At 64.6% G+C, this 56,071-nt stretch carries 50 protein-coding genes, 1 tRNA gene and 1 pseudogene (2 of these 52 only partly in view); 22 read left to right on the forward strand and 30 right to left on the reverse strand.

Translation table 11 applies throughout. The features are described from left to right. Positions 1-1,196, reverse strand: partial view of an NfeD family protein gene (locus tag JKP78_RS18600; RefSeq protein WP_200627163.1) — the 5' portion only. 151 nt of this gene lie to the left of the window's left edge; 1,196 of the gene's 1,347 nt are visible here — the first part of the coding sequence; its start codon is at positions 1,194-1,196; its stop codon lies off the left edge, out of view. Positions 1,197-1,292: 96 nt separating this feature from the next. Between JKP78_RS18600 and JKP78_RS18605 the strand changes: the two genes are divergently transcribed. From JKP78_RS18605 to JKP78_RS18615, 3 genes are all read left to right on the forward strand, one after another. Then, positions 1,293-1,751 (forward strand): aminoacyl-tRNA deacylase, encoded by a 459-nt coding sequence (locus JKP78_RS18605; protein WP_186687737.1) that lies wholly within the window; start codon positions 1,293-1,295, stop codon positions 1,749-1,751. A 60-nt stretch (positions 1,752-1,811) separates the two neighbouring features. After that, positions 1,812-2,054: a DUF2789 domain-containing protein gene (locus tag JKP78_RS18610; protein ID WP_170027759.1), complete on the forward strand. Its 243-nt coding sequence runs from the start codon at positions 1,812-1,814 to the stop codon at positions 2,052-2,054. 69 nt (positions 2,055-2,123) lie between these two features. After that, entirely contained in the window at positions 2,124-2,762 is a 639-nt protein-coding gene (locus JKP78_RS18615) for an NADH:ubiquinone oxidoreductase subunit N (RefSeq protein ID WP_170027760.1), read from the forward strand. A gap of 6 nt (positions 2,763-2,768) precedes the next feature. On the opposite strand, the gene JKP78_RS18620 is transcribed toward JKP78_RS18615, so the two are convergent. Together JKP78_RS18620 and JKP78_RS18625 are read right to left on the reverse strand one after the other, a co-directional pair. Then, a complete protein-coding gene (locus JKP78_RS18620; protein ID WP_056806073.1) occupies positions 2,769-3,206 on the reverse strand; it encodes a CBS domain-containing protein in 438 nt (145 codons plus the stop codon). 224 nt (positions 3,207-3,430) lie between these two features. Beyond that, positions 3,431-5,161: a dipeptidase gene (locus tag JKP78_RS18625; RefSeq protein ID WP_186687735.1), complete on the reverse strand. Its 1,731-nt coding sequence runs from the start codon at positions 5,159-5,161 to the stop codon at positions 3,431-3,433. A 266-nt stretch (positions 5,162-5,427) separates the two neighbouring features. Here JKP78_RS18625 and JKP78_RS18630 point away from each other — a divergent pair, with 266 nt between their 5' ends. Continuing rightward, on the forward strand, positions 5,428-6,837 hold the full coding sequence (locus JKP78_RS18630) for an aminotransferase-like domain-containing protein (RefSeq protein WP_200627323.1): 1,410 nt from the start codon (positions 5,428-5,430) through the stop codon (positions 6,835-6,837). On the opposite strand, the gene panB is transcribed toward JKP78_RS18630, so the two are convergent. From panB to JKP78_RS18675, 9 genes are read right to left on the reverse strand one after another with little or no spacing between them, the layout of a single operon-like run. Continuing rightward, on the reverse strand, positions 6,825-7,640 hold the full coding sequence (gene panB / locus JKP78_RS18635; protein WP_186687732.1) for a 3-methyl-2-oxobutanoate hydroxymethyltransferase: 816 nt from the start codon (positions 7,638-7,640) through the stop codon (positions 6,825-6,827). The genes JKP78_RS18630 and panB overlap by 13 nt on opposite strands. A gap of 47 nt (positions 7,641-7,687) precedes the next feature. Continuing rightward, positions 7,688-8,941 (reverse strand): ATP-grasp domain-containing protein, encoded by a 1,254-nt coding sequence (locus JKP78_RS18640; RefSeq protein WP_200627164.1) that lies wholly within the window; start codon positions 8,939-8,941, stop codon positions 7,688-7,690. Beyond that, on the reverse strand, positions 8,922-10,178 hold the full coding sequence (locus JKP78_RS18645; RefSeq protein ID WP_200627165.1) for a methylaspartate mutase: 1,257 nt from the start codon (positions 10,176-10,178) through the stop codon (positions 8,922-8,924). The genes JKP78_RS18640 and JKP78_RS18645 overlap by 20 nt, the downstream gene beginning before the upstream one ends. Positions 10,179-10,180: 2 nt before the next feature. Next, the gene (locus tag JKP78_RS18650; RefSeq protein WP_186687725.1) at positions 10,181-11,677 is read right to left on the reverse strand and encodes a hypothetical protein; all 1,497 of its coding nucleotides are present in this window, start codon (positions 11,675-11,677) and stop codon (positions 10,181-10,183) included. Next, on the reverse strand, positions 11,674-12,912 hold the full coding sequence (locus JKP78_RS18655; protein WP_186687722.1) for an ATP-grasp domain-containing protein: 1,239 nt from the start codon (positions 12,910-12,912) through the stop codon (positions 11,674-11,676). The genes JKP78_RS18650 and JKP78_RS18655 overlap by 4 nt, the downstream gene beginning before the upstream one ends. A gap of 34 nt (positions 12,913-12,946) precedes the next feature. Continuing rightward, on the reverse strand, positions 12,947-13,405 hold the full coding sequence (locus JKP78_RS18660) for a cobalamin B12-binding domain-containing protein (protein ID WP_186687718.1): 459 nt from the start codon (positions 13,403-13,405) through the stop codon (positions 12,947-12,949). Beyond that, positions 13,402-14,625 (reverse strand): MFS transporter, encoded by a 1,224-nt coding sequence (locus tag JKP78_RS18665; RefSeq protein WP_186687716.1) that lies wholly within the window; start codon positions 14,623-14,625, stop codon positions 13,402-13,404. The genes JKP78_RS18660 and JKP78_RS18665 overlap by 4 nt, the downstream gene beginning before the upstream one ends. Beyond that, a complete protein-coding gene (locus JKP78_RS18670) occupies positions 14,618-15,688 on the reverse strand; it encodes an LLM class flavin-dependent oxidoreductase (protein WP_186687713.1) in 1,071 nt (356 codons plus the stop codon). Before JKP78_RS18670 ends, JKP78_RS18665 begins: the two co-directional genes overlap by 8 nt. 57 nt (positions 15,689-15,745) lie before the next feature. Further along, entirely contained in the window at positions 15,746-16,675 is a 930-nt protein-coding gene (locus JKP78_RS18675) for an asparagine synthetase A (protein ID WP_186687710.1), read from the reverse strand. Positions 16,676-16,863: 188 nt separating this feature from the next. Here JKP78_RS18675 and JKP78_RS18680 point away from each other — a divergent pair, with 188 nt between their 5' ends. From JKP78_RS18680 to JKP78_RS18690, 3 genes are all read left to right on the forward strand, one after another. Then, positions 16,864-18,180, forward strand: coding sequence for an MFS transporter (locus JKP78_RS18680; RefSeq protein ID WP_186687707.1), 1,317 nt, complete (start codon positions 16,864-16,866; stop codon positions 18,178-18,180). Then, a complete protein-coding gene (locus JKP78_RS18685; protein ID WP_186687704.1) occupies positions 18,177-19,565 on the forward strand; it encodes an amidase in 1,389 nt (462 codons plus the stop codon). Before JKP78_RS18680 ends, JKP78_RS18685 begins: the two co-directional genes overlap by 4 nt. 64 nt (positions 19,566-19,629) lie before the next feature. Continuing rightward, positions 19,630-20,949, forward strand: a complete 1,320-nt coding sequence (locus JKP78_RS18690) for an OprD family outer membrane porin (RefSeq protein ID WP_200627325.1) — start codon at positions 19,630-19,632, stop codon at positions 20,947-20,949. A 173-nt stretch (positions 20,950-21,122) separates the two neighbouring features. On the opposite strand, the gene JKP78_RS18695 is transcribed toward JKP78_RS18690, so the two are convergent. Further along, a tRNA-Arg gene (locus tag JKP78_RS18695) sits at positions 21,123-21,199 on the reverse strand. A gap of 24 nt (positions 21,200-21,223) precedes the next feature. Here JKP78_RS18695 and JKP78_RS18700 point away from each other — a divergent pair. From JKP78_RS18700 to JKP78_RS18715, 4 genes are all read left to right on the forward strand, one after another. Continuing rightward, positions 21,224-21,367 carry a hypothetical protein gene (locus JKP78_RS18700; protein WP_200627333.1) on the forward strand — a complete coding sequence of 48 codons (144 nt, stop codon included), beginning with the start codon at positions 21,224-21,226 and terminating at the stop codon, positions 21,365-21,367. Between the two features lie 274 nt (positions 21,368-21,641). Continuing rightward, a complete protein-coding gene (gene gabD / locus JKP78_RS18705; RefSeq protein ID WP_170027787.1) occupies positions 21,642-23,084 on the forward strand; it encodes an NADP-dependent succinate-semialdehyde dehydrogenase in 1,443 nt (480 codons plus the stop codon). 183 nt (positions 23,085-23,267) lie between these two features. Further along, a complete protein-coding gene (gene gabT, locus JKP78_RS18710) occupies positions 23,268-24,545 on the forward strand; it encodes a 4-aminobutyrate--2-oxoglutarate transaminase (protein WP_170027788.1) in 1,278 nt (425 codons plus the stop codon). A gap of 137 nt (positions 24,546-24,682) precedes the next feature. Next, positions 24,683-25,948 carry an HDOD domain-containing protein gene (locus tag JKP78_RS18715; protein WP_200627166.1) on the forward strand — a complete coding sequence of 422 codons (1,266 nt, stop codon included), beginning with the start codon at positions 24,683-24,685 and terminating at the stop codon, positions 25,946-25,948. Between the two features lie 108 nt (positions 25,949-26,056). Here the strand turns inward: JKP78_RS18715 and JKP78_RS18720 are convergent, their stop codons facing one another. After that, a complete protein-coding gene (locus JKP78_RS18720) occupies positions 26,057-27,085 on the reverse strand; it encodes a GGDEF domain-containing protein (RefSeq protein WP_170027790.1) in 1,029 nt (342 codons plus the stop codon). Between the two features lie 101 nt (positions 27,086-27,186). Continuing rightward, positions 27,187-28,371: a delta-9 fatty acid desaturase DesA gene (gene desA / locus JKP78_RS18725; RefSeq protein ID WP_200627167.1), complete on the reverse strand. Its 1,185-nt coding sequence runs from the start codon at positions 28,369-28,371 to the stop codon at positions 27,187-27,189. 146 nt (positions 28,372-28,517) lie between these two features. Between desA and dibA the strand changes: the two genes are divergently transcribed. After that, a complete protein-coding gene (dibA, locus tag JKP78_RS18730) occupies positions 28,518-30,413 on the forward strand; it encodes a phosphodiesterase DibA (RefSeq protein ID WP_200627168.1) in 1,896 nt (631 codons plus the stop codon). A 31-nt stretch (positions 30,414-30,444) separates the two neighbouring features. Here dibA and JKP78_RS18735 read toward each other — a convergent pair whose 3' ends face one another. The 9 genes from JKP78_RS18735 to tcyJ all read right to left on the reverse strand — a co-directional run bounded on the left by JKP78_RS18735 (position 30,445) and on the right by tcyJ (position 39,423). After that, a complete protein-coding gene (locus JKP78_RS18735; RefSeq protein WP_186687692.1) occupies positions 30,445-31,089 on the reverse strand; it encodes a methionine ABC transporter permease in 645 nt (214 codons plus the stop codon). Further along, entirely contained in the window at positions 31,079-32,188 is a 1,110-nt protein-coding gene (locus tag JKP78_RS18740) for a methionine ABC transporter ATP-binding protein (RefSeq protein ID WP_200627181.1), read from the reverse strand. The genes JKP78_RS18735 and JKP78_RS18740 overlap by 11 nt, the downstream gene beginning before the upstream one ends. A gap of 1 nt (position 32,189) precedes the next feature. Further along, positions 32,190-32,990 (reverse strand): MetQ/NlpA family ABC transporter substrate-binding protein, encoded by an 801-nt coding sequence (locus JKP78_RS18745; protein ID WP_186687678.1) that lies wholly within the window; start codon positions 32,988-32,990, stop codon positions 32,190-32,192. Beyond that, positions 32,983-34,374, reverse strand: a complete 1,392-nt coding sequence (locus tag JKP78_RS18750; RefSeq protein WP_200627182.1) for an LLM class flavin-dependent oxidoreductase — start codon at positions 34,372-34,374, stop codon at positions 32,983-32,985. Before JKP78_RS18750 ends, JKP78_RS18745 begins: the two co-directional genes overlap by 8 nt. Beyond that, entirely contained in the window at positions 34,374-35,555 is a 1,182-nt protein-coding gene (locus JKP78_RS18755) for an SfnB family sulfur acquisition oxidoreductase (RefSeq protein ID WP_186687673.1), read from the reverse strand. Before JKP78_RS18755 ends, JKP78_RS18750 begins: the two co-directional genes overlap by 1 nt. Positions 35,556-35,696: 141 nt before the next feature. Next, the gene (locus tag JKP78_RS18760) at positions 35,697-36,938 is read right to left on the reverse strand and encodes an SfnB family sulfur acquisition oxidoreductase (protein WP_200627183.1); all 1,242 of its coding nucleotides are present in this window, start codon (positions 36,936-36,938) and stop codon (positions 35,697-35,699) included. Positions 36,939-37,202: 264 nt separating this feature from the next. Beyond that, positions 37,203-37,961: an L-cystine ABC transporter ATP-binding protein TcyN gene (gene tcyN / locus JKP78_RS18765; RefSeq protein ID WP_186674905.1), complete on the reverse strand. Its 759-nt coding sequence runs from the start codon at positions 37,959-37,961 to the stop codon at positions 37,203-37,205. A gap of 2 nt (positions 37,962-37,963) precedes the next feature. Next, positions 37,964-38,632 carry a cystine ABC transporter permease gene (gene tcyL, locus JKP78_RS18770; RefSeq protein WP_186687667.1) on the reverse strand — a complete coding sequence of 223 codons (669 nt, stop codon included), beginning with the start codon at positions 38,630-38,632 and terminating at the stop codon, positions 37,964-37,966. Beyond that, complete coding sequence (gene tcyJ / locus JKP78_RS18775) at positions 38,629-39,423, reverse strand: cystine ABC transporter substrate-binding protein (RefSeq protein ID WP_186687664.1); 795 nt, start codon at positions 39,421-39,423, stop codon at positions 38,629-38,631. The genes tcyL and tcyJ overlap by 4 nt, the downstream gene beginning before the upstream one ends. A gap of 368 nt (positions 39,424-39,791) precedes the next feature. Between tcyJ and epsC the strand changes: the two genes are divergently transcribed. Then, entirely contained in the window at positions 39,792-40,724 is a 933-nt protein-coding gene (epsC, locus tag JKP78_RS18780) for a serine O-acetyltransferase EpsC (protein WP_200627184.1), read from the forward strand. A gap of 332 nt (positions 40,725-41,056) precedes the next feature. After that, positions 41,057-43,018, forward strand: a complete 1,962-nt coding sequence (betT, locus tag JKP78_RS18785) for a choline transporter BetT (protein WP_200627327.1) — start codon at positions 41,057-41,059, stop codon at positions 43,016-43,018. Between the two features lie 120 nt (positions 43,019-43,138). On the opposite strand, the gene tauD is transcribed toward betT, so the two are convergent. The 4 genes from tauD to tauA are packed head-to-tail and all read right to left on the reverse strand — an operon-like array spanning position 43,139 to position 46,645. Beyond that, a complete protein-coding gene (tauD, locus tag JKP78_RS18790) occupies positions 43,139-43,972 on the reverse strand; it encodes a taurine dioxygenase (RefSeq protein ID WP_200627185.1) in 834 nt (277 codons plus the stop codon). Positions 43,973-44,021: 49 nt separating this feature from the next. Continuing rightward, positions 44,022-44,861 (reverse strand): taurine ABC transporter permease TauC, encoded by an 840-nt coding sequence (tauC, locus tag JKP78_RS18795; protein ID WP_170027803.1) that lies wholly within the window; start codon positions 44,859-44,861, stop codon positions 44,022-44,024. Then, entirely contained in the window at positions 44,858-45,646 is a 789-nt protein-coding gene (gene tauB, locus JKP78_RS18800) for a taurine ABC transporter ATP-binding subunit (RefSeq protein ID WP_200627187.1), read from the reverse strand. The genes tauC and tauB overlap by 4 nt, the downstream gene beginning before the upstream one ends. A 27-nt stretch (positions 45,647-45,673) precedes the next feature. Beyond that, entirely contained in the window at positions 45,674-46,645 is a 972-nt protein-coding gene (tauA, locus tag JKP78_RS18805; RefSeq protein ID WP_200627189.1) for a taurine ABC transporter substrate-binding protein, read from the reverse strand. A gap of 646 nt (positions 46,646-47,291) precedes the next feature. Between tauA and JKP78_RS18810 the strand changes: the two genes are divergently transcribed. The 8 genes and pseudogenes from JKP78_RS18810 (at position 47,292) to JKP78_RS18845 (ending at position 54,361) form a co-directional block, all read left to right on the forward strand. Further along, complete coding sequence (locus JKP78_RS18810) at positions 47,292-48,632, forward strand: OprD family porin (protein ID WP_200627192.1); 1,341 nt, start codon at positions 47,292-47,294, stop codon at positions 48,630-48,632. Positions 48,633-48,798: 166 nt separating this feature from the next. After that, positions 48,799-49,437, forward strand: coding sequence for a peroxiredoxin (locus JKP78_RS18815; protein ID WP_200627194.1), 639 nt, complete (start codon positions 48,799-48,801; stop codon positions 49,435-49,437). A 208-nt stretch (positions 49,438-49,645) separates the two neighbouring features. Further along, entirely contained in the window at positions 49,646-50,239 is a 594-nt protein-coding gene (ssuE, locus tag JKP78_RS18820) for an NADPH-dependent FMN reductase (protein ID WP_200627196.1), read from the forward strand. Between the two features lie 84 nt (positions 50,240-50,323). Continuing rightward, entirely contained in the window at positions 50,324-51,289 is a 966-nt protein-coding gene (locus tag JKP78_RS18825; protein ID WP_170027809.1) for a sulfonate ABC transporter substrate-binding protein, read from the forward strand. A gap of 57 nt (positions 51,290-51,346) precedes the next feature. Next, positions 51,347-52,495, forward strand: a complete 1,149-nt coding sequence (ssuD, locus tag JKP78_RS18830; RefSeq protein WP_170027810.1) for an FMNH2-dependent alkanesulfonate monooxygenase — start codon at positions 51,347-51,349, stop codon at positions 52,493-52,495. Positions 52,496-52,505: 10 nt separating this feature from the next. Beyond that, complete coding sequence (ssuC, locus tag JKP78_RS18835; protein ID WP_186687622.1) at positions 52,506-53,303, forward strand: aliphatic sulfonate ABC transporter permease SsuC; 798 nt, start codon at positions 52,506-52,508, stop codon at positions 53,301-53,303. After that, positions 53,275-54,112: pseudogene (gene ssuB, locus JKP78_RS18840) on the forward strand (aliphatic sulfonates ABC transporter ATP-binding protein). Before ssuC ends, ssuB begins: the two are co-directional and overlap by 29 nt. Positions 54,113-54,145: 33 nt before the next feature. Further along, entirely contained in the window at positions 54,146-54,361 is a 216-nt protein-coding gene (locus JKP78_RS18845; protein WP_003255829.1) for a TOBE domain-containing protein, read from the forward strand. Positions 54,362-54,500: 139 nt separating this feature from the next. Here JKP78_RS18845 and JKP78_RS18850 read toward each other — a convergent pair whose 3' ends face one another. After that, positions 54,501-55,133 (reverse strand): TetR/AcrR family transcriptional regulator, encoded by a 633-nt coding sequence (locus tag JKP78_RS18850; protein ID WP_200627198.1) that lies wholly within the window; start codon positions 55,131-55,133, stop codon positions 54,501-54,503. Further along, positions 55,133-56,071 carry the 3' portion of a glutamate--cysteine ligase gene (gene gshA / locus JKP78_RS18855; RefSeq protein ID WP_200627200.1) on the reverse strand. 639 nt of this gene lie beyond the right edge of the window, so the window shows 939 of its 1,578 coding nt (coding positions 640-1,578); its start codon lies off the right edge, out of view; it ends in the stop codon at positions 55,133-55,135. Before gshA ends, JKP78_RS18850 begins: the two co-directional genes overlap by 1 nt.

Consider the following 56,071-nt stretch of genomic DNA (forward strand, 5'->3'; position numbering starts at 1 on the left):
TTGCCGGCCATTACCTCGGTGACCGTGACCAGGCTGCCGAGCAGCCCGGCATCGCCGCTGACCAACGCCCGTCGGCGGGCCTTGAGGGCCATGCCCATCACCCCACCGATCAGCAACGCCGAGAGCAGCGCCAGGGTGCCGATCAGGGTCAGTGGAATGCCGAAGCCGGGGGCGTCGGTGTCGATCAGGATCAATGCACCGACCACGAAAGCGACGATGCCGCCAAAGCCGACCACGCCGAAACTGGGCAGGAACGCCTCACCGATCATGAAGGCGATGCCGAGCAGGATCAGCGCCACTCCGGCAAAGCTCACCGGCAACAGTTGCAGCGCATACAAGGCCAGCAGCAGGCAGATGCCGCCAACCACGCCACCGACCGTCGAGCCAGGGTTCATGAACTCGAACAGCAGGCCGTACACGCCGACCATGATCAGGATCAGCGCCACGCTGGGGTTGGTGATTACCGCCAGTACCCGTGTACGCCAGTCCGGCAGGTGCTCGACCAGGCTCGCGCCGGCGGTCTGCAACTGGCGGGTCTGGCCCGCGACGGTGAGGGTTTGGCCATCGAGCTTGCGCAGCAGCCCGGGCAGGTCATCGGCTACCTGGTCGATCACGTTCAGCCGCAAGGCCTCGCTGGCGGACAGGCTCACTGCCTCGCGCACGGCCTTCTCCGCCCAATCGGCGTTGCGCCCGCGCAGCTGCGCCAGGCCACGCATGTAGGCCGCCGCATCATTGACCTGCTTGCGCGCGAGGGTTTCGTCATCGCTGCCTTTGGCCTTGTCCTCCCTGGCAGGGCCGGGTGGGCCGCCGATCTGTACTGGCGTGGCGGCCCCCAGGTTGGTCCCTGGTGCCATGGCAGCGATGTGGCTGGCGTAGAGAATGTAGGTGCCGGCGCTGGCGGCGCGGGCCCCGCTTGGGGCAACGAAGGTGGCGACCGGCACCGGGCTGGCGAGAATCGCCTTGATCATCTGGCGCATGGCGCTGTCCAGCCCGCCCGGCGTATCCATGCGGATCACCACCAGTTGCGCCCCCTGTTGCTGGGCCTGGCCAAGGCTACGCACCAGGTAGTCGGCGCTGGCCGGGCCGATGGCATCATCGATGCCCAGCACCCACACTGCACCGGGCGCGGCCTGGCCGCCCGGCGTGATGCCAAGCAGCAACAGCAGCAACAGCCAGCGCCAGCAGCGGGCGATCACCTGTCGTCACCTCGTGTGTTCTATTGCACAAGTTTAGCCCTGCCAGTCGGTACCCGGCCTAGAATTGGACATGGGGGGCGAAACCGGAGGTGCATCATGCGTATGGCAAAGACCCTGCAGGACCGCCTGAACAAGGCCAACTGCGACTACGACATCATTTCCCATCCCCATTCGGCCACCAGCCTGGAATCGGCCCGCACGGCCGGCGTACCCGCCGAGCGGGTCGCCAAGTCGGTGGTGCTCGATGATCGTCATGGCAACTACATCATGGCCGTGTTGCCGGCCAACCGGCACCTGGACATGAGCAAGGTGCGCATGTCCGGGGCCTGGCAACTGACCCGTGAGAGCGGCCTGCCGAGCCTGTTCGGCGACTGCGAACGCGGTGCCGTACCGGCGCTTGGCGATGCCTACCAGATAAAGATGCTGCTTGATTCGAGTCTTACCCGCCAAGGCGATGTCTACCTGGAGGCGGGTGATCACGATCATCTGATCCACATGAGCATGGAGCAATATCTGAAGCTGGTGCCGCGCGCCGAAGTGTGCGAGCTCAGTTGATGCTCTCAACCCATGCCAGGCCGGCATCGTCGACGACCGGCCCGGCGCCGAGGAGGAACCATGGACAAGCCGATTCATCCGTTGTCGGAGATTTTCAAGCAGCTGGGGCTGTCTGACGATCCGGTCGAAATCGACCGGTTCATCAGCACCCATTCGCCGCTGGATGATGATGTAAAGCTGGTTGATGCGCCTTTCTGGAGTGATTCACAGCGCGATTTCCTGAAAGAGAAATACCTCGCGGATGACGACTGGATTCCGATGATCGACCAACTCAACGAGGCGCTGCACCCAAGCAAGAAATAAAGCGCCGAGTGGTGCCTGACGAGTGATTGGTCGTTGCTATGCTCAGGAAAACAACAAGGGGATAGCGCGATGAAAGATCCCTACGCACCGGGTTTCTGGTGCTCCGTGACGATCCTGGGCACCCTGACGGCCAGTTACTTCTATGGCATCAGGCAGACGCAACAGATGAACCAGGCCGTGCATTTTCTGTATGCCGCTGCCGCGGTCACCGTGGCGGTGGCCCTGGTGGCCCTGGCCTGGATCGCCTGGCAGCAATTGCACCTGAACAAACGCGAAGTGGTGCAGGGGCGAACGTTGCTGACCATCTGGAACACCAAGGTCGCGCTGCGCCGCGTCGAAACGGTGTTCGATCGCTATTTCTGGGGCAGCTACTGGCATTCCGGGCGCACTTTCGAAGAAGTCATGGGCGAGCTGAAGGGTACCCCGCTGGAGCAGAGCCTGGATGCCCTGAAACGTCAGTGCAGGGCGCTCGATCGCGAAATTCATGACCATCATCACCATTGGCTGGCCAATGCCCGCGACTTGTCCAGCGTTGCCCAGGCGATGGCCCGTGAGCGCTACCAGCTGGACCTGGGCGAGCCCACCCGCAGCGGCCACGGCAACACCGCCGTGCTCAATCGTGACCTGGAGGTGCTGGTGTATACCTGGTCGGCGCGCCTGCGCAGCTTCGACCATCAGCTGGACGAGCTGGAGCGCGCCTACCATTGAGGCGGATCATTCGCCGCGGATGTACTGTTCCAGTTGCAGGATCAGGTGGGCCTGTTCGGCAATGGTTTCCTTGACCAGGTCGCCGATCGACAGCAGGCCGAGCAACTCGCCATTGCTGACCACCGGCAGGTGGCGCAGGTGGCGGTTGGTCATCAGGTTCATGCAGTACTCGAGGTTCTGCTTCGGCTCCACGGTCACCACCGGCGCGCTCATGATCTCGCGCACCGGCGTGGCGGCGGAGGAGCGGCCCTTGAGCACCAGTTTGCGCGCATAGTCCCGTTCGCTGACGATGCCCACCACCTGGTTGCCCTCGACCACGGGCAGCGCACCGACGTTTTTCTCCGCCAGCAGTTTCAGGGCGTCGAGTACCGAGTCATCTGGGCCGATGGTGTAAACGGTGTGGTGCTGGGACTTGGTCTTGAGGATTTGTTCGACGGTCTTCATACGAGCCTCTGCGGGTGGAAAAGCCATGTCTCGGAGTAAATAAAGCATCCGGCACGGCGCTCTGCACGGCAATGCAGGAAACGGCATCGAGTCGATTGAAAAACGTCATGAGTGGTCGCCCGTGCTGGCCTCTTCGCGGGCATGCCCGCTCCCACTGGTATCGCACCGACTTCGCGCAATTCCTGTGGGAGCGGGCGTGCCCGCGAAGAGGCCGGTACAGTCAATCAGAGTTTCGGCATCTGCCCGATCCGCGCCACCATCTCGCTCACCACCTGCAGGTCCAGCATGAACTGTTCCACGGTCTTGAACTCGTTGTCGTTGTGCCCGGTGTATTTCACGTCCGGCATGGCCAGGCCAAACTGCACGCCGTTAGGCAGGTCATGTACCGAGGTCGCCCCTGCCGAGGTTCCGAACTCATGCTTCATGCCCAGGTTCTCGGTAGCCACGTCAAGCAGGGCCTTGACCCATTCGCCTTCGGGGTTGCGGTACATCGGCTCGTCCAGGCTGTAGTCGAAGGCCACCGAGGTGTGGCTTTGGCGGGTCCACTTGCCCAGTTTGTCGGCCAGTTCGTCCTTGATCGTGGCGATTGGCTTGCCTTTGGGAATGCGCAGGTTCACGGCCAGTTTCAGGCCTTTGTCATCAACCCCGACAAAGGTCAGCGATGCCGTCAGCGGGCCCATGAACGAGTCCTTGAAGGCCACGCCAAGCTTGTTGCCCAGGTAGTCCAGGCCCCAGTTGTCGGCGGCGTAGCGGGCGGCATCGGTGAAGTGGTTGTGCTTGATCGGCACCTGCTGGCCGAGGCCATTGATGAAATCAAGCATGCGCGCCACCGGGTTGACCCCGGATTCCGGTTCCGAAGAGTGGGCGGAAACGCCGGTTACCGTCAGCAGCACGTTGTTGCCTTGAGGCTTGGCGTCGATGCTGAAATCGCCGCCATGCTGCTTCACGTACTTGGCGCCGGCTTGCTGCAGGCGCTTGGCAAGCGCTGCCGGGTTATCGGAGACCAGTGTCGCCACGGACGTGGTCGGGATCTGGTTGGTGGCCAGGCCGCCGGTCAGGTTGACGATCTCCGCGCCCTTGCCAGTGGCCGGGCGCTTGCTGAAGCTGGCCATGATCGTGCCGTAGCCTTTCTCGGCGATGACCACCGGGTAGCCGCCATCGAGCGCCAGGTTATAGTCGGGGGTGGGGTTGCGTTCGAAGTAGTACGGGATGGCATCGCCGCTGGTTTCTTCGGTGGTATCGATCAGCAGCTTGAACTGCCGGGCCAGCGGCAGGTTCTCGTCCTTGGCCACTTTCAGTGCGTACATCGCCACGACAATACCGTTCTTGTCGTCTTCGGTGCCGCGCCCATACATGCGGTCGCCGACCAGGGTCACCTTGAACGGGTCCAGGCGCGTGCCATCGGCCAGTTTCCAGTTGTCCGGATTGACCGGCACCACGTCGGCGTGGGCGTGGATGCCGACCACTTCCTTGCCGCTGCCCAGCGAAATCTCGTAAACCCGGTTGTCGATGTTGCGGAATGCCAGGCCGAAGCTTTCGGCAAGGGCCTTGATCTTGTCCGCGATCTTGAGGAACTCGGGGTTTTCGTGCTGCGGCGTGCCTTCGACGTTGAAGGTCGGGATAGCCACCAGTTCACGCAGGGTTTCGCTGGCGGCCTTGCCGTACTTGATGCGGGTGTACAGGCCGAGCAGGCGGTTGATCTCATTCTGCTGCTCGGCTGCCAGTGGCTTGCCGGCCAGGTAGGCATCGAGCGTTGCCTCGAGGTTGTCGGCCTTGGCCAGGTCGCTGCCTTTGAGCTTGCCGATGAACTGCTTGAAGTCGCTTGGATCGCTGCCGTCGAAGGCCTTGACGATGGCAGCCGACTGCTGCTGGGTGAGGTTGGCCTGGGCCGGTTGGGTGAAAAGACCGATGCTGGCCAGCAGCAAGGCGGTGGCGGTAAGTTTTTTCAGGTGCATGGTTGTGCGCATTCCTTCGCCAATCATTGTGTGGGTTACCCGTCCGCAAACGGGAAGACGCCCACGCTAACACCAATGACCCTTGGCACGGGAGTGCCAGAAGCGCGACATGTCGCACAAACGAAAAAGCCCCGGGCGCGTTGCCGGGTCCCGTTCAGTGCTTCTGTCCCGTTCCGAACAGGGTTTACACCACCCGGGGCGTAGGGCAGCGCGCGGGATTCGCGTGTACCCTGTGCCTGCGCTTTTTCAGAAGTGACCCCGTGAGAATGGAAGCAGACAACAACACCAAGTCCCACTACACCTACCAGGCCGTATACCGGTACCTGCTCGACTGGATCGAGGCCTCACCGTCGGATGTTGAACAGCGCCTGCCGTCGTTGCGCCAGCTGGCCCAGCGCCTGAACGTGTCGGTGTCCTCTACCAAGTACGCCTATTCGCTGCTCGAAGACGAGGGCCGGGTGTACGCGAGGCCCAGGCACGGTTACTTCACCCGGGCCAGCAAGGCACCGCTGCACGGCGAATGTTCACCCAGCCTGCTCGACACGGTGTTCTCCAGCGCCCGCCAGCCCGGCATGCTGGCCCTGAGCAGCGACGCGCCGGCCATGCTGCTGTCGCTGGAAAAACCGCTGCTGATGATCGAGCGTGAACTGGCGCGCCAGTACCCACGTTCCCATGCACCGCTGTACCAGCCGTTCGGCGAGCCGGAGCTGCGCGGAGTGCTGGCCGACCGCTACACGCGCTCGCCACAGCGCTACTGGCATGCCGAGCATGTGTTCATCGGCTCGGACCTGCGCAGCATCCTCGAGCTGTCGCTGCGTGCCCTGAGCCTGGAAGGCCAGGTAGCGCTGGTCGAGTCGCCTTGTTCCTGGGCGGTGCTGCGCCAGTTGCTGGCGGCGCGCATGACCATCGTCGAGGTGCCGTTGCGCGCCGACGGCCGTTTCGACCTGGAGCAGTTCCGCCAGTTGCTGCATGCCCAGCCTGTGCGCCTGGCGGTGCTGTCGTCGGCCACCAACGTACCCCAGGGCGGGCTGATGCCGGCTGAGGACAAGCAGCAGATTTGCCGCTGGCTGGCCGAGCAGGATGTGTGGCTGTTCGAGAACGATGGCTATGGTGAGTTCTGCTTCGAGGCCTCGCCGGCCCGCTATCGCGACTTCGCCGACCCCAATCGTTTGCTGGTGTTTTCCACCCTCGACAAGGTCATCGGCTCCGAGGCGCCCTATGGTTACCTGCTGTGCCGGCGCCATATCGAGCAATTGCAGCAACTGTTTCTGGAGCGCGCCTTCCGCCTCTCGCCGATACGCCAGAAGGCCATCGCCAAGCTGTACGCCTCACGCCGGGTCGACCAGCACGTGCAGTTGCTACGCGCCATGCTGCGCGAGCGCATGCAGCACATGCATGGCCTGCTGGAGCTTCACGGCCAGGGTTACCTGCGCTGGGGCGTGCCCCAGGGTGGGGCGAGCCTGTGGCTGGAAGCGACCCGGCCGGTAGAAATGCGCCGGGTCTTCCAGCGCCTGTTGAACCAGCGCATCGTCATCGCACCCGGGGAAATCTTCAGCCAGCAAGGCTTGTGGCGCAGCCACCTGCGGCTGTGCTACACGCTGGACTGGAGCAAGGACATTCCCCAGGCGCTGCAGCGCCTGGTCAAGGCGATCCAGGACGAGGCTCAGACCCCATAGCAGTGGTCAAGCGTCGGGAAGGTGCCGTCACGCACCTCGTCGCCGAAGCGTGCGCAGGCCTCGCGGATCACCCCGGCTACATCGGCGTACTGCTTGACGAACCGTGGCACGTGCTCGCCCCCCAGGCCCAGCAGGTCCTCGGTGACCAGCACCTGGCCATCGCAAGCCGGGGAGGCGCCGATACCGATGGTCGGCTTGTCGCTGGCCTCGGTGATGGCCCTGGCCACCGGCTCGGCGACGCCTTCGAGCAGCAGGGCGAAGGCGCCGGCTTGCAGGTTGGCGCGGGCGTCGGCCAACAGTGCTGCACCGCCTTCCGGGCTCAGGCCCTGGGCCTTGTAGCCGCCCATGACGTTGACGAACTGCGGCATCAGGCCAATGTGCGCCATCACCGGTACGCCGCGCTCAACCAGAAATGCCACGGTGCTGGCCAGCACCTGGTTGACTTCCAGTTTCACTGCGGCGCAGCCGGTGCGGGCCAGCACCTCGGCACAGTTGCGAAATGCCTGCTCGGGGCTTTCCTGGTAGCTGCCGAACGGCATGTCGGCGATCACGCAGGCCAGGCGCGTGCTGTCGACTACCGCGCGGGTATGGGCGATGGTCTCGTCCAGGCGCATGCCCAGGGTGGAACTGCGGCCGTAGCCGACCATCGCGGTGGAGTCACCGACCAGGATGAAGTCGACCAGAGGGTCAATTACCTGGGCAATCGCGCTGGAGTATGCCGTCAGTGAGACGATCTTCTGGCGGCCCTTCATGGCCACCAGTTGCGGGACAGTCATGCGTCCGTTACGGATTTGCGTGCTCATCAGTGTCTCCTTAGTGGTGAAACGGCCCCGGTAGGTGGGGCTCCCGGTTACAGCCAGTCTTGCTCCCACGTCCGCCAGGCGAGTTGGTCCTGGCGGATGCGGTCAGGTTGCGGATGGACCATGAACACGGCCCCCGGCGAACTGTTGAGGTCGACGGTCGGCGCCAGGGCGCGGCCGTCGCTGAAACGCCAGCGGGCGCTGTGGTACGAGGCCAGCTGGTCGAGGTGCGAGGTTACCCGGCCCAGGTCGAAGCGACCCTGGCCACGGGCGATCAGGTTGAGGGTGCAGGCCGCCTGCAACTGGCGATAGCGCCGAGGGCGCTGCAGCAAGCGGGCTGGGGTCAGGCAGGCCTCGACGGTCAGGCTGACCTGGTCGGCGCCGGTGGCAGCCTGCAGGGCGGGCGGGTTGGCCAGGCCGGACAGGCGTGCGCCGGTTTCCAGCAGGCGTGGCCCGGCGGCGGTGAGGATGACCTCGGTGTGCGCCGGGCCCTCGGCGATGGCCAGGGCGTCGAGCACCCCCTCGACATAGCCGACCAAGGTCTCCAGGCACGGGTCGTCGGGAGCCAGCAGGTATTCGCTGTCGTAGATCTTGCGGCCATCCCCGCTCAGGGTCTTGGTGCAGCGCCAGGCATCGCTGAGCCAGTGCTGGCCCTGATGGCTGACGGTATTGATCACGTATTCGTCGCCTTCGAGGTACTCCTGCACCAACACTTCATGGTTGTCGCGCATCATCAGGTTGGTGCCGCCGAGGATGGCATTGGCGGCATCGCGGACCTGGCTGGCGTCGCGGCAGATGAACACCTGGTCGGAGCCGGCGCTGTCCAGCGGCTTGACCACCACCGGCCGTGCGCCCTGGGCCTGGAACCAGGCGCAGGCCTGTTCGGCGCTGCCGGTGCGCAACTGTGCTGCCACCGGCAAGCCAGCAGCGGCGACTTGCTCGGCCATCAGCGCCTTGTCGCGGCGCGCTACCGACAGCGCCGGGTCGTTGCCCGGCAGGCCAAGGGCGGCGGCCAGGCGGTCGGCCAGCTCAACGCCGAACTCGCTGCCAGTCAGCACGGCCTCGGGGTGCTGGGCTGCCAGTACCTGGCACAGCGGCTCGAAGCCGACCTCGTGCAGTTGGTAATACTGGGTGAACAGGGCCTGCGGGCAGCTGGCGGCGAAGGCCGCCGGCATGTCGCGTCGTGAGCTTACATGCAGCAGCGGGCGGTGCTCGGCCAGCGCGCGAGCGAGAAAGGCGCCGGTGGAATAGGCGTCTACCAGCACCAGCGGGCGCTGCCCGGGTTCAATGCAAGGGTTGGTCATAACGGTTCACCATGTAGTGCAGCATCTGGAACAGTTGGTCGGCGCGCACGCCGTGGTCGGCGTTGCCTGCCGCGTGGCTACGCGCCAGCGGCAGGCCGCCGAGGCTGGCCCAGCGCAGCGCACCGTGGTCATCGATCAGGGTGGTGGCGCGGCCGGGGTTGTCCGAATGCAGGCAGTAGGGGATATCCAGCAAGCCCCGGGCGAAGGCTTGCAGCAGCGCAGTGCCCAGGTCGGCGTGCAGCTCGAGCACGGCGTCGACCAGTTGCCGGGTTTCCAGCAGGATCTCTTCGTAATAGCCCTGGCTGGCTGGGTCGAGCGCCGCCGGCGCCTGCGCCGCGCTGCTGCTGGCCATGTCCAGCGCCTGGAGATTGTCGCGCACCGAAGGGATCTGCCGGGCCTCGGCTACGGTCTTGACGATCAGCCGTTCGCAACCGGTGGCCTGGGCCAGGCGGGCGCTGTCGACGATCAACCGGCGGGCGCCATGCTCGGTGCAGGGGAACACGCCCATGTAGGTGTACACCACCACGTGCCAGTGGATGTCGCTCAGGTAGTGCGCCGCCAGCTCGCGCAAGGCGCGCAGCGCGCCCTGGTCCTGGACCATGCTGGTACCCTGGGCGTAGCTCAGCGACACGCTGCGAATACCGTACTGGCGGAAGAACATGGCTTCGAGAAGGCCCACCGCCAGCAACATCGAGGGCGGACATAACTGACCCAGCAGGCAGCCGCCGAAGCTCTCGATGTGGCCGTGTGCGGTGCTTTCGGCCAGCGCCCGGCAGCTTTGCCCCCAGGCGTCCACCGCATGCAGCAGCGGCAAGCGGCTGTAGGGCATGCAATAGGACACTGGGCCGCCTTCGGTGGCGTCCAGGCCGACTGCGGCCATGCGCTTGAAGATGTTCTGTGGCTGGGCCGTGCCATGGCGTACCTGGATCGGGAAGTCCGCGCCGTAAAGGCCGTCGAGCATGCCGCGCAGGGCTTCCAGCGGATGGCTGACGATAGGGAAGCCGTTGAGCGGGCTGCCGTCATTGAGGCAGCGCAGGGCGCTCTGGTAATCGCCGACACGGGTGTAACTGTCGAGCGTGATGGTACCCAGGGCGCCCGGCTGGCGGGCCACTGCTTCCAGGCCAGCACGCATGCTGGGGATGTCGGCGAAGCCCATGCGCGGTTGCACCACGAGCTGCCCGCGCTCGCGGGCCCGTTCGATGAAACGCTGGAAGTGGCTGGTATCGGTGCTGGCCATGGTCAGCGTCCCGACACCAGTTCGACTACCTGTACACCGGTGGCCGGATCGTGGCGCACGATACGGCCCTTGTGCGGGTCGCCGGCGCGCACTCGGGCGATCAGTGAGGCGTCGCTGTCGAAGTCGATGGGCGCGTGCCGGTAAAGGCTGCGCAATGCCGCCAGCGGCAGGCCGCTGACCTCGCCGAGCCAGTGGCCGAGCACCTCGTCCTCGGCCTGGCCGCCGAGCAGCGCGTGCAGGTCTTGCAGGCGCCCCACCAGTTGCGGGTGACGCAGGCTCAGGTACAGTGCCAGGTCGCGGCCCTGGCTGACGAAGGGCGAGAACTGCATGCAGATCAGCTGCTCTTCGTCGAGGTCGAAGGCCGAGCGGGCGAAGCCGTCGGCCAGCGCGCGCCGGTTGGCCTTGCCGGCGGCGTCGGCGTAGGGCGCCAGGGCCAGCTCGATGAGGCGGTCTGGCATTTCTTTCTTGCGCATCAGCGCCTGGGCCAGCTCCAGGTATTCGGCCAGTCCTTGGTCATAACTGCGCCCCTGCACCTGTTCGGCCTTGAGCCCGCGCAGGTGCGCCATCAGCATCGGGTTGGCGCAGTCCGACTCGGTGAAGCTGAACGCCAGCTCCTCGAAGCGGAAGCCGAGAAATTCGGTAATCAGCTCCCAGTGGTCGTCGACGCGGTAGCTCACCAGGTCGTAGATGCTGATGAACGCAGGCTCGCCGCTGGCGTTACCGGTGCTGACCCGACGCTCGTCGAGGGCAGCGTCGAAGCCGTCGCCGAGCAGTTCGATGAAGTAGGCCTGGGCAATACCGTCCAGCGCCTGCAACAGCCCGCGAAAGCCCTGGCGACGGCAGTCCTCGACGTCCAGCCCGAGGCGTTCGGCCAGGCGCATGATCCAGGTGAAGTAGTGCTTCTGTTCCTTGCGCGAGTCGCCGGTGACCACTGCGTCGACGCCACCCTGCCACCAGGCGGCGCGGCCGAAGAAGTCGGCAACTGCAAGGTTGCAGCTGTTGCAGAAGGTCGGGCGGCCGTCACCGGCGGTACGGTGGCCGTTCATCAGCACGTCGAAGCGGTTCATCGCCTTCACCTCGCTGGGGAAGGGCAGGTGGCGTTCGAACGGGCGGATCTGCCGGTGGTCGACCACCAGCATCTCGACCCGCGGGTCGCCGTACAACGCCAGGGCGTGGTAGGCCCGGTCGATGTTGGCCATCACTGCATCAGCCACCCCAGCATGGCGCATGTTGGCGATGCGCAGGTGAAAGGTGCAGCCATGGGTGATGGCCAGGTGCAGCTGTGTCGCGCGCAGCAGTGACACGGTGTAGGAGCTGTCCTTGCCACCGCCGTAGGCGACCATCAGGCGGTAGTTGGCCAGGCCTGCCAGGCCGCCGGCGGCTTCAATCAGACGTTCGCCGAACACGCGTACGGCATGCTGGTCGTTGTCGCTCAGGTAAGGGATGAGCCGGGCCAGCAGCGCGGCGTCGTCGTGTTCGGTACGGGCGGCGTGGTTCATGCCGGTTGCGCCTCCAGGCGGTAGTGTTCAATGACGTGGCGGATGTCTCGCTCGATGCCAGCCTGGTCGCTGCCGGTGAAGATGAAACGCCCACCCTGCAATGCGTCATAGCCGCCGCCGGCCTCCAGCACCTCGCCGGGCTGGGGCAGCAGTTCGCGCCACAGCGAGGCGACCTGGGTGCGCTGCGACGGCGCCTCAAGCACCCTGCACGGCAGTTGTTGCGGCTTGGGGATGATCAACCAGCCGCCGCTGGGATCGCCGTCCTGGTCGGGCAGGGCGGCGGGCTCGCCGAGCAGGTTCTTCAGCCAATGTTCGTAGAGGTTGACGCCGAACACCCGGTTGATCAGGTGCGGCACCTCGCTGCCGCCGACCCGCGCGCCCACCTCCAGAAACACCAGGCTGCCGTCCTCGCACACGAACAGTTCCAGGTGGAAGGCGGTGTCGCGCAGCCCCAACGCCTGCAGGCATTGGCGGCTGAAGTCGGCGATGCGCGTACGCAACGGCGAGGCTTGCAGCAGCACCGAGCCCAACGGCTGGCGCCGGGCGAAGTCCAGGCAGCTGTTGAGGTAGCGCGACACTGCCTGGAACGGCACCTGGCCGGTGGCGTCGGTGTAGCCATCGACGTGGTACACCTGGCCCTCGACAAAGGCTTCCACTTCGTGGCGCGCCAGGTCGACACCGTCGAGTGCGGCCAGCAGCTGGCGCTCGTCATCGACCCGCACCACGCCGATACTGGCGGCGCCGTCCACCGGCTTGACGATCAGCGGGTAGCCGGTTTTGGCGGCGAAAGTCAGGGTGTGGGCCAGGCTCTCGCAGCGGGTGAAGGCCGGTACGGCCAGGCCATGCTCTTGCAGCACCTGTTTCATCCGCGCCTTGTCGCGGTACACGGCCACTTCGTCCGGGCCATGGCCTGGGATGTTCAGCGCCTGGCGCACCTGGGCGGCGATCTCGAGGGTGAATTCGGACAAGGCGATCAGCAGGTCGACCGGGCCGACCCGTTCGCTTACCTCGGTCACCGCGGCCAGCAATTGCGAGTACTGGTTGACGTCCTCGACCTGCACCAGGTGGGCGATCTGCTCGCGCGGCGCCAGCACGCCGAGCGCGCCGGGGCCGTCGACCACATAACTGATGCGGTGGGCCTGGTGGTCGAAGAAGGCTTCGTAGCGGGTCAGTTCATTGTCCCAACGCTGGCCGTCGTGAAAGCGCGGCCAGCGGTTGACGATCACGATATGCATGGGTTCGTTCCTTGTTCGGGCAACAGACGGGGGCTCAGGTCCAGTGCGCGACGTCACCGGTGCCGAGCACCAGCGAATAACGGGCCTGGGCCAGGCGTTCGAGGTGGTGCTGGAAGGCGTCGAGGGCGTCGGCCTCGGTGAACACCGCGTTGTACCCGGCGCCCAGCAGTTCCTCGCGCACCGCTCGGGTCTGCTCCTCGGAGGTGGTCAGCTTGCCGCCGATCACCACGTGCAGGTGCGGGTACTGCTGGCGCAGCGCGTGGATCAGCGTCAGGCCTTGGGAGTAGCCGTGGCCGTTGACGCTGCTGATCACCAGCAAACGCGCGTGGCGGTGCTGCTCGACGGCGTCGAGCACGGCCTGCACTGGTGTGCAGCTGCCCAGGTTCTTTACCTCCAGGCCGCGTTCGCCCAGCCACATCTGCAAGTACACCAGGTTCCACATGTGCGAGTCGGATTCGACCGTGGCCAGCAGGCACAGGGGTTGGCTGTTCATCGGGATGCCTCCATGGCGGGGTTTTCAGTGCCTAGTGCGGCGTTCAGGCGCCGCGTGGTCAGGTGAAACAGCAGGGCGCCCGGCACGCACAGCAGCAGGCCCAGGGCGAGGATCAGGCCCTGGATGCCGTAGCGCTGGCCGATGCTGGCGCTGAGCAGGCCGCCCAGCGGGAAGGACGCCAGGTTGAGCAGGTAGAACGGGCCCATCACCTTGCCCAGGTGCTCACGCGGGATCACCTTGATTCGCTGGGTGCGGTTGAACACGTTGAACAGGGTGCAGCCAGCCATGGCCAGGACGAAGCTGGCACCGTAGGCGAGCACACCGTTGGCCAGCCCCATGGCCAGGATTCCGCCGCACAGCACGGCGAAACCCAACGCGCCCAGCTGGTGGATCGACAGCCGCGTCAGCAGCCACGGCACCAGCAAAAAGTTCAGCAGGCCCAGGGCGCCGGCGGCGCTGTTGATCAGGCCGAAGGCACCGTCGGCGGCCTGGAATACGCCGCTTACGACGAAGGCATTGGCGCTGAGTACGCAGGCAAAGGCCAGGTTGATGCTGAAGTTCAGCAGCGCCAGGCTGACGATTGGCGGGTTGCCCAGCAGCAGCTGCCAGCCTTGGCGTAGGGCGTCGAGCACCGGTTGCCGAGCACTGTTGGCGTGGGCGTCGGGCAGGCCGCGCCAGCACAGTGCTGCCAGCAGCAGTGCGGCGGCGGCCAGGCCCAGCAGGGACAGCTTGCCGCTGTACAGCACCAGCGCGGCGGCGCTGGCTGGGCCCAGCACCTGCGCCAGCAGCTCCATGTTCTGCACCAGCGACTGGGTATGCGCCAGGCGCTCGGCCGGCGCCACCTGCGGCACGGTGCGTTCCACGGCCATGCGTACCGGTGCCATCAGCAGCGACAGCAGCACCCCGTTGGCCGCCAGCACCCAGACCGTCAGGGCCGGCGCCAGGCTGCAGCAGAGCACGGTCAGCGCCAGGCTGGCGGCGCGCAGCACGTTGGCCCACTGCAGCAGGGTGCGCCCGCCGACACGGTCGGCCAGCACCCCGGCAAACGGGTAGGCGAGCAGCGCCGGTAGCCACTCCAGGGCGAACACCAGCCCCGAATAGCGCAGGCTACCGGTGGCCTGGTAGACCATCAGCGGCACGGCAAACAGCACCGTCTGTTCGGCCATCAGGCCCAGCAGCAGGCCGGCGCCGAAGCGGCGCAGGGGCGCGTGCTCAGCCATGCTGGCGGTCCAGGTCGGCTTCCAGTTCGCGCAGGCGCGGCAGTACGTGCTGGCAGAAGCGGCGCATCTCGTCGCGGGTTGGCCAGCCGGAAAAAATGAACTCGCTCACCCCGACCTTCTTGTACTCCAGCAGGTAGGCCGCCACCTCCTCGTAGCTGCCCACCACGCACAGCGCCGGGCCGCCTCGGTAGGCCACGGCGCCCGACCAGAGCATCGGCGACAACCAGTCGTGGCGCGCGCCCTCGGCCAGGCGGAACGAGGTCTTGACCGCCTCGGAGTCGCAGCGGGCGACAAACTGGCGTACCCATTCGCGGTGCTGCTGGTCGGGGTTTTCCATCATCGCCTCGACTTCGGCCAGGGCCTCTTCGCGAGTTTCCCGCGCCAGCACGTGCATGCGTATGCCTACCGAGCGGCCGGCTGCAAGTACCTCGCGCGCGGCTTCGGCGATGCCTTCGGGGGTGTCGCCGTAGCGCAGCCAGCAGTCACTGTGCGATACCGCCACCTGCTGGGCGATGCCCGAGGCGCCGCTCAGATACAGGCGTGGCCGCTCGTGGTCCTTGAACGGGAGGCCGAGCTGCGCCTTGTCCAACTGGTAGAAGTCGCCGTGGTGGCTGAGCGGGGTTTCCCCGGCCCAGAAGCGCCTGAGGATATCGATGAACTCGCAGGTGCGCGCGTAGCGGCCATCGTGGGCGACGTAGTCACCGTAGTACGCCTGCTCGTCCGGCGAAATGCCGGCCACCAGGTTCAGCGCGATGCGCTTGTCGGACATCCACGACAGGGTGTTGACCACCTGGGTGAACAGGGTCGGGTGCAACAGCCCGGGGCGGTAGGCGAGGATGAACTTTACGTTGCGGGTTTCGCGCACCAGCGCGCCGATCATCGGCAGCGGGTCGGGCATGTGATAGCTGATACCCATCAGCAGCGAGTCGATGCCCAGTTCGTCGGCTTCCTGGGCGAAATCGATGATACCGGCGAAGTCCAGGCGTCCGGTGTCGTACTTGTCGGTGGCTTTCTGCTGGCCGCTGTCGAGCGGCGAGCACCAGTGAATGCGCAAGGGGTTCATGCGGATATCTCCGGAAAGGGCCTGCCGTCAGGGCAGGCCGAACGAGGGCGGTGGGGCTCAGAACAGGAAGTCGCTACCGACGCTGCGGTCGAACAGGGCGACATCGCGGATATGGCGCTTGCCGCAGATGAAGCGCAGCAGTCGCTCGATGCCCAGCCCGCCGCCGGCGCTGGGGTGCAGCAGGCCCTGGCGGGCGACTTCGAGGAAGTTGCCGAACGGGGTCAGGTCCATGTCCAGCTCGTTCATGCGATAGAGGATCTGGCTATGCTCGTATTCGCGTTCGGCGCCCGACAGGGCCTCGCCATAACCCTCGGGCCAGATCAGGTCATAGTTGTTGTAGTGGCCGCGCTGGCCAGGCGTCTCGCGGTCGTAGAACTCGCGGCGGTGGTTGGTGATGAAGAACGGCGTATGGGCCTTTTCCGACATCAGGCGCTCGAAGTCGTCGCCCAGCTCGGCCTGCAGTTCGTTGGTGCTGTACACCGGGAAGGCGGTTTCGTAGCGCGGTAGCTCACGGCCCAGCTGGGCCAGCTGCGCAGCGCAATGCTCACGCACCTCGTCCAGGGTGTGCTTGACCATCTGCTCGATCAACTGCATGGCTTGCTGCATGGTGCCGCCGCGGATTTCGAAGTCGAACTGGGAGAACTCCAGCAGGTGGCGCTGGGAGTCCTTGATCTCCGGCTTTTCCAGGCGGATGTTCGGCGCGACGATGAAGATGCGCTCGTGGCCGCGGGCGGTCAGGGCCAGTTGCTTGTGGAAGATCATGCTGGCGGTGAGTTTCAGGCGGCGCTGCTGGTACTGGATCTCGGCCGGGTACACCGCGTGGTTCAGTGGGTCGGTGATCGGCGACATCAGGATGGGCAGCAGCTGGCGGAAGTCCCGGTCGAGCAAGAAGGTCTGCAAGGCGTGCAGCACACGGCCACGGATAATGGCCACAGCTTCGACGTCTGGGTGGTCAAATGCGGCGATCTGGCTTTGAACATCTTCCATGATGGAGTCATCTTGTGAGGAAAGGTGGCCCGATTATTGGCTTTCGCGATCAAAACTCAATGTACAGATTCAGGTGAAAAAGCGACCCAGATGCGCTTTTTGATTGTCCCGCCTGCCTGCCACGGTGACCATTCGCCCGACCGGTGCTGCCGGCGTCTCCGTTACCCGACTAAAGGACAGCCATGCCAATGACGGCCCATCCTCTACCCGTTCCCACGCGCTTCGGCCGCGCCGACTACAAGACCTTGGGCCTCGCCGCGCTGGGCGGTGCGTTGGAAATCTACGACTTCATCATCTTCGTGTTCTTTGCGCTGATCCTCAGCGAGCTGTTCTTCCCGCCGCAGATGCCCGAATGGCTGCGCCTGCTGCAGAGCTTCGGCATTTTTGTCACCGGTTACCTGGCGCGACCGCTGGGCGGCATCCTGCTGGCGCACTTCGCCGACCGCCTGGGGCGCAAGCGCGTGTTCAGCCTGAGCATCCTGATGATGGCCTTGCCGTGCCTGGTGATCGGCCTGATGCCGACCTACGCGCAGATCGGATACTGGGCGCCATTGTTGCTGCTGGCCCTGCGCATCCTGCAGGGCGCCGCAGTGGGCGGCGAAGTGCCCAGCGCCTGGGCGTTCGTCGCCGAGCACGCGCCGGCCGGGCACCGCGGCTTCGCCCTGGGCATGCTGCAGGCCGGGCTGACCTTCGGCTACCTGCTGGGCGCGGTTACCGCGGCGGTGCTGGCGCGGGTCTACACCCCACAGGAGATGCTCGATCACGGCTGGCGGCTACCGTTCATTCTCGGCGGCGTGTTCGGCCTGGTCGGTGTGTGGTTGCGCCGCTGGCTCAGCGAAACGCCGGTGTTCGTCGCCCTGCAGGCGCGCCGTGCCGCCGACCCGGAGCTGCCGCTGCGCACCGTGCTGCGCGAACACCGGGCAGCCATCGCCCCGGCGCTGCTGTTGACCTGCCTGCTGACCTCGGCGGTGGTGGTGCTGGTGGTGATAACCCCGACGGTGATGCAGAAGCGTTTCGGTCTGCCGGCGGACCAGACCTTCGCCCTCAGCAGCGTGGGCATTGTCTTCCTCAATATCGGCTGCGTGCTCGCCGGGCGCATGGCCGACCGCCTCGGCCCCTGGCGCGCCTTGGCGATTCACAGCGCACTGCTGCCGGCCGGCGTGGCGGCGTTGTATGCCAGCCTGATTTTCGAACTGCCGCTGATCGCCGCGGCCTACGCGCTGGCCGGCCTGTGCTGCGGTGTGGTCGGGGTGGTGCCGTCGCTCATGGTCGAGCTGTTCCCGGCGGCGATTCGTGTGTCGGGAATTTCCGTCACCTACAACATCGCCTACGCCTTGTGGGCCAGCGTCACGCCGTTGTTGCTGATTGCCCTGATGCCCTGGAACCCGTGGGTGGCGGTGGGCTTCAGCGTGCTGATGGGCGCAGTGGGGCTGTGCTGCGTGCGCCTGTTCGGCCAGCGCGTGCCGGCCGCAGAAAATGCCGGTGTGCCGGCAGGTGTCAAATGAGCGGCGGGTCTTTACAGTGGCTGTCGGCGGGCGAACTGACGGCGCTTTATGCTCGCCGCGAGCTGTCACCACTGGAGTACCACCAGTATCTGATCGACCATGTGCAGCGCCGCGAGCCAGCCCTGAACGCGCTGTGCCAGTTCGCCCCTGAGCGGGTACTGGAGCAGGCTGCTGCGTCCACTCAACGTTGGGCCAAGGGTGCGCCGCTCGGGCCGCTGGATGGCGTGCCGGTGACCTTGAAGTCGTTGATCGCTACCCGTGGCCAGATGCTCGACCAGGGCTGCGCAGGCCTGGAGCCGCGCCTGGCTGTAGCCGACGCGCCACCGGCGGCACGCTTGCGCGAGGCGGGCGCAGTATTGCTGGGCAAGACCAGCGTGCCAGACTTCGGCATGTTGTCCTCGGGCTTGTCGAGCCTGCACGGTATCACCCGTAACCCGTGGAACACGGCGCTCAACCCCGGCGGTTCCAGCGCCGGGGCGGCTGCGGCTGCGGCGGCAGGCTACGGCCCCCTTCACGTAGGCACCGACATCGGTGGTTCGGTGCGCTTGCCGGCCGGTTGGTGCGCGCTGGTGGGCTTCAAGCCGACCCTCGGGCGCATTCCTATCGACCCGTACTACACCGGCCGCTGCGCCGGGCCGATGACCCGCACGGTGGACGACTGCGCGGCGATGATGGCGGTGCTGGCGCGTCCGGATGTACGCGACGCCACCAGCCTGCCGCCAGCCGAGCTTGACTGGGGCCTGGCCCCGGTGAGTGTGCGTGGATTGCGGGTGGGGCTGCTACTTGAGCCCGGTTGCGGCCTGCAGCCCGACGCGCAGACCTGCGCCGCGGTGCGCGCCGCCGCCGGGTTGTTCGAGGCGCAGGGTGCCAGGCTGGTGGAAGTGGCGCCCTTGATGGAGCGTCGCCTGCTTGACGGCCTCGACCACTTCTGGCGTGCGCGCCAGTGGAGCGAACTCAGCCAGTTGGCGCCCGAGCGGCTGGCCCAGGTGCTTCCGTACATCCGCCAGTGGGCCGAGCCGGCCCGCCACATGACGGCGGTAGAAGCGGTGGAAGGCTTCAACCAGACCTTCGAGATGCGCCGGCGCGCCGCACGGTTGTTCGAGCAATGCGACCTGCTGCTGTCACCAACCAACCAGGTGCAGGCCTATCCCGCCGAACTGGCCTCGCCCGGCAACGACCCGCAACGGCCATTCGAACACATTGTGTTCACCGTGCCTTGGAACATGGGCGAGCAACCGGCGCTGTCGATCAACTGCGGCTTCAGCGACCAAGGCATGCCCATCGGCTTGCAGATGGTCGCCCCGCGTTTCGCCGACACCTGGCTGCTGCGCCTGGCCAAGGCCTTCGAGACCTGGCGCGGGCCGATCCGCCACTGGCCCGAGTGACTCCCACGCCGTGCCAGGCAGGCGCGGCCCGACCTTTGTTCACGGACAGGAACACCACTTGCACATGCTACGACGCACGCTTCTGTGCTGCGCCCTGGTCACGCCCTGCGTGGCTGCGGGCCAGCCCGGCTTCATCGACGGCAGCCGTCTGGACCTCAACCTGCGGCACTACTACTCAAACCAGCACACCCAGGGCGACACCTACCTGGCGATCCGCAAGGATGGCCGCCTGACCCCCACGCGGGTGCGCGAGACCTGGGTGCAGGCGGCGATGCTCGACTATGCATCGGGCTACACCGAAGGCCTGCTCGGCATCGGTGTGGATGCCTCGCTATACAGCGCGGTCAACCTGCAGCGCGGCCATGGCCGGGTGGCCAATGGCGGTGACCGGGTACTGGTGGACAGCGACGGCGACGCTATCCCGACCTGGAGCCGCCTGGCGGTCGGTGCGCTGCGCCTGCGCCTGGCCGGCAGTACTTTGCGGGTCGGCCGGCAACGCCTGGACAACCCGATGTTGCGCTACAAGGACAACCGGGCGTTGCCGTCGAGCTTCCAGGGCGTGGCGTTGAGCGATCAGAGCATTGATGGCCTGCAGTTGGATGCCGGGCGCTTCGACCGGGCGATCCCGCGCACCGGCACCGGCAGCGAACGGCTGACCAGCACCTTCGGCGATCGGGCGGTGAAGGCCGATTCGATCAGCTATGTGGGTGCCCGCTACAGCGGTGCGCTGTCCGCCAGTTTGTACGGCTCGCACCTGGCAGATACCTGGCAGCAGCTGTACCTGGGGCTGGGTGGCACGCTGGGTGATCGGGCCGAGCTGGCTGTGCGCCCGGCCTTTCATTACTACCGCACCCGCGACAGCGGCCAGCAGCAACTGGGCTACATCGACAACCAGGCCTGGAGCCTGGCCACCACGCTGATGCACCAGGCCCACGGGCTGACGCTGGCCTGGCAGCAGATCGAGGGTGACGAGTACTTCGACTATGTGTGGGAGTCGACCGGCAACTACATGGCCAACTCGCTGTATTCGGACTACAACGGCCCGAACGAACGCTCCTGGCAGTTGCGCTACGACTTGGATGCCAGCGCCTACGGCGTGCCGGGCCTGAGCCTGGGGGTGTGGCACGCCAAGGGCTGGGGCATCGATGGCAGTCATTACCAGGGCGATCGCAATGGCCGCCATGCCGGCTACAACGTGCGTGGCCTACGTGGCGCACGGCATGAGGAGAATGGCCTGGTGCTCGGCTACGTGCTGCAGGGCGGCTCCTGGCGCGACACCAGTGTGCGCACCATCGTCTACAACCATCGGGCCCATGGCGGGCAGATCGATGGCAGCTACGACGAAGTGCGCCTGGTGGTCAACATGCCGCTGCGGTTGTTCTGAAATGCCTCAACCCAAGACCGGTCGATTTCGCTTGCGATCGTACGCGCCACAGGCTTGAGCGTCGGTTTTGGTCTAGAAGGTTTTTGCGCTGGGCTGGCTAGCCTTTACGGCGAATTGAATCAGGACGGGCTTCTGTCGGAAGCGCTGACCCTTGCGACGCAAGGGAAAGAAGATGGCGCACTCGGCGGGATTCGAACCCACGACCCCTGCCTTCGGAGGGCAGTACTCTATCCAGCTGAGCTACGAGTGCAACGCGCACGCATGATACCCATCTGTGCCGATGGCGTCCATCGCCTTGATCTGTAGGTTTTTTCTCTCTGTCGTCGAGGAGGTACTGGTCGAGCTGAAATTGCACTGTCGCCAGTCGGGCTCGGCCGGCTACCGGGTGCTGGTGATCGTTCTGCCCAAGGCATTCTGATCAATCCCTTCCGGGAGGCCGTCGGTCCTCCCATCACATTTCCTTCAGCCCGCTCGTCTAACCTGTACTGGCCTTGTCGCGGGTCAGCCCGCGAAAAGGCCGGGTCCATTGTGCAAAATCGTGAATTTTGCCCCGGGTGTTCAACCATTCGTTCTTTTTTTCGAACAGCCTATTGTCCAACACCCCAGCAGCCGCTTAGCATTCGTTTGAGATTTCAAACGCTCGATGCCCTGCCTTGGGCGCTTTTCAACAATCAACAATTCGGGAAGCCGACATGCAGCTCAAAGACGCTCAGTTGTTCCGCCAGCAAGCCTACATCAACGGTGAGTGGCTGGATGCGGACAACGGCCAGACCATCAAGGTGACCAACCCGGCCACCGGTGAAGTCATCGGTACCGTGCCGAAGATGGGCACTGCGGAAACCCGCCGCGCCATCGAGGCCGCCGACAAGGCCCTGCCGGCCTGGCGTGCCCTGACCGCCAAAGAGCGCTCGGCCAAGCTGCGTCGCTGGTTCGAACTGATGATCGAGAACCAGGACGACCTGGCCCGCCTGATGACCACCGAACAAGGCAAGCCGCTGGCCGAAGCCAAGGGCGAAATCGCCTACGCTGCCTCGTTCATCGAGTGGTTCGCCGAAGAAGCCAAGCGCGTCTACGGCGACACCATCCCTGGCCACCAGCCAGACAAGCGCCTGATCGTCATCAAGCAGCCAATCGGTGTTACTGCGGCCATCACCCCGTGGAACTTCCCGGCCGCCATGATCACCCGTAAAGCCGGCCCGGCCCTGGCCGCTGGCTGCACCATGGTGCTCAAGCCTGCCTCGCAGACCCCGTACTCCGCCCTGGCCCTGGTCGAACTGGCCCACCGTGCCGGCATCCCGGCTGGCGTGCTGAGCGTGGTTACCGGCAGCGCCGGCGAAGTTGGCGGCGAGCTGACCAGCAACTCCCTGGTACGCAAGCTGTCCTTCACCGGTTCGACCGAAATCGGTCGCCAGCTGATGGAAGAATGCGCCAAGGACATCAAGAAGGTTTCCCTGGAGCTGGGTGGCAACGCCCCGTTCATCGTGTTCGACGACGCCGACCTGGACAAGGCGGTCGAGGGCGCGATCATCTCCAAGTACCGCAACAACGGCCAGACCTGCGTTTGCGCCAACCGTATCTACGTGCAGGACGGCGTCTACGACGCGTTCGCCCAGAAGCTGGCCGCCGCTGTTGCCAAGCTGAAGATCGGTAACGGCCTGGAAGAAGGCACCACCACCGGCCCGCTGATCGACGGCAAGGCTGTGGCCAAGGTTCAGGAACACATCGAAGACGCCGTTGGCAAAGGCGCCAAGGTGCTGGCCGGTGGCAAGATCATCGAAGGCAACTTCTTCGAGCCGACCATCCTCGTCGACGTACCGAAGACTGCCGCCGTCGCCAAGGAAGAAACCTTCGGCCCGCTGGCGCCGCTGTTCCGCTTCAAGGACGAGGCCGAAGTCATCGCCATGTCCAACGACACCGAGTTCGGCCTGGCCTCGTACTTCTATGCGCGCGACATGAGCCGTGTTTTCCGTGTTGCCGAAGCGCTGGAATACGGCATGGTGGGTATCAACACCGGCCTGATCTCCAACGAAGTGGCACCGTTCGGTGGCATCAAGGCCTCCGGCCTGGGCCGCGAAGGTTCCAAATACGGTATCGAGGACTACCTCGAAATCAAATACCTGTGCATCAGCATCTGATCGCAAGGTAACGGTTTTACCTCTGCCAGCGGGGCGCGAGAGCGACGTCTCGCTGGCCTTTTTGACATCGCAGTACCTGGTGGCCCGGGTGTTCACGGCAGTCGATCAACGAATACTGTTCGCGAGCACATCCAGCCACCCCCGAATAAAAGCGCCATTCAGAACGGCGCAAATGAGGGCATTATGAGCAAGACCAACGAATCCTTGATGCAACGTCGTGTCGCCGCCGTCCCACGTGGTGTTGGCCAGATCCACCCGATCTTCGTCGATACTGCGAAGAACGCTACCGTAATCGACGTTGAAGGCCGCGAACTGATCGACTTCGCCGGCGGCATCGCAGTACTGAACACCGGCCACCTGCACCCGAAAGTGGTTGCGGCCGTGCAAGAGCAGCTGACCAAGGTCAGCCACACCTGCTTCCAGGTCCTGGCCTACGAACCTTACGTAGAGCTGTGCGAGAAGATCAACAAGCTGGTCCCGGGCGATTTCGCCAAGAAGACCCTGCTGGTCACCACTGGCTCCGAAGCCGTTGAAAACGCCGTCAAGATCGCCCGTGCCGCTACCGGCCGTGCTGGCGTCATCGCCTTCACCGGCGGCTACCACGGCCGTACCATGATGACCCTGGGCCTGACCGGCAAGGTCGTGCCGTACTCTGCCGGCATGGGCCTGATGCCAGGCGGCATCTTCCGCGCCCTGTTCCCGAGCGAACTGCACGGTATCAGCGTTGACGACGCCATCGCCTCGGTCGAGCGCATCTTCAAGAACGACGCCGAGCCGCGCGACATTGCCGCGATCATCCTCGAGCCGGTTCAAGGCGAAGGCGGCTTCCTGCCGGCGCCGAAAGAGCTGATGCAGCGCCTGCGTGCCCTGTGCGACCAGCACGGTATCCTGCTGATCGCCGACGAAGTACAGACCGGTGCTGGCCGTACTGGCACCTTCTTCGCCATGGAGCAGATGGGTGTTGCGCCTGACCTGACCACCTTCGCCAAATCCATCGCTGGCGGCTTCCCGCTGGCCGGTGTGTGCGGCAAGGCCGAGTACATGGACGCCATCGCCCCGGGCGGCCTGGGTGGTACCTATGCCGGTTCGCCGATCGCTTGTGCTGCGGCCCTGGCCGTCATCGAAGTGTTCGAAGAAGAGAAACTGCTGGACCGCAGCAAGGCTGTCGGTGAGCGCCTGACCGCTGGCCTGCGCGAAATCCAGAAGAAGTACCCGATCATCGGCGACGTGCGTGGTCTGGGCTCGATGATCGCTGTCGAAGTCTTCGAGAAAGGCACTCACACGCCGAACGCTGCTGCTGTTGGCCAGGTTGTGGCCAAGGCGCGCGAGAAGGGCCTGATCCTGCTGTCCTGCGGTACCTACGGCAACGTCCTGCGGATTCTGGTTCCGCTGACCGCCGAAGACGCACTGCTCGACAAGGGCCTGGCGATCATCGAAGAGTGCTTCGCTGAAATCGCCTGATGTGACCTGCTGCAGAAAAAACCCGCTTCGGCGGGTTTTTTTATGCCCATATACCGCTGCTGGCGCTATCGTTGTGGCAGGACTCGCTTGGCAAGCTGCGACGGATTGTGTGTCAGGGATTTTCAGGAGTTTTGGCGATGAACGCTGCGCACCCCTCCCCACCCAGTGTACTGATCGTCGAAGGTGACCCTTGGGTACGTGACATGCTCAGCGAAATGTTGCTCAGCGTGCGCTGCGATGCCCGCCTGCAGGTGTGCGCCGATGGCGAGCAGGCGCTGAGCGCGCTGTCCAGCCAGCCCGACCTGATCATCGCCGCGCGTGAACTGGCCGGTGTCGATGGCCTCGACCTGTTGCGCAAGGTCCGCGCCAGAGGGCCGGGGTTGCCGTTCATCCTCATGAGCAACCGCAGTGACAGTGCCAGTGTGCATGAGGTACTGCCCCTGCATCCCACCGCCTACCTGAGCAAACCGCTGAACCTGGCCAACTTGCGCAAACGCCTGGAAGAGCTGCTGCTCTCCGTTGACGAAGAGATCGCTTGCCCATCGCCAGCCTTGCAGGCGGGTGCCAGCCTGCCGACCTACCTTGAGCAACGCCGCGCCAGCGCCGATGGCGGGCCGCTGATGGCCGATGTGCAGGCGGCGCTCAAGCGCGCGCTCAACCCGCAGGGCCTGAACCTGAAGGTGCTCGAAGAGGAGCTGCACGACGACCCGCAGATCACCGCCGTGCTGATCGCTGCGGCCAACAGCGCTGCGCTGCACCGGGAAGCACCAGTGCAGACGTTGCTACAGGCCTTGAACAAGCTTGGCAGCACGCAGAGCATGAACCTGGTCCTGGGCATGACGCTGAAACGCAGTGCACGCCTCAGCGACCCGTTGCTGACCAAGCATGCAGCTCGTTACTGGGGCCTTTCGCTGCATGCTGCCGAATATGGCCGTACCCTGGCACGCATGCTCGAACTGGACGAAGGGCGTTGCTACTGCGCAGGTTTGCTGCATTGCCTGGGCGACCTGGCAGTGCTGCGTTGCCTGCAGGAGTGGCGGCTGGCCGGCGGCGAGCTGGATGAGGGCCAGGTGCAGCGGTCGCTCGACGAGTTCGGTGCTGCGTTCGGCTCGGCGCTACGCACCCGCTGGCGGTTGCCGTTGGCGTTGCGCGAGCTGATTGCGGCCATCTACCAGCTGGGTGGCGGGGTGTATTCCCGAGAAATTCTGGCCATGAACCTGGCTGGGCAGTTGTCGCGGCTGCCGGCCGGGCTGGAGCTGGGGCTGGAGCGGGTGGCCAGCAGCAAGACGGCACGCTTGCTGAAAATTGGCCTGCCGGAGCTGAGCCGGCTGCGCAAGGTGCAGAGCCCGGAGGTAAAGCCGGAAGAAGAACCGCCTGTGGCTGGGGCTGAGGTTTCCGGCTGAGCTTCGGGGGCCGCTTTGCGGCCCATCGCGACGCAAGGCCGCTCCTACACCGGGTGCGGCGCCTTGGCGGCCTTGGGGCGCGATCGGGGTGCGAAGCAGCCCCAGGCCTCAGCCGCAGACGATCTGGTTCTTGCCCTGGCGCTTGGCCCGGTACATGGCCGCGTCGGCCCGCGCATACAGGCTGTCCAGCGTCATATCGTCGTCGGTCAACGCGGTCACCCCTTGGCTCACCGTCACCCCATAGCTCTGCTCGCCATGGCTGAAACTCAGGCGCTGGATGTGCCGCTGCAAGCGTTCGGCAATCTGCTCGGCTACCTGCGCATTGCAGCCGGGGAACACCGCCGCGAATTCCTCACCACCAATGCGCCCGAACAGGTCACCACGGCGTAGCACGGCCTTGCCGCTGTCGGCGATGCGCTGCAGCACCTGGTCGCCTTCCTGGTGGCCATAGCTGTCGTTGATGCGCTTGAAGTCGTCGATGTCCAGCAGCAGGAAGGCCAGTGGCGTGCCGTCTTCGCGGGCGCTATCGAAGGCCTGCTGGGCGCATTCGAAGAAATGCCGGCGGTTGCTGCTCTGGGTCAATACGTCGGTGGTGGCCAGCCGCTGCAGTTCGCCTTCGAGCTGTTTCTTTTCGGTAATGTCCTCGGCGATGCCGACGATGATCACCCGGTCGCTATCGCGTTGCTGGTTGATGTAGCACTTGTCACTGAGCCAGCGGACCTGGCCGTCGGCATTGAGAATGCGGTACTCGCGGTCTTCCACCGAACCCTTGAGCAACACCTGTGCCAGGCTGCGCTCGGCGAACTCCAGGTCGTCGGGGTAGATGCTGTCGCGCCACTCGTTGTAGTCGGCCAGCACCAGGCTGACGGGGCGGCCGAAGATGCGCTCGTAGGCCGGGCTGACGTACAGCACCTGACGGGTTTCCCAGTCGAAGGCCCAGAGCACGGCGTTGACGCTGTCGAGCAGGGAGCTGAACAGCTGCTCGCGCTCGCTCAGGCGGGCAACTTCGCCTTGCGCGTGAAGCAGGGCAAGCAAGGTCTGGGCGGCCTCGGGAGGTGGTGTGCCGGGCAATGTCGTTGGAATGTTCTTGGCCATGTGCACGAAGCAGGTCTCGACGTGAAAGCGTGCGGCCAGCATCCGGCCCGCCACGCGGGGCGATGTGCCAGATTCGAGTAGGAGCGATGGGGCGAAGTTCCGGGCGGCACGCCCTGCCAGAAGGGCGTGCCGATCAACGGTGGTCAGGCGCTGGTGGGGCGCAGGGAATAAGTCTTGAGTTGTGCCGCGAAGTCGCGCAGGGCGTGGATACCGCTGCTTTCGGCCTCGTGTACCCAGTCCTTCATGGCGGCCAGCATGTCGTGGCCGTTGGCGCTGGTGCGCGCCCAGATCTGTTGCAGGGCCAGGCGCTTTTCGTAGATGGTCTTCAGCGCCTGGCTGTGTGCCAGCATCGACTCGATGCGCACATGGTGGCGGTCCTGCAGCAGGCTGGTTTCACGCGACAGCAGGCGTTTGGCCCGGCGGAAGTGGTGGCGCACCGAGGCATCGACGCGGGCCAGTTCCTGCTTGACCAGCGGGCCGATCACCAGCTTGCGGTACTGGGCCATGATCTGGAAGCGGTTGTTGAGGATCGCCATGGCGGTATCCATGTCCAGGCTGGCCTTGCCGGCCACCCGGTGGGCGATGGGCGCCACGCGTTGTACCTTGGCCAGGCGCAGCAGGCAGAACAGGCGGATCCACGCCCAGCCCATGTCGAACTCCCAGCGCTTGACCGACAGCTTGGCCGAGTTGGGGTAGGTGTGGTGGTTGTTGTGCAGCTCCTCGCCACCGATGACGATGCCCCACGGCACCAGGTTGGTGGCGGCGTCGCGGCATTCGAAGTTGCGGTAGCCAAGGGCATGGCCCAGGCCGTTGACCACACCCGCAGCCCAGAACGGGATCCACATCATCTGCACTGCCCAGATGGTGATGCCGATGGTGCCGAACAGCAGCAGGTCGACCACCGCCATCAGCGCGATGCCGCCCAGCTTGTAGCGCGAGTAGAGGTTGCGCTCGATCCAGTCGTCCGGGCAGTTCTTGCCATAGATGCGCAGGGTGTCGGGGCTGCGTGCTTCTTCCCGGTACAGCTCGGCGCCTTTGCGCAGCACCGTGCCCAGGCCCTTGTATACCGGACTGTGCGGGTCTTCGGGGGTTTCACACTTGGCGTGGTGCTTGCGGTGCACGGCGGTCCATTCGCGGGTGTTCTGGGCGGTGGTCAACCACAGCCAGAAACGGAAGAAGTGCTTGAGCGCGCCATTGAGCTCCAGCGCCCGGTGCGCGGAGTAGCGGTGCAGGTAGACCGTGACGCTGACAATGGTCACATGGGTCATCAACAAGGTGATGCCGACCAGTTGCCAGGCCGACAAGTCGAGCAGGCCGTTGTACCACATAGGTGCAGATACCCTCGAAATGCAGGGGGAAGGGGTGATTATCCCTTGGTGGGGAAATAAAACCAGTCAACCGTTCAGATAGGAAGTCACGACATGTTTCAGCCTTTATAATGCCCCTTCCTTTCTGATGGGCTATCGCACCCGACATGTCTGTTTCCGTTCGCGACGCCTTGCGCATGGCTGCGCTGTATGTGGTGCTATCCGTCCTGTGGCTGATACTGGCCGAGGTGGTACTGCAGAGCATGACCGATGATCCCCTGGCACAGACCGTGGGGCGGCAGATCAACGTGGTGGTCTGGGTACTGTTCAGTGCCTTGCTGATTTACGTGTCGCGGGTGCGCCTGCTCAACTTCATCGGCCGTGGCGCGCGCTTGCGCTGCGAAGACCGCGAGCGGCTGCGCATGGCGGCTGCCGTGTTCGACAGTACCCTCGAAGGCGTGCTGGTGACCGACCGCCAGGGCCTGATCGTGCACGTAAACCGGGCTTTCATGCGCATTACCGGCTACCAGCAGGACGAAGTCATTGGCCAGCGCCCGAACAAGTTCAAGTCGGGCCGCCATGGCCTGGCGTTCTACCAGCAGATTTTTACCACCCTGGCGGAGAAGGGCGAGTGGAGCGGCGAAATCTGGAACCGACGCAAGAGTGGCGAAATCTACCCGCAATGGCAGACCATTTGCGCCATTCACGATGACGAAGGTGAACTCAGCCACTATGTGGCGGTGTTCAGCGATATCAGCGCGATCAAGCATTCAGAGCAGGAACTGGCCTACCTGGCCCACCATGACCCGCTGACCGGCCTGCCCAACCGCCTGCTGTTCACCGACCGGGTCGGGCAGGCCCTGACCGCAGCCCAGGCCAACAAGCGCGGCTGTGCCCTGCTGTTGCTGGACCTCGACCACTTCCAGAGCATCAACGACGGCCTTGGCCACACCATTGGCGACCAGCTGCTCAAGCTGGTGGGCGAGCGCCTCGGCGAGGTGGTGGGCAGCGGCGTGACTTTAGCGCGCCTGGGTGGCGACGAGTTCGGAGTATTGGCAGAGAACTGCCAGCAGGTCGGCCAGGCGGGCAAGCTGGCGCAGGGCATCATCGAGCGCATGCGCGAGCCGTTCCAGTTCGATGGTCATCGCCTGTTCATCAGTGTGAGTGCGGGCATCAGCCTGTTCCCCAGCGATGCCTTGAGCGCCGAGCAGTTGCTGCGCAATGCCGACTCGGCCCTGTACAAGGCCAAGAGCAACGGGCGGGCCTGCTATGCGCTTTATACCGAAGAGCTGACCGCTCACGCCCAGCATCGGGTCGAAACCGCCGGCGAGCTGCGCCGGGCGCTGGAGCAGGATGAGCTGCGAGTGTTTTACCAGCCGGTGCACGACCTGGCGACCGGTCGACCGGTCGGGGTCGAAGCGCTGGTGCGCTGGCAGCACCCGCAGCGCGGCCTGGTGCCGCCGGGCGAGTTCATCCCGATTGCCGAGCGCACCGGGCTGATTGCCGAGATCGACGCCTGGGTGCTGCACCAGGCATGTCGGCAGATGGTGCAATGGCAAGGTCAGGGCCAACAGCTGGAATTCGTCGCGGTGAATATCTCCAGCCGCTTGTTTGGCCAGCATGAGTTGTACCAGCAAGTGGCCGAAGTGCTGCACGAAACCGGCCTGGCCCCGGCCTTGCTGGAGCTGGAGGTTACCGAGAGCGCGGTGATGGAAGACCCGGAAGTGGCGTTGGAGCAATTGCATCGCCTGCGTGAGCTGGGCGTGACCTTGGCCATCGACGACTTCGGCACTGGGTATTCATCATTGCTGCGGCTGAAGCGCCTGCCGGTGCAGAAGCTGAAGATCGACCAGGGCTTTGTCGCCGGGTTGCCGCTGGACGAGGACGATATCGCGATCGTCCGGGTGATCATCGCCCTGGCCCGCAGCATGGGGATGCAGGTGCATGCCGAGGGTATCGAGCAGGCCGAGCAGGCCTGCTTCCTGCTGCAGGAGCTGTGTCAGCTGGGGCAGGGATACTGGTTCGGGCGGCCGGTACCACCTGCGGATTTGCACTGGGGTTGAGGGCCTTTTCGCGGGCACGCCCGCGAAGAACTCACCGCTTGTTCAAGCCTTTCGCCAACCGGTCGCCACCCAGCTGGATCAACCCCACCAGCGCCACCAGCATGGCGATCACGGTCAGCATGATCTGGCTGTCGAAGCGCTGGTAGCCATAACGGTAGGCAATATCCCCCAGGCCTCCGGCGCCAATCGCCCCGGCCATGGCCGAGGAGTTGATCAGCGTTACCAGGGTAATGGTGAATCCCCCCACGATCCCCGGCAGCGCCTCGGGCAGCAACACGTGCCAGACGATGTGCCAGCGCCGGCAACCCATGGCCTGTGCCGCTTCCACCAGGCCGTGGTCGACCTCGCGCAGGCTGACCTCGGCAATCCGCGCGAAGAACGGCGTGGCGGCAATGGTCAGCGGCACCACTGCCGCCCACACACCGTAGGTGGTGCCTACCACCAGGCGGGTGAAGGGGATCAGCGCGACCATCAGGATCAGGAACGGGATCGAGCGGAACAGGTTGACGAAGGCGCCCAGCGCCCGGTTCAGCACGGGGGCCTGGAAGATCCCGCCCTTGTCACTGGTGACCAGCAATACCGCCATCGGCACCCCGGCCAACAGGGCAATCAGCGACGACACGCCGACCATCAACAAGGTATCGAGCAAGCCTTCGAGCAGGCGATCAAACCACATGGCCTAGTACCTCCACGTCCTCGGCCCAGCGGCGGGCGCGCTCCAGCAAATGATGAGGGTCGTGCGGCGAGTGCTGCACCGACAGGATCAGCTGCCCCAGGGCATGCTCGCCAATGGTTTCCACGCCGCCCTGCAGCAGGCGCACGCGGCCACCCAGGTCGTTGAACAGGGCCGACAGCTCCGGCTCGCCGAGCACGGTCAGCTTCAGCACCACGGCACTGTCATGGCTCGCCGGGGTCGCCTGCAGGCTGGCTTGCAAGGCGGCAGGCAGCCTGGCCTGCAAGGGCGCGAGCAGGGTCCGGGTAACCGTGTGGCGCGGTGCGCCGAATACCCGCCAGACCTCGCCCTGCTCGACCACTTCACCGCGCTCGAGTACTACCACCCGGTGGCAGATGTCGCGGATCACTGCCATCTCGTGGGTGATCAGCACGATGGTAAGGCCCAGGCGCTGGTTGATATCGCGCAGCAATTCAAGGATCGACGTGGTGGTTTCCGGGTCCAGCGCCGAGGTGGCCTCGTCGCACAGCAGGATCTCGGGGTCATGCACCAGCGCCCGGGCAATGCCGACCCGCTGCTTCTGCCCGCCGGATAGCTGCGCCGGGTACACATGGTGCTTTTCCTGCAGGCCGACCAGCTCCAACAGTTCGCGCACCTTGCGCTGACGCTCGGCCCTGGCCACGCCGGCGACCTTCAGCGGCAGCTCGACGTTCTGCCACACGGTCTTGGCTGACATCAGGTTGAAATGCTGGAAGATCATGCCGATGCGCCGACGCAGAGTTACCAGCTGGTCCTCGTGAAAGGCTGCGATGTCCACCTGGTCGATCAACACCCGGCCCTGGCTGGGCTGCTCCAGGCGGTTGATGGTACGCAGTAGCGATGACTTGCCGGCGCCACTGCGACCGATGATGCCGAATATCTCGCCATGGCGGATGTTCAGGTCGATCCCTTGCAAGGCCGGTTGCGCCTGGCCCGGGTAGGTCTTGCCCAGGCCGATGAAGCGCACATGAGCCTGATTGACCTCGGGGCGCAGGGCCTGGTCCCTGGCCGTCGGTGCCAGTGATTTTGCGGTGGGCGCCCGGAGCGCGCTGGCCTGGCTCATGTCAGCCCTCCCAACCGACCTGGTAAAGCTTGCCGTGGGCCTTGTCGAGCGCCGCGCGCACTGCTGGCGAATGCTGGTAGATATCGACGAACCTGGCCAGGCGCGGGTCGTCCTTGCTTTGTGGGCGAATGACGAACTGGATCACGTACTCCTTGTTCTCCAGGCCGTCGAACAGCAGCGCCGAACCGGCGTCGAAGCTGTTGGCCAGGCGGATGTACGCCGGGTAGCCCTGCACCAGGTCGGCGTCGTCATAGGCACGTACCAGTTGTACCGCCTCGACCTGGAGGATCTTCAGCTTTTTCGGGTTGGCGACGATGTCGGCCTCGGTGGCCTTGTAGCCGACCCCCGGCTTGAGGCTGATCAAGCCTGCCTTGGCCAGCAGCTGCAGGCCGCGGCCGCTGTTGATCGGGTCGTTGGCGATGGCCACGCTGGCGCCTTTGGGCAGGTCGGCGAAGCTTTGGTATTTTTTCGAGTACAGGCCGACGTTGTTGATGATGCCGGGTGCGTAGGGCACCAGGTTGAAACCTGCGGCAGCCTTGGCGTTTTCCAGGAACGGGATGTGCTGGAAGTAGTTCACGTCGATGTCGCCACTGTTGAGGCTGACATTCGGCGCGATCCAGTCGCTGAACTCGATCAGCTTCACTTCCAGGCCTTGTTTGTGCGCTTCTTCCACAGCCGCTTCCAGCGGGATGGCAAAGGCGGCAGTGGTACCGATCTTCAGCGGTTCGGCAGCCAGGGTGCTGGCGCTGAGGCCGAGGGTGAGGGCAATGGCCGCGACGGGCCGGAACAGTTTCTCAAGCATGGTGCAGGGCTCCAGTCGGGGTAGGGGCAGAGGCAAAGCGGTAAGTCGAGCCAGGGTGGTCGGCGGGCAGGTACGGGTGGTCGGCCTGGAACAGCTTTTCGCGCAATGTGCCTTCGGCGTAGGCGGTCTTGTAGCGGCCACGTTGCTGCAGCTGCGGGATGACCAGGTCGATGAAGGCCTCGAAGCTTTCCGGGGTGACGGTGCGGGTCAGGTTGAAGCCGTCCAGGCCGGTTTCATCGATCCAGGCGATCAGCTGCTCGGCCACTTGCTCCGGCGCGCCGACCAGGGTCACGTAGCGGCCACCCAGGGCGTGCTGTTGCAACAGGCGCCGCCGCGTCCAGGCGTTGTCCTGCAACTGGCGCGTGGCGGACTGGATGGCATTGCCCTGGCGGAAGGCGATCGGTTCGTCCAGCTCGAAGGCGGAAAAGTCGATACCGGTGGAGGCCGCGAAATGCGCCACCCCCGCCTCGGCACTGGCATGCTGGAGGTACTCGGCGTGCCTGGCCTGGGCCTGTTGCTCGGTGGCCGCGACGATCACCGTGATGCCCATGAACACCTTGACCGCCTGCGCGTCGCGCCCAGCGGCCTGGGCAGCGGCCCGCACCTTGTCTACCTGGGCGCGGGTGGCGGCCTTGTCCTGGCCACTGATGAACACGCATTCGGCATGGTTGCCGGCGAAGGCCAGGCCACGCGCGGAACTGCCGGCCTGGAACAGCACCGGCGTGCGCTGCGGCGACGGCTCGCTCAGGTGATAGCCCTCGACCTGGTAGAACTCACCTTGGTGGCGGACCTTGCGTACCCTGTCGGGCCGCGCATAGACGCGCTGCTGGCGGTCGGCGACCACCGCATCGTCGGCCCAGCTGCCTTCCAGCAGCTTGTACAGCACCTGCAGGTATTCGTCGGCCTGGTCGTAGCGGCGGTCATGCTCAGGTTGCTGCGCCAGGCCCATGGCCCGGGCGGCACTGTCGAGGTAGCCGGTAACGATGTTCCAGCCCACCCGGCCATTGCTCAGGTGGTCCAGGGTGGAAAGACGCCGGGCGAACAGGTACGGCGCCTCGTAGGTGAGGTTGGCGGTAAGGCCGAAGCCCAGGTGGCGGGTGACGGCAGCCATGGCCGAGACCAGCAGCAGCGGGTCGTTGACCGGCAGCTGGATCGACTCCTTGAGGGTGACGTCAAGCGACTGGCCATAGATGTCGTAGGTACCGACGATATCGGCGAGGAACAGCCCGTCGAACAGGCCGCGTTCCAGCAGCCGCGCCAGGTTGGTCCAGTAGTCGAGAGTCTTGTACTGGGTCGAGGTATCCCGCGGGTGAGTCCACAGGCCGTGGTTGATGTGCCCGATGCAGTTCATGTTGAAGGCATTGAGCAGGATCTGCTTGGCCATCAGATGGTCCCCCGGCGTGGCGGGTTGGCATCGTTGAGGTAGTAATTGCCGATGGCGTGGTACTTCCAGCGCACCGGGTCATGCAGGGTGTGCACGCGGGCGTTGCGCCAGTGGCGATCGAGGTTGTGTTCGGCGAGAGTGGCCTGGCTGCCGCTCAGCTCGAACAGCGTCGTGCCGGCTGCCAGGGATATCTCGGTGCTGATCGCGCGGGCTTCGGCCACGGCAATGGAGGCAGCGGCAACCTTGTCGGCGCTGCTGTCGTCGCGGGCGCGGTCCAGGTATTCGCCGGCACGCTCCAGCAGGGCTTCGGCGGCGTGCAGACGGATCGCCAGCTGGCCGAAGCTCTTCAGCGTCAACGGGTCGTCGGTGGCCTTGTCCAGGCCGGAGTCGACCCACGGGCGGCTACGGCTGCGCACGAAGTGCAAGGCGTCTTCATAGGCGGCGCGGGCGATGCCGGTGTCGATCGCGGCATGAAGAATCTGCGCCAGCGGGCCGACCGGGGTAGGGCGCTCGAAGGCGCTCTGGAACGGCACCACGTCGGCGGCGCTGACATGGACATTGTCGAACACCACCGAGCCGCTGCCGGTGGTGCGCTGGCCGAAACCGCTCCAGTCGTCGATCACCTGCAGGCCCTGGCTGTCGGCCGGGACGAACGCCAGGTGTTGCACGCCGTGCTCGTCGACTACCGAGGTGGGAATGCGCTGGGCGTAGATGGCCCCGGTGGCGTAGAACTTGCGGCCATTGATGCGAAAACCGTCGCCATCGCGGCTCAGGCGGGTGGTGCGGTCGTTGGCAGTCCTGGTGCCCAGTTCGGCCAGGGCGTTGCCGAAGCGACGGCCAGCCAATACTTCGCCATACAGGCGCTTTTGCTGTTCGGGCGAACCATTCACCCGCAGCACTTCCAGGGCGTAGAAGTGGTTCTGCGGGATCTGCCCGAGCGAGCCGTCGGCCTGGGCGATGCGGGCGATGACCTTGGCCAGGGTGACATTGGACACCCCGGCACCGCCGAAGGCCTTGGGCACGCTGATGGCCCACAGGCCGGAGCGGGTGAACAGCTCCAGTTCGGCGTGCGGCAGGCGGCGTTCGCGGTCGCGCTGAGCGCTGTCGCGGCGCAGTTGCTGGGTGATGTCTTCGGCGACGGCCAGTGCTTGGGTGTCGTTGGTAATGATGGTTGTAGTCATGGTGTTCTCCGGGGGCCGCTGTGCGGCCCTTCGCGGGCTCGCCCGCTCCCACGGGTAAAGTGATACCCGTTCAGGCGGTGGGAATCCTGTGGGAGCGGGCGAGCCCGCGAAGGGCTGCGCAGCAGCCCCAAAGGCAGCAAATCAGATCCAGGAATGCCGCGCAGGCAGCGTGCCGTTGAGGTGGTAAGCGCCCACCGCGTGGTACTTCCAGCGCACCGGGTCATGCAGGGTGTGCACCCGGGCGTTGCGCCAGTGGCGGTCGAGGTTGAATTCGGCAAGCGTGGCGCGGCTGCCGGCCAGCTCGAACAGCTTCTCGCTGGCCTGCAGGGCGATCTCGGTAGTCAGCACCTTGGCCTCGGCCACCGCGATCGAGGCGCGCGCCGCGCTTGCGGCGTCGATCGGCGCCGCATTGACTTCGTCGAGGACCCGCGCCGCCTTGCGCAGCATCGCTTCGGCGGCGTGCAGTTCGAGCTTCAGGCGGCCGACGTCGGCAATCACATACGGATCGTCACTGGCACGTTCGACATTGGCGTCGACCCATGGGCGCGACTTCTCGCGGACGAATGTGATCGCATCCTCGATCGCCGCTTCGGCAATGCCTGCATCGATGGCCGCCTGGATCAGTTGCGAAGCTGCACCCTGGGTATTGGCGATGTCGCGCTGGCGCCAGTTGTCGATCACCAGCTCGGCCTCCACTGGCACCTGGTCGAGCAGCACGGTGCCGCTGGCGGTAGTGCGCTGGCCGAACCCGGACCAGTCATCGACGATGCGCAGCCCCGGGCTGCCGCGGCGGACGAACGCCAGGCGCTGGCGGCCTTCGTCGTCCAGCGCCTTGACCGCCACCCAATGGGCGAACAGTGCACCCGTGGAATAGAACTTCTCACCGCTGATGCGATAGCCGTCGCCGGCCCGGGTAAGCCTGGCCTTGAGTGTGAGGGTATCTTTGGTGCCGCGCTCGGGCCCGGCATTGCCGATGCGCCAGCCGTCAAGCACGCTGCGGTAGATCGCTGCCTGCTGCGCTTCGGTACCGGTCAGGCGCAGCAGTTGCAGGATGCCGAACTGGTTCTGCGGGATCTGCCCCAGGGCCGGGTCGGCGGCGCTGATCAGGCGGAACACTTCGGCGATGGTCTCGAACGACACTTCGGGGCCGCCAAAGGCTTTGGGGACGCTGATGCTGCCCAGGCCGCTGCGGGTGAACAGCTCGATCTCGGCCCATGGCAGTTTGCGTTGCTGGTCGCGGCGGGCGGCCTGCTCGCGGGCGACCTCGGCCAGTTCGCGGGCCGCTTGCAAGGCTTCGGCGTCGTTGCGCAGCACCTTGGCTGGCAGCAGCACCGGCGAGCTGTCCAGGTCGCTGTGGAATCGGGTATTGGCTTGGCTGGACATCAGTGCCGCTCCTTGGCTGCACTCAATGCCCTGGCGTTGCGCACTGGGGTGATTGTGATCCTGACCATTCCTGACCTCACAAATTGGTTATGTCGCTGTAGCGGGTCGCGACGGATGTGTGCTGGTCCGGTGGTCCGGTGGATATACCCTAATGCTTTATAAAAACTTTATGAACTAACTCTTTGGAATATGCATAGAAGGAGGGATTTGTTGCGGATGCGCCGGCTCCTTCGCAGGCGCGCCCGCGAAGAGGCCGGCTAAGGTTCACTCGGAAGCGGCTGTCCCGAGGAACTTGCGCAGGAATTGCCGGGTACGTTCTTCCTTCGGTGCCGCGAACAGCGCCTTGGCCTCGCCTTGTTCCACGATCACCCCCTTGTCGAAGAAGATCACCCGGTTCGCCACGTCCCGGGCAAAGCTCATCTCGTGGGTCACGATGATCATGGTGCGTCGCTCCTCGGCCAGGCCGCGGATGGTCGCCAGCACTTCACCCACCAGCTCCGGGTCGAGCGCCGAAGTCGGTTCGTCGAACAGGATCACCTCCGGTTCCATGGCCAGGGCCCGGGCGATGGCTACCCGTTGCTGCTGGCCACCGGACAGGCGCCGCGGGTAGGCATCTTCCTTGCCCGCCAGGCCGACCTTGGCCAACAGGCGCCGGCCCAGCTCGATGGCCTGCTCGCGGGGCGTCTTCTTGACGATCACCGGGCCCTCGATGACGTTCTCCAGGGCGGTGCGGTGCGGGAACAGGTTGAAGTTCTGGAAGACGAACCCGGCCTGCTGGCGCAGGCGGCGGATCGCGCTTTGCTGGCCACCCAGCGGGCGGTTGGCGTCGATGCTGATGTCACCGATCTGGATCTGCCCGGCATCGGGGGTTTCCAGCAGGTTCAGGCAACGCAGGAAGGTGGTTTTGCCAGACCCGCTCGGGCCGATGATCGCCACCACCTCGCCCGGCTGCACGGTCAGGTCGATACCGTTGAGCACGGTCTGGCCCTTGAACCGCTTGGTCAGGCCTTTGACTTCAATCATGCTCAATGCTCCTGGTCATGCTGGTTGACGCGGGCTTCCATGCGGTTCTGGAAGTGCGCGAGGATGCTGCACAGCACCCAGTAGATGACTGCGACCGCCACGTACATGGTGAACACCTCGAAGGTGCGCGCGGTAATCAGCTGGGCCTGGCGGAACAGCTCGGGCACCTGGATGGTCGCCGCCAGGGCGGTGTCCTTGACCAGCGAGATGAAGCTGTTGCCCAACGGTGGCAGGGCGGTGCGCAAGGCTTGTGGCAGGATGGCCCGGCGCATGGCCTGGACACGGGTCATGCCGATGCTGGCAGCGGCTTCCCACTGGCCGCGGTCGATCGAGGAGATCGCCGCGCGGAGGATTTCGCAGATGTAGGCGGCCATGTTCAGCGACAGGCCGATCAGCGAGGCCGGGATCGGGTCCAGCTCGATGCCGATCTGCGGCATGCCGAAATAGATCACGAACAGCTGTACCAGCAGCGGTGTGCCGCGGAAAAACGACACGTAAACCCGGGCCAGCCAGTTCAGTGGCATGATCTTCGACAGCCGCATCAGCGCCAGGGCAAACCCCAGCAGCAGGCCGAAGAACATGCCGCCAACGCTGAGCAGCACGGTATAACCCGCGCCCTTCAGCAGGAAGGGCGCAGAATCGACAACGAGTTGCAGGCTTTCAGCGATCATTTGGTGACATCGGCACCGAAGTACTTCTCGGACAGCTTGGCCAGCGTGCCGTCAGCCTTGAGCTTGTCCAGTGCCTTGTTGATCGCGGCCAGCAGTTCCGGCTCGCCTTTGCGCAGGGCCACGCCGCTTTCCAGGCGCGAGAAGGCATCGCCGGCCAGCTGGGTGTCCTTGGCTTTCTGTGCATATTCCAGCGCGGCCAGGCGATCGATCAGGATGGCGTCGATACGGCCGTTGCGCAGGTCGGCAAACTTGCTCGGGTCGTCTTCATAGGTGCGCACATCGGCTTGCGGCACATCCTGTTTCACCCACTGCTCGTAGTTGGTACCCAGGCCCACGCCAACCTTCTTGCCGGCCAGGTCGGCGGCCTTGTGGATGTTCAGCTGCTCGGCCTTCTTCTTCAGGATCAGCGCCTGGATACCGGAGATGGTGTAGGGCTCGGAGAAGTCGTACTTCTTCTTGCGCTCCTCGGAAATGGTCACCTGGTTGATCACCACGTCCAGGCGCTTGGACTCCAGTGCGGCGAGGATGCCGTCCCACTTGGTCGGCTGCACCTTGGCCTTGACGCCGAGTTCCTTGGCCAGCAGTTCCGACAGCTCGACTTCGAAGCCGGTCAGCTTGCCGTTCTCGTCCTGGAAGCTGAACGGTGGGTAGGTGCCTTCCAGGCCGACGTTGATCACGCCTTTTTCCTGGATGGTCTTCAGCTGTTCGCCGGCAAAGGCCTGGCTGAGCAGGCCGGCACCCAGCAGGAGAGCCAGGCTGGCGTTGAGTAGCGGTTTGGCGAATTTCGACATGTGGAAGCCCCGCGCTTGTTGTCAGTGGTGGGTGGCGACTATAGGGTTGGCCGGTTAGGCCAGGAAATAATAAAAAATTATTTTATTATTCCCTTTCGTTTTTGTCAGTGCCGGCTGCATTCAGGGTAGGCGAGTATCTGTTCCCCGTCATCGCTGCTTATGCCTGACATAGTGCAGGATGGAATAAAGCGTTGTTTTTTCCAAGGGAAGGATTTGCCGTAGAGTGGATTGCATGTATGCAGGCCCGACCTTTGGCGGGTAAACCCGCTGCCACAGCTACTGTGCGTTCGCTGTGGAGCGGGTTTGCCGGCGAAGGGCCGGACCTGCCAATAAAAAATGAGTCTGGCCTACTCAGGCAGGAGAAAACCGTGAGCGAACAACCTTCATCCGGGCACTGGCAGTTGCAGAGCATCGTCGCCGGTCTGCGCGGCGCCCGTGAACAATGGCGTACGCGCAATGGCCGCAGCAGTGGCGAGCAAGGCGGGCGTGAGTTGCCTTCGCGCGAGGCGATGCGGCAGATTCTCGAGCAACTGTGCGGCGCGCTGTTCCCCATGCGCCTTGGCCCGGTCGACCTGCGTGAAGAAAGTGAAGACTTCTACGTAGGCCATACCCTGGATGCCGCGCTGACCGCCTTGCTGGCCCAGGCCCGCCTGGAGCTGCGCTACGCCGCGCGGCAAAACAAGGCCGAACTGGCCGGCGTCGACGCCCATGCGCTGCGCCTGGTCCAGGGCTTTGCCGCCGCTCTGCCGGGCCTGCGCGTGCTGCTCGATACCGACGTGCTGGCCGCCTACCACGGTGACCCGGCGGCGCGCAGCGTCGATGAAGTGCTGCTGTGCTACCCCGGCATCCTGGCGATCATCCACCACCGCCTGGCGCACCACTTGTACCAGGCCGGCTTGCCGCTGCTGGCGCGGATCAGCTCGGAGCTGGCGCATTCGGCCACGGGCATCGACATCCACCCCGGGGCACAGATCGGCCCAAGCTTCTTCATCGACCATGGTACCGGTGTGGTGATCGGCGAAACCGCGATCATCGGTCAGCGCGTGCGCATCTACCAGGCCGTGACCCTGGGAGCCAAGCGCTTCCCCAGCGACGAGTCGGGGACCCTGCACAAAGGCCTGCCGCGTCACCCGATCGTCGAAGACGATGTGGTCATCTATGCCGGCGCCACGGTCCTGGGGCGGATCACCATCGGCAAAGGCTCGACCATCGGCGGCAATGTGTGGCTGACCCGTAGCGTGCCGGCCGACAGCAACATTACCCAGGCCAACCTGCAGCTGGATTGCCAGGACAAGAATTGATCGAGCATCTCTTTAGCCTGTACTGGCCTCTTCGCGGGCTTGCCCGCTCTCACAGGGACCGCACAAATATTGAATCTTGTGCATTACCTGTGGGAGCGGGCAAGCCCGCGAAGAGGTCAGTGCAGGAGGGCACCAACCAGCGCCCTGATTCGCATTGACATCCGATCCATGTTTAACTTGAACGCTTGTTCAATGAAAAACGCTGGTCCGCTGCCGGTGTTCAACAGGAGGATTCCTTTGCTGAACCCGTTCATTCCGAACCTTACGTCATTCGACGAGGTGCGCCGCCCATGAGTGCACCGATCCCATCCCTTGCCACTGGCAAGATCCGCATGAACCCCCCAGTGTTCTATTTCGCGGCGAGTTTCATCCTGCTCTTCGGCCTCGTGGTCATTGCCAACCCGCGCAGTGCCGGCGACTGGTTGCTGGCAGCGCAGAACTGGGCGGCCAACACGGTCGGCTGGTACTACATGCTGGCGATGACGCTGTACCTGGTCTTCGTGGTGGTCACCGCCTTGTCCGGCTACGGCAAGATCAAGCTCGGTGCCGACCACGACGAACCCGAGTTCAGCTACCTGTCGTGGGCTGGCATGCTGTTCGCCGCTGGTATCAGCATCACCCTGTTTTTCTTCTGCGTTTCCGAGCCGCTGACCCACATGCTGCAGCCGCCCCAGGGTGAGGCGGGCACGGCCGAGGCCGGGCGCCAGGCCATGCAGATCCTGTTCCTGCACTGGGGCCTGCATGGCTGGGGCGTGTTCGCCTTCGTCGGCATGGCCCTGGCCTACTTCGCCTACCGGCACAACCTGCCGCTGGCCTTGCGGTCGGCGCTGTACCCGCTGATCGGCAAGCGCATCAACGGGCCGATCGGCTACGCGGTGGACGGCTTTGGCATCATTGCCACGGTGTTCGGCCTGGGTGCCGACATGGGCTTTGGCGTGCTGCACCTGAATGCCGGCCTCGATTACCTGTTCGGCATCAGCCATAGCCAGTGGGTGCAAGTGCTGCTGATCGTCCTGATGATGGGCGCGGCGGTCGCCGTGGCCGTCGCCGGGGTGGAGAAGGGCGTGCGGGTGATGAGCGACATCAACCTGTTCCTGGCCTGCGCGCTGTTGCTGTTCGTGCTGTTCGCCGGGCCTACCCAGCACCTGTTCAACACCTTGATCCAGAACCTTGGCGATTATCTCGGGGCCCTGCCGCGCAAGAGCTTCGATGTGTATGCCTACGGCGAGAATAGCGGCTGGCTGGGCGGCTGGACGGTGTTCTACTGGGCCTGGTGGATTGCCTGGGCGCCGTTCGTGGGGCTGTTCATCGCCCGGATCTCGCGCGGCCGTACCATTCGCGAGTTTGTCTTCGGCGTACTGCTGATTCCGCTGGGCTTCACCCTGGCGTGGATGTCGATCTTCGGCAACAGCGCCCTGGACCAGGTCATCAACCACGGCATGACCGCGCTGGGCCAGTCGGCGCTGGATAACCCGGCGATGAGCCTGTACCTGTTGCTGGAAACCTACCCCTGGAGCAAGACGGTGATCGCCGTGACGGTGTTCATCAGCTTCGTGTTCTTCGTCACTTCTGCCGACTCGGGCACCGTGGTGCTGTCGACCTTGTCGGCAACCGGGGGTGATGCCGACGAGGACGGGCCGAACTGGCTGCGGATCTTCTGGGGCGCGATGACGGCGCTGATCACCAGCGCGCTGCTGTTCGCCGGCAGCATCGATTCGCTGAAGTCGGCAGTGGTGCTGACTTCGCTGCCGTTCTCGCTGATCTTGCTGTGCATGATGTGGGGGCTGCACAAGGCGTTCTACCTGGAGTCGCAACGGCAGATCGCGCAGATGCACTCGCTGGCCCCGTTCGCGCAGTCTCGTCGCGGGCGCGGCGGCTGGCGTCAGCGCCTGAGCCAGGCGGTGCATTTCCCGTCGCGCGACGAGGTGTATCGCTTCATGGACGACGTGGTGCGCCCGGCAATTGCCGATGTGCGCGAGGTGTTCGAGCAGAAGGGCCTGGTGCTGATTACCCAGGACGACCCGAGCCATGACAACGTCAGCCTGAAGATTGGCCATGGCGAAGAACAGCCGTTCATCTACCAGGTGCAGATGCGTGGCTACTTCACGCCATCGTTCGCGCTCGGTGGGCTGGGCACCCAGGAGTTGAAGAACCGTCGTTACTACCGGGCAGAGGTGCACCTGAGCGAAGGTAGCCAGAACTATGACCTGGTGGGCTATAGCAGGGAGCAGATCATCAACGACATCCTCGACCAGTACGAACGGCACATGCAGTTCCTGCACCTGGTCAGGTAACCCGCTGGGGGCCGCTTTGCGGCTCATCGCGACACAAGGCCGCTCCTGCAGCAAATCGCGTTCCCCTGTAGGAGCGGCCTTGTGTCGTGAAAGGAGGCCGAAGGCCTCCCCAGGGCCCTGTCAGAAGGGCGCATCCCCCAGAATGGTCGCCCGATGCATGACCCGCCGGTTCGGCCGGTAATCATCCACGGCAAAATGCTGGGTCACGCGGTTGTCCCAGAACGCCACATCATGCTCCTGCCAGCGCCAGCGGATGCTGAACTCCGGCCGCGTGGCATGGGCGAACAGCAGCTTCAGCAGCGCTTCGCTTTCCAGCTCGCTCAGTTCATTGATACGTGTGGTGAAGCCTTCATTGACGAACAACGCCTTGCGCCCGCTCACCGGATGCGTACGCACCACCGGGTGCGACAAAGGCGGGTTGTTGCGTCGCGTGGCTTCCCAGCGCGCCAGGTCCTCTGGCGTGGTACCAAAGCGCTCCAGTGGGAACGACTTGGTGAAGTCGTGGGTGGCACTGAGCCCGTCGAGCAGCTCGCGCAGGGGCGCCGACAACGCTTCGAAGGCCGCGATCCCGCTGGCCCACAGGGTATCGCCACCGTAGGCCGGCAGCTGCTTGGCGCTGAGTACCGCACCCAGTGCCGGGGTCGGCAGGAAGGTCACATCGGTGTGCCACACGGCATTGTCGCGCACATCGGTGACCGCCGTATCGAGGATCAGCACCTGCGGGGTTTCCGGCACGTTGGGGTAGATCGGGTGGATATGCAGGTCGCCGAAGCGGGCAGCAAAGCGTGCCTGCTGTTGTGGGGTTATCGGTTGGTCGCGGAAGAACAGCACCTGGTGCTGCAGCAACGCCTGTTCGATGGCGTCGCGCTGCGCGGTGCTGATGTCGCGGCTGAGGTCCACGCCGCTGATCTGGGCGCCGAGCGCCGGGCTGAGTGGGGTGATGGTCAGGCTCATGTCGGTCTCTTCAATCAGGCAGCCAGGCTGCTGGCGTGGTCAACAGGGTTCAGTGGCTTTGCCCGTGCCACGGCACCAGTTTGCGTTGCAGGGCGCGCAGGCCCATCTCCAGGGCGAAGGCGATCAGGGCGATCAGCAGGATGCCCAGCACCACCACATCGGTTACCAGGAACTGCGCCGCCGACTGCACCATGAAGCCCAGGCCGCTGGTAGCCGCGATCAGCTCGGCGGCCACCAGGGTCGACCAGCCAACCCCCAGGCCGATACGCAGGCCGGTGAGGATGTCGGGCAAGGCGCTGGGCAGGATCACATGGCGGATCAGCTGGGCCCTGGTAGCGCCCAATGATTGCGCCGCACGCAGCTTGGCCGGGTCGACCGTGCGCACGCCGGTGGCTGTGGCAATGGCGATGGGCGCGAAGATCGCCAGATAGATCAGCAGCACCTTCGACAGCTCGCCGATGCCGCACCAGATGACGATCAGTGGCAGGTAGGCCAGCGGTGGGATCGGCCGGTAGAACTCGATCAACGGGTCGAGAATGCCACGCGCTACGCGGTTGTAACCGATGGCGATGCCCACCGGAATGGCAGTGAGGGTGGCGGCCAGCAGGGCTACGCCGATGCGTCCCAGGCTGGCACCCAGGTGCTGCCACAGGCTGGCGTCCATGTAGCCCTGGGTCAGCAAGGTCCAGGCCCTGGCTACGATATCGGCCGGCGAGGGCAGGAACAGCGGCTCGATCCAGCCGGCTGCGGTCACCAGCCACCAGGCCAGCAGCAGGCCGGCCAGGGTCAGCGTGCTGATCCAGCGGGTGGCCAGGGGGGCGCGCAGCCTCGCGACTGGCCGGGGTTGGGTGTTGTGTTTGCCGGTAACCGGCAGGTCCAGGCTGCTCATACGCGCTCCTGCAGGCTTTGCCGTTGCGAGAACACCCGCGCCAGCACATGCTCGCGGGTTTCGATGAAGGCCGGGTCGGACTTGATCGCCCGGGCCGGTTCGCCGGCCGCATGGCGCTGGCCGAAGTCCAGTTGCAGGCGTTCCACCACGCGACCTGGGTTGGGTGCCAGCAGCACCAGCTCGCTGGCCAGAAACACCGCTTCTTCGATGTCATGGGTAATCAGGAACACCGGCTTGGCGGTGCGTTGCCACACCTGCAGCAACAGCTCCTGCATCTGCTCGCGGGTAAAGGCATCGAGCGCGCCGAACGGTTCGTCCATCAGCAGTACCCGAGGGTCGGCTGCCAGCGCCCGAGCCAGGCCCACGCGCTGCTTCTGGCCGCCAGACAATTGCCAGATACGTCGCTCGGCAAAACCGTCGAGGTCGACCAGGGCCAGCATTTCGCGGGCCTTGGCTTCGCGCTCGGCGCGGGGCATGCCGGCCAGTTCCAGGCCGAAGGCGACATTGGCCAGCACGTTCTGCCAGGGCAGCAGGGCATCGTCCTGGAACACCACGCCACGCTCGGCTCCGGGGCCCTGGACGGGCATGCCGTCCAGCGTGATGCGCCCGCCGCTGGGGGCGACGAAGCCGGCGATCAGGTTGAGCAGCGAGGTCTTGCCGCTGCCGGAAGGCCCCAGGGCCACCAGCAATTGGCGCGGCCCCAGGCTCAGGTTGATGTCGGCCAGCACCGGGGTAGCGGCGCCGGGGTACTGTGCGCTGATGCGCTCCAGCTCGAGCAAGGCCATGGCAGGCTCCGGTCGGTTTCTACAGGCTTAGTTGGGCAGGTATTGGGCACTGACGTATGGCGCGTAGTCCGGCAGTACCGCGTCGACCTTGCCTTGCTGCTTGAGGAAGGTGGCCGTGTCGGTCAGCGCCTGGGTGGTCGGCGTGCCCAGGGCACTGGCCTGGTCGGCTGCCAGCGGGTAGACGTTGCCCTGCAGCAGTACCGGGATATCGGTAGGCTTGGCACCGGACAGCTTGGCCAGCTTGGCGACGTTGTCGGGGTTGGCCAGCCAGGCTTTCGGGTCCTTGCGGTAGTCGGCGTAGGCGTCGAGGGTCACCTTGGCGAAGGCCTTGACCACGTCCGGGTGCTTGGCGGCGAAGTCCTTGCGCACGATCCACGCGTCGAAGGTCGGCGCGCCTTTTGCGGCCAGCTCGCCCGAGGTAATCAGCACCTTGCCGTTCTCCTTGGCCACGCCAAGGGCCGGGTCCCATACATAGGTCGCGTCGATGTCGCCACGCTTCCAGGCAGCAATGATTGCTGGCGGTGCGAGGTTGAGGATCTGCACTTTGGACGGGTCGATGTTCCAGCTTTTCAGCGCTGCCAGCAGGCTGTAGTGGCCGGTGGAGACGAACGGCACGGCAACTTTCTTGCCGACCAGGTCTTGCGGTGTGTTGATGCCATCGCGCGCGACCAGTGCCTCACCGGCACCAATCTGCGTGGCGATGAGGAAGGTTTCGACCGGCAGCTTGCGGGTGGCGGCGGCGGCCAGCGGGCTGGAGCCCAGGTAGCCGATTTGCACGTCGCCGCTGGCCACGGCCGTGATCACGTCGGCGCCATTATAGAACTTGCGCCAGTCGATGCTGGCCTTGCTGGCCTTTTCGTAGGTGCCGTCGACCTGTGCGACTTTGGCGGGGTCGACGGTGGTCTGGTAGGCCACGGTCAGGTCGGCAGCCTGTGCCAGCCAGCTGGCGCTGGCGAGGGTCAGGGCGGCGAACAGGCGCAGCGGAGCGTGCGGGATCATGGTGAACCTCTCGTCAGCAATCGGTGTGATGGATGGCGAAAGGCTAAATGATCTAAGAAAGCTAAAATAAATAACTTTTTTGCATTAGCTTAGGAGCCGATCGTCTGAATTCGCCGTCTGTCTTTACCCGATTCGTGTAGGAGCGGCCTTGTGTCGCGATGGGCCGCAAGGCGGCCCCCGGCAATTTTTTCGGTGCTAGCTGAGATTCTGGGGCTGCTTCGCACCCCATCGCGACGCAAGGCCGCTCCTACACAGGGTGCGTCAGCAAGGGTGATGTCACGCAATGGCGAAATGCGAGAGGGCTGCTAGGCTTTCCCGTCCTGATAGAACGATGTGGAATTAGGTTATGAGCAAACGTTTGCAAATAACCATAGGTTATGAATTACCCCGTTGTTACTACGAATGGCTGTAACAGTTCCTAACATATTCCAGAAAAATCTTACCAATTCATAAAACGGTCATTTTGGATTTATAGGATTGTCATTATCCTGTAGCGCAGGGGGCGTCTTAGACCAAAGTCGCGAAACGTTTAGAAACGATTGACTTAATGGTCACGCTTTGGGACTAAATCGCCAATCCACGGTGAGCGGGGCAAAAGATCCTGCCGCCAGAGATACACAAGAATTAGAACGTAGAGGAGCAAAATATGTACAAGTCCAGCCTGGCCCTGGCCGTGGCATTGGGGGTTCTCGCCCAGCAAGCAGGCGCTGCCGGTTTCGTTGAAGACAGCAAACTGTCGCTCAGCTCGCGCACCATGTACTTCAACAACGACAACCGTGAAGCCCACGCTACCGGCACTGCTGAGCGTCCGGACCAGCGTGAGTCGGGCCAAGGCTTCAAGCTCGACTACATCTCGGGCTTTACCCAAGGCACCGTAGGCTTCGGTGTTGATGCCCAGGCGCTGTGGGGTATTCACCTGGATGGCGGCGAGGGTTACCACAAGTCTGGCTTCTTCCCGGATGACGGCAAAGGTTCCGCTGCCCAGTGGGCCCGTTTCGGTGCCAATGCCAAGGCGCGCTTCTCCAAGACCGAAGCGCATTTCGGTAGCGCACTCGCACCGAACCTGCCGATCCTGGTTTCCAACGATGGTCGTCTGCTGCCACAAACCTTCGAGGGTGGCACCATCCAGTCGAAGGAAATCGACAACCTGACCATCAACGCCGGTCAGCTGACCCACGCCATGGGCCGTGCTTCGAGCAACCGTACCGGTCTTTCCGTGTCGGGGTCCAAGCAGGATAGTAACAAGTTCCGCTACGGCGGCCTGGACTACAAGCTCACCCCAGACCTGACCCTGCAGTACTACTACTCGAACCTGGAAGACTTCTACAAGCAGCACTTCCTGGGAGCTACTCACGTCTTTAAGATCGCTGACGACCAGTCGTTCAAAACCGACCTGCGCTATTTTGACAGCAGCAGCGACGGCAAGAACGGCAACGACAGCGCATACGACTTCGACAACAACAAGGGTTATGCCAAACACGCAGGCGAGGTCGACAACAAGACCTGGTCCGCCATGTTCACCTATACCCTGGGTGGTCATGCGCTGATGCTCGGTCACCAGCAGGTCGGCGACGACGGTGGCTTCGTATGGCTGAACCAAGGCGGCCTTGTCAACGACAGCGGCACCTCGGAGGGCGCTGCAGGTTCCAGCTTCTACCTGTTCACCGACAGCATGATCAACTCGTTCGCCCGCGCTGGCGAAAACACCACCTTCGGTCAGTACTCCTATGACTTCGCGGCCCTGGGTGTACCAGGCCTGAAGGCATCGGTTGCCTACCTGCGCGGTGACGATATCCGCAACAGGTCGGGCAACGGCACCTATAACGAATGGGAACGCGACGCGCGCATCGACTACACCCTTCAGGAAGGCACCTTCAAAGGCCTGGGCTTCAGCCTGCGCCAGGGCGTCTTCCGTGGTGCCGGCGAGAGCAACGCCGACCAGGATCAGGCTCGCTTCATCGTGAACTACACTTACAGCTTCCTGTAAGCCGTAGTCACAAAGAAAGCCTCGCCTAGTGCGAGGCTTTTTTTATGCCTGTCGTCCATAATTCCTTAGGATTATAAATAAATCGTTATTTATTCTTTTTATTTCTCTCCGAGTACAGGCACATTCACTCCATGCACTACAGAACACAGCACAGGAGCCGCAGCCTATGAGCCTCAAACTCGGCGAAATCGCCCCCGATTTCGAACAGGATTCCAGCGCAGGCAAGATCCGTTTCCACGAGTGGCTGGGCAATAGCTGGGGCGTGTTGTTCTCCCACCCGGCCGACTTCACCCCGGTGTGCACCACCGAACTGGGCCTCACCGCCAAGCTCAAGGACGAATTCGCCAAGCGCGGGGTCAAGGCCATCGCCCTGTCGGTCGACCCGGTCGACTCGCACCAGCGCTGGATCGAGGACATCAACGAGACCCAGAACACCGTGGTCAACTTCCCGATCATCGCCGACGCCGACCGCAAGGTGTCCGACCTGTACGACCTGATCCATCCGAATGCCAGCGACACCCTCACCGTGCGCTCGCTGTTCGTTATCGACCCGAACAAGAAGGTGCGCCTGACCATCACCTACCCGGCCAGTACCGGGCGCAACTTCAACGAAATCCTGCGGGTGATCGACTCGCTGCAGCTGACTGACAACCACAAGGTGGCCACGCCTGGTAACTGGCAGGACGGTGACGACGTGGTGATCGTGCCTTCGCTGAAGGACGAAGAGGAGATCAGGCAGCGCTTCCCCAAAGGTTACCGGGCGGTCAAACCTTACTTGCGTCTGACCCCGCAGCCCAATCGCTAAAGAATTCCTCGTTGCATTGCTCTTAGCCATAGCAGGGATATTCGGGCCGTTTCGACGGCCCTTTTTTATGCCTGTGGAAATTGCGTTGGCCTTTCCGCGGGCCTTCCAGATGAAAAACAAAATGGAATAAACAAATGAAAAAATATGATTTCTAGGTATATGGCTGCACTGGTAATGTCACTCCCAACCCAGACAAGGAAACGCTGCAATGTTGGTTGTCTCAATCGGTGGTAGCCCCAGTACCCGTTCACGCTCCGGCGTGCTGCTGCAGCGTTCGCGCCAGTGGCTGCAGGATCGTGGTGTCGAAGTGGTGACGTTCCAGGTACGCGACTTCCCCGCCGAAGACCTGCTGCATGCCCGTTTCGACAGCCCGCAGGTGCAGCATTTCCAGCAACTGGTAGCCCAGGCCGATGGCCTGATCGTTGCCACCCCGGTGTACAAGGCCTCTTTTGCCGGCGCCCTGAAAACCTTGCTCGACCTGCTGCCCGAACGGGCCCTGGCCAACAAGATCGTGTTGCCGATCGCCACCGGCGGCAGTATCGCCCACATGCTGGCGGTGGATTACGCACTGAAACCCGTGCTGTCGGCACTCAAGGCGCAGGAGACCCTGCAAGGGATCTTCGCCGACGACAGCCAGATTGCCTACGCAGACGGCAGCAAGCCCGCGCATCTGGTACCGGCGCTGGAACAACGCCTGCAGGATTCGCTGGAGACCTTCCACGTCGCCCTGGCCCGCCGGCCGCGCCCGGTAGCCCCCGGCGTGCTGGAAGAACGCCTGATCAGCGCTCGCTGGAGCATCTGACCGGCCTTATTTGCTTCACCACCTTACTCGCCCGACAACGAGGCAAGCAGGTGCAACCCGAACCCCATCGCACAGGAGAGCGCCATGCGCACAGTCTTCTTGCGTCGCGGTCTGGTCGCCCTGTTTGCGGCGGCTGTGTCCTTCGGCGCCATTACCCAAGCCCAGGCCGAGAGCCTGCGTATCGGCTATCAGAAATACGGCACCCTGGTGCTGCTCAAGGCCAAAGGCACGCTGGAGAAGCGCCTGGCCGAGCAGGGCGTGCAGGTGCAGTGGACCGAATTCCCCGGCGGCCCGCAGCTGCTTGAAGGGTTGAATGTCGGCTCCATCGATTTCGGTGTCACCGGCGAAACGCCGCCAGTGTTCGCCCAGGCCGCCGGTGCCGACCTGCTGTACGTCGCCTATGAGCCGCCAGCGCCGCACAGCGAGGCGATCCTGGTGCCGAAGGGTTCGCCGGTACAGTCGGTCAAGGACCTCAAGGGCAAGAAAGTCGCCCTCAACAAGGGCTCCAACGTGCACTACCTGCTGGTCCGCGCGCTGCAGGATGCCGGCCTCAAGTACAGCGACATCCAGCCCGTCTACCTGCCACCGGCCGACGCCCGCGCCGCCTTCGAGCGCGGCAGCGTCGATGCCTGGGTGATCTGGGACCCCTACCAGGCGGCTGCCGAGCAACAGCTGCAGGCGCGTACCCTGCGCGACGGCAAAGGGCTGGTCGACAACCACCAGTTCTACCTCGCTACCCGCAACTATGCGACCCAGCACCCGGCGGTGATCAACACCCTGATCGAAGAAGTCCGTGCGGTGGGCCAGTGGTCCCAGGCCAACCCGCAGCAGGTGACCGAGCAAGTCGCACCGCTGCTCGGCCTGCCCGCCGACATCACCCTGACCTCGGTCAAGCGCCAGGGCTATGGCGCCGCAGCGCTCACCCCGGAAGTGGTGGCCGCGCAACAGAAGATTGCCGACACGTTCCAGGCACTGAAGCTGATTCCCAAGCCGCTGAGCATCAAGGACGTGATCTGGACACCCCCGGCCAAGGTCGCCAGTGCGCCTTGATTGACTTGCCGCGCCGGGGCCTTGCCCTGGCCGAGCCCCCTTGAGGAGACAACTCCAATGAGCCTGAACATTTTCTGGTTTCTGCCCACGCACGGTGACGGTAAGTACCTGGGCACCTCGGATGGCGCCCGCGCTGTCGATCACGGCTACCTGCAGCAGATCGCCCAGGCGGCCGACCGCCTCGGTTTTGGTGGGGTGCTGATCCCTACCGGGCGTTCCTGCGAGGACTCCTGGCTGGTCGCAGCGTCGCTGATCCCGGTGACCCAGCGGCTGAAATTCCTGGTTGCCCTGCGCCCCGGCATCATTTCGCCCACCGTGGCGGCACGCCAGGCGGCAACCCTCGACCGGCTGTCCAATGGCCGCGCGCTGTTCAACCTGGTGACCGGCGGTGATCCGGACGAACTGGCCGGCGACGGCCTGCACCTGAACCACCAGGAACGCTATGAAGCGTCTGTGGAGTTCACCCGTATCTGGCGCAAAGTGCTGGAAGGCGAGGTGGTCGACTATGACGGCAAGCATATCCAGGTGAAGGGCGCCAAGCTGTTGTACCCGCCGATCCAGCAACCACGCCCGCCCCTGTATTTCGGCGGCTCCTCCGAAGCCGCCCAGGACCTGGCTGCCGAGCAGGTAGAGCTGTACCTCACCTGGGGCGAGCCGCCGAGCGCGGTTGCGGAAAAAATCGCCCAGGTACGTGAGAAAGCCGCTGCCCAGGGCCGCGAGGTGCGCTTTGGCATCCGCCTGCACGTGATCGTGCGGGAAACCAACGAAGAAGCCTGGGCTGCCGCCGACAAGCTGATTTCGCACCTGGATGACGACACCATCGCCCGTGCCCAGGCCTCGCTGGCGCGCTTCGACTCGGTCGGCCAGCAGCGCATGGCGGCGCTGCACAACGGCAGCCGCGACAAGCTGGAAGTCAGCCCCAACCTGTGGGCTGGCGTCGGCCTGGTGCGTGGTGGTGCCGGTACCGCGCTGGTCGGGGATGGCCCGACCGTTGCGGCGCGGGTCAAGGAATACGCCGCGCTGGGCATCGACACCTTCATCTTCTCCGGTTACCCGCACCTGGAAGAGTCGTACCGGGTGGCTGAGCTGCTGTTCCCGCACCTGGACGTGCAGCGCCCGGAGCAAGCCAAGGCCGGCGGCTACGTCAGCCCGTTCGGCGAGATGGTGGCCAACGACATCCTGCCCAAGTCCGTTGCGCAAAGTTGAGGGCCTGGCCATGAGTCGTGCAACTTCCAATAGCCTTGGCCAGCGCCTGGCACCGTGGGCGCTGCCGGTCCTGCTGCTGGCCGCCTGGCAGCTGGCGGTCAGCGCCGGCTGGCTGTCGACCCGCATCCTGCCGGCGCCCAGCGCGGTGGTCAGCGCCGGCGTCGAGCTGGTGCGCAGTGGCGATATCTGGTCGCACCTGGCGATCAGTGGCTGGCGCGCCGGGCTGGGCTTCGTCATTGGTGGCAGCATCGGCCTGGTGCTGGGCTTCATCACCGGCTTGTCGAACTGGGGCGAACGCCTGCTCGACAGCTCGGTGCAGATGATCCGCAACGTGCCGCACCTGGCGCTGATTCCGCTGGTGATCCTGTGGTTCGGTATCGACGAGTCGGCGAAGGTTTTCCTGGTCGCGCTGGGCACGCTGTTCCCGATCTACCTGAACACCTATCACGGCATCCGCAATGTCGACCCGGCGCTGGTGGAGATGGCGCGCAGCTACGGCCTGTCCGGCTTCAGCCTGTTCCGCCAGGTGATCCTGCCGGGGGCCTTGCCATCGATCCTGGTCGGCGTGCGTTTTGCCCTGGGCTTCATGTGGCTGACCCTGATCGTTGCCGAAACCATCTCGGCCAACGCCGGCATCGGCTACCTGGCAATGAACGCCCGCGAATTCCTGCAGACCGACGTGGTGGTACTGGCCATCGTCCTGTACGCCGTGCTCGGCAAGCTTGCCGACCTTGCTGCGCGGGGCCTGGAGCGCGTGTGGCTGCGCTGGCACCCGGCCTATCAAGTGGCGAAGAAGGAGGGCGCATGACTGTGCTCAAGGAACAGCCGCCACGCCTGTTGCGTGGTATCCCGCTGGCTGCCAGCGGCCTGCGCAAGACCTTCGGCCAGCGTGAAGTGCTCAAGGGCATCGAGCTGCATATCCCGGCTGGCCAGTTCGTCGCCATCGTCGGCCGCAGTGGCTGCGGCAAGAGCACCTTGCTGCGCCTGCTGGCCGGCCTCGACCAGCCTACGGCAGGCCAGCTGCTGGCTGGCGCCGCAGCGCTGGAAGAGGCCCGCGAAGAAACCCGCCTGATGTTCCAGGATGCGCGCCTGCTGCCGTGGAAGAAGGTGATCGACAACGTCGGCCTGGGCCTGTCCGGCGACTGGCGCCCGCGTGCGCTGCAAGCCCTGGAGGCCGTTGGCCTGGCCGACCGTGGCAACGAATGGCCGGCAGCGCTCTCCGGTGGCCAGAAGCAGCGCGTGGCCCTGGCCCGGGCGCTGATCCACCAGCCGCGCCTGCTGCTGCTGGACGAGCCGCTCGGTGCACTGGATGCACTGACCCGTATCGAGATGCAGCAGCTGATCGAACGCCTGTGGCGCCAGCACGGCTTCACCGTGCTGCTGGTCACCCACGACGTCAGCGAGGCGGTTGCCGTGGCTGACCGGGTGATCCTGATCGAGGACGGTGAGGTCGGGCTCGATCTCACTGTCGACCTGGCACGGCCCCGGGCGCGTGGTTCGCACCGCCTGGCCGCGCTGGAGAGCGAAGTGCTCAACCGAGTGCTGTCGGCCCCGGGCGCTGCGCCCGAGCCGGATCCTGTCGCCCCTCTGCCCACGCAATTGCGTTGGGCGCACTAATCCCCCGGAAGTCCCTAGAGAAGGAATGACATCATGACCATCAAAGCCATCAACGTTCGCAACCAGTTCAAAGGCACCGTGAAAGAAATCCTCGAAGGCCCGGTACTGTCGGAAATCGACGTGCAGACCGCCTCGGGCATCGTCACCTCGGTCATCACTACCCGCTCCGTGCGTGAGCTGGAGCTGCAAGTGGGCAGTGAAGTGATTGCCTTCGTGAAGTCGACTGAAGTGTCCATCGCCAAGCTGTGATGGGTGTCGGCCATGGGGCTGCTTGGCAGCCCTTCGCGGGCACGCCCGCTCCCACAGGTCCTGCGCAGGTTTCAGTTTTTGCGCGGACCCTGTGGGAGCGGGCGTGCCCGCGAAGGGCCGCACAGCGGCCCCAATGATCTCAGCTGGAACGCCTGGCCAGAAATGGCGGCAGATACAACCCCAGATACGCCTCGAACACCCGCTTGCCTTCCTCGGCCATGCGCGGGGTGATTGCATCATGCAGTTGCACCGAGCGCGCGTACACCCGGTCGCTCAGCTCCATGGCCAGGGCGAACACATCCACATCCAGCGGCATCACCGGCAGATGGAAGTGCTGGTCGAACAACTTGTGCATCAAGTCGCCCAGCTCCATGTCGTGCTGCCGGTCAGCCTGCACCACTTCGCTCAACCCATGCTGAGCCAGAATCAGCTGCCGCGCTGCCGCATCCTCGTTGTAGATATCCAGCATGCGCTGCTCGATCAGCCGGGACAGCTCATGCCAGGTGGTGAATGCACCGCTGTCGATCGGTGCGCTCAGGGCTTCGCGAAAGGCACGGTGCACATCGGCGGTCAACGCTTCCAGCAAGGCCGGCACGCTGGCGAAAAAGTGGTACACCGACGATGGCGGTATCTGCGCGCGCTCGGCCACGCTGTAGATCGACAGCGCGGCCACCCCCTGTTCGGCCAGCAGCTCGCGTGCCGCCGCCAGGATCGCCGCGATCCTGGCCTGGCTGCTGGCGCGGGGCTTGCGCGGGGTGGCCGTGCGGGTCATCAGTTGCTGATCGCCAGGATACTGGCCTGGTAGGCGCCGACGAACAGGTCGAAATCGCCCACCTCCTGCTGCTCCAGGCGCGACTGCTCGGCGAGCGATTCGCGGGCGAGGGTCTCGAAGGCCTGCTGGCGCTCGACCGGTAGCGGCTGCTCACGGAAGGTTTCGGCGTGGATATGGCTTTGGCGCAGGGCGAACTTGACGAAGCTTTCGTCATGCTCGGTCATGCGCGCCAACACCTGGGCCGATGGCGTCAGCGAGGCGTCGTCAACCTTGGCCTGCTGCGCATCCAGGGCTTTGGCGTGTTCGTCACCGCCATGTGCCTGGTCGAGCAGGTCGGCCAATTGGCGGATGCGCCCGATCAGCTCGCCAGCCCAGTCCTTGAGGCCGATCGGCTGGCCATTGCGGCGCAGTTCCAAGCCAGGGCGACGGCCTTCCTTGACCACGGTCAGGAAGTTGTTGGTGCATTGGCCGCATTCGCCGTTATCCAGTTGCGGGCTGTCTTCCAGCGCGCAGAACAGCAGGAACGCATCGAGGAAGCGCGCCTCGGTCAGGTCGATGCCCACCGGCAGGAACGGGTTGATGTCCAGGCAGCGTACTTCCACATACTGCACGCCGCGCGAGGTCAGGGCCTGGATTGGCCGCTCGCCGGTGTAGGTGACGCGCTTGGGGCGGATGTTCGAGTAGTACTCGTTTTCAATCTGCAGGATGTTGGTGTTCAACTGCACCCACTCGCCATCCACGTGTGTGCCGATTTCAACATAGGGCGGGTAGGGCGTGCCCACCGCCTTGCGCAGGCTGTCGGTGTAGCTGGCCAGGTTGTTGTAGCACGGTGTGAGGCCAGCCTGGGCGTTGCTCTGGTAGCCCAGGTCGCTCATGCGCAGGCTGGTGGCATAGGGCAGGTACAGGGTTTCGGCGTCGAGCTCTTCGAGCTGATGCGG

It is taken from the genome of Pseudomonas sp. LAM2023 (genome assembly GCF_016620375.1).
Classification (GTDB): Bacteria; Pseudomonadota; Gammaproteobacteria; order Pseudomonadales; family Pseudomonadaceae; genus Aquipseudomonas; species Aquipseudomonas anuradhapurensis.

Coding starts and splice junctions, on each gene's coding strand:
- JKP78_RS18750 (WP_200627182.1), bottom strand. CDS start 34,374: ATGGCCAAGCAGATCCTGCTCAATGCCTTCAACATGAACTGCATCGGG.
- JKP78_RS18720 (WP_170027790.1), bottom strand. CDS start 27,085: ATGCTGGCCGCACGCTTTCACGTCGAGACCTGCTTCGTGCACATGGCC.
- JKP78_RS18740 (WP_200627181.1), bottom strand. CDS start 32,188: ATGAGCCAGGCCAGCGCGCTCCGGGCGCCCACCGCAAAATCACTGGCA.
- tauC (WP_170027803.1), bottom strand. CDS start 44,861: ATGAGCAGCCTGGACCTGCCGGTTACCGGCAAACACAACACCCAACCC.
- JKP78_RS18630 (WP_200627323.1), top strand. CDS start 5,428: ATGGAAGCAGACAACAACACCAAGTCCCACTACACCTACCAGGCCGTA.
- JKP78_RS18645 (WP_200627165.1), bottom strand. CDS start 10,178: ATGGCCAGCACCGATACCAGCCACTTCCAGCGTTTCATCGAACGGGCC.
- JKP78_RS18660 (WP_186687718.1), bottom strand. CDS start 13,405: ATGAACAGCCAACCCCTGTGCCTGCTGGCCACGGTCGAATCCGACTCG.
- JKP78_RS18685 (WP_186687704.1), top strand. CDS start 18,177: ATGAGCGGCGGGTCTTTACAGTGGCTGTCGGCGGGCGAACTGACGGCG.
- JKP78_RS18670 (WP_186687713.1), bottom strand. CDS start 15,688: ATGAACCCCTTGCGCATTCACTGGTGCTCGCCGCTCGACAGCGGCCAG.
- JKP78_RS18755 (WP_186687673.1), bottom strand. CDS start 35,555: ATGACTACAACCATCATTACCAACGACACCCAAGCACTGGCCGTCGCC.
- tcyN (WP_186674905.1), bottom strand. CDS start 37,961: ATGATTGAAGTCAAAGGCCTGACCAAGCGGTTCAAGGGCCAGACCGTG.
- gabT (WP_170027788.1), top strand. CDS start 23,268: ATGAGCAAGACCAACGAATCCTTGATGCAACGTCGTGTCGCCGCCGTC.
- tauA (WP_200627189.1), bottom strand. CDS start 46,645: ATGATCCCGCACGCTCCGCTGCGCCTGTTCGCCGCCCTGACCCTCGCC.
- JKP78_RS18690 (WP_200627325.1), top strand. CDS start 19,630: ATGCTACGACGCACGCTTCTGTGCTGCGCCCTGGTCACGCCCTGCGTG.
- gabD (WP_170027787.1), top strand. CDS start 21,642: ATGCAGCTCAAAGACGCTCAGTTGTTCCGCCAGCAAGCCTACATCAAC.
- JKP78_RS18650 (WP_186687725.1), bottom strand. CDS start 11,677: ATGAACCACGCCGCCCGTACCGAACACGACGACGCCGCGCTGCTGGCC.
- tauB (WP_200627187.1), bottom strand. CDS start 45,646: ATGGCCTTGCTCGAGCTGGAGCGCATCAGCGCACAGTACCCCGGCGCC.
- JKP78_RS18825 (WP_170027809.1), top strand. CDS start 50,324: ATGCGCACAGTCTTCTTGCGTCGCGGTCTGGTCGCCCTGTTTGCGGCG.
- JKP78_RS18625 (WP_186687735.1), bottom strand. CDS start 5,161: ATGCACCTGAAAAAACTTACCGCCACCGCCTTGCTGCTGGCCAGCATC.
- JKP78_RS18850 (WP_200627198.1), bottom strand. CDS start 55,133: ATGACCCGCACGGCCACCCCGCGCAAGCCCCGCGCCAGCAGCCAGGCC.
- JKP78_RS18735 (WP_186687692.1), bottom strand. CDS start 31,089: ATGTGGTTTGATCGCCTGCTCGAAGGCTTGCTCGATACCTTGTTGATG.
- JKP78_RS18655 (WP_186687722.1), bottom strand. CDS start 12,912: ATGCATATCGTGATCGTCAACCGCTGGCCGCGCTTTCACGACGGCCAG.
- JKP78_RS18715 (WP_200627166.1), top strand. CDS start 24,683: ATGAACGCTGCGCACCCCTCCCCACCCAGTGTACTGATCGTCGAAGGT.
- JKP78_RS18665 (WP_186687716.1), bottom strand. CDS start 14,625: ATGGCTGAGCACGCGCCCCTGCGCCGCTTCGGCGCCGGCCTGCTGCTG.
- JKP78_RS18815 (WP_200627194.1), top strand. CDS start 48,799: ATGAGCCTCAAACTCGGCGAAATCGCCCCCGATTTCGAACAGGATTCC.
- tcyJ (WP_186687664.1), bottom strand. CDS start 39,423: ATGTCGAAATTCGCCAAACCGCTACTCAACGCCAGCCTGGCTCTCCTG.
- JKP78_RS18675 (WP_186687710.1), bottom strand. CDS start 16,675: ATGGAAGATGTTCAAAGCCAGATCGCCGCATTTGACCACCCAGACGTC.
- JKP78_RS18760 (WP_200627183.1), bottom strand. CDS start 36,938: ATGTCCAGCCAAGCCAATACCCGATTCCACAGCGACCTGGACAGCTCG.
- tauD (WP_200627185.1), bottom strand. CDS start 43,972: ATGAGCCTGACCATCACCCCACTCAGCCCGGCGCTCGGCGCCCAGATC.
- dibA (WP_200627168.1), top strand. CDS start 28,518: ATGTCTGTTTCCGTTCGCGACGCCTTGCGCATGGCTGCGCTGTATGTG.
- JKP78_RS18745 (WP_186687678.1), bottom strand. CDS start 32,990: ATGCTTGAGAAACTGTTCCGGCCCGTCGCGGCCATTGCCCTCACCCTC.
- JKP78_RS18680 (WP_186687707.1), top strand. CDS start 16,864: ATGACGGCCCATCCTCTACCCGTTCCCACGCGCTTCGGCCGCGCCGAC.
- JKP78_RS18620 (WP_056806073.1), bottom strand. CDS start 3,206: ATGAAGACCGTCGAACAAATCCTCAAGACCAAGTCCCAGCACCACACC.
- desA (WP_200627167.1), bottom strand. CDS start 28,371: ATGTGGTACAACGGCCTGCTCGACTTGTCGGCCTGGCAACTGGTCGGC.
- ssuC (WP_186687622.1), top strand. CDS start 52,506: ATGAGTCGTGCAACTTCCAATAGCCTTGGCCAGCGCCTGGCACCGTGG.
- panB (WP_186687732.1), bottom strand. CDS start 7,640: ATGAGCACGCAAATCCGTAACGGACGCATGACTGTCCCGCAACTGGTG.
- tcyL (WP_186687667.1), bottom strand. CDS start 38,632: ATGATCGCTGAAAGCCTGCAACTCGTTGTCGATTCTGCGCCCTTCCTG.
- betT (WP_200627327.1), top strand. CDS start 41,057: ATGAACCCCCCAGTGTTCTATTTCGCGGCGAGTTTCATCCTGCTCTTC.
- JKP78_RS18845 (WP_003255829.1), top strand. CDS start 54,146: ATGACCATCAAAGCCATCAACGTTCGCAACCAGTTCAAAGGCACCGTG.
- JKP78_RS18615 (WP_170027760.1), top strand. CDS start 2,124: ATGAAAGATCCCTACGCACCGGGTTTCTGGTGCTCCGTGACGATCCTG.
- JKP78_RS18640 (WP_200627164.1), bottom strand. CDS start 8,941: ATGACCAACCCTTGCATTGAACCCGGGCAGCGCCCGCTGGTGCTGGTA.
- JKP78_RS18810 (WP_200627192.1), top strand. CDS start 47,292: ATGTACAAGTCCAGCCTGGCCCTGGCCGTGGCATTGGGGGTTCTCGCC.
- ssuD (WP_170027810.1), top strand. CDS start 51,347: ATGAGCCTGAACATTTTCTGGTTTCTGCCCACGCACGGTGACGGTAAG.
- JKP78_RS18605 (WP_186687737.1), top strand. CDS start 1,293: ATGCGTATGGCAAAGACCCTGCAGGACCGCCTGAACAAGGCCAACTGC.
- JKP78_RS18610 (WP_170027759.1), top strand. CDS start 1,812: ATGGACAAGCCGATTCATCCGTTGTCGGAGATTTTCAAGCAGCTGGGG.
- ssuE (WP_200627196.1), top strand. CDS start 49,646: ATGTTGGTTGTCTCAATCGGTGGTAGCCCCAGTACCCGTTCACGCTCC.